Origin of the sequence: Fibrobacter sp. UBA3718, assembly GCF_002371935.1 — a bacterium.
Taxonomy (GTDB): domain Bacteria; phylum Fibrobacterota; class Fibrobacteria; order Fibrobacterales; family Fibrobacteraceae; genus Fibrobacter.
Map to the genome: position 1 here is coordinate 115,344 of NZ_DFHR01000021.1, position 51,886 is coordinate 167,229.

The window sequence follows — 51,886 nt, forward strand, 5'->3', positions numbered from 1 at the left end:
AGTCCTCGCTCTTAAACACCCTCATGGGGCAAAAAAAGCTGGTCAAGGTCAGTTCTACCCCCGGAAAGACCCGCGAAATCAATTTCTTCAAAGTCAACAACCAGTTTTTTCTTGTAGATTTACCTGGTGTAGGCTTTGCCAAGGTGAGCAACGCGAAGCGCGACCAGATGTCCGAATTTATCCGCGAGTACGTGGAAAAGTGCAAGGACCTGCGCGGGCTTGTGTACCTGGTGGACATACGCCACGGAGGCACCCCCACCGACATCGATACGGTGGAGAGCATCCGTAACACGGGCTGCCCGGTGCTGGTAATCGCCAGCAAGCGGGACAAGGTGAACCAGTCGGAACTGGCCAAAGGGCTGAGGCAGATTCAGGAACGTCTCTCCCTACCCGAAAAGCCCCTGTGCGTAAGTGCCGTCAAGGGCCACGGGATTGCAACGCTCTGGCAAGACATACTGAGTGCGATAAACGGGACGAACATAGTAGATGGAAACAAATAAGGACGAACAGCTAACCGTCATCGGCAAGATGTTCCACTCGCTGGGGCTCTTCCTGCTGCGCAAGACTGCGGGGCAGCAGGTTGCCTTGTTCATCCGTGCGTTCATGTCCCTCTTTTCCAAGAGCCGCAGCTTCAAGACCGACTCGCGTAACATCATCCTGCAGACATTCTTCACCGGTGTCGAAATATTCCCCATCCTGTTTGTCGTCGCGACCCTTTTTGGAACCGTCGTCATTGTCGAAGTCATTACCATGATGGGCAAGGTCGGATTCTCGGACGTGGTCGGCGGCCTCATGGTCGTCGTCATCATTCGTGAACTCGGGCCTATCCTCACGGCATTCCTGATTGCAGGCCGTAGCGGTTCGTCGCTCACTACCTACATCGGCGGCATGGTCATCAACTCCGAGGTCGACGCACTCGCATCCATGGGCGTAGACCCCATCCGCTACCTCGTAATGCCGGGACTCATCGGCGGCGCCGTTGCAACCTTCATCATGACCATAGTCTTCAGCGCAAGCGCTATCTGTGCCGGGTTCCTGATGACCAAGGTAGCCATCGCCATCACAGGCAACGCCATCAACCTGCAGCTCACATGGGACTACCTGTCGACCGAAATCCTCAACGCCATGACATTCATGGATTTCATCTTCATCGTCATCAAGCCGCTCGTTTTCGGAAGTATCATTACCACCAACGCCTGCTATCAGGCAATGAACATTCCCCGTGACATCCGCCAGGTGCCAAAAGCTACCGGCAAGTCCGTCATCAAGTCGTTCTTCTACATTGTCTGCGCCGACGTATTCCTTTCCCTGTTCTATTTCATCGACTATTTCAACGAGATTTCGAAGATAATCTGATGTTTGACGAGGCCCTCAGAATCGACAACCTGCACCTGTCCTACCGGGGACTGATCGGGACGGCGTTTTCCAAGCCGCGAGCGCTCGGCTTTTTCGAATCCGGCATCCAGCCCGGCGAAGAGGAACTGATTTCTGGTGCAAACCTCGTCCTCAAGAAAGGCGAGACGCTGTGCATCGGCGGCGGCTCCGGACAGGGCAAAAGCGCGCTTCTCCGCGTCATCGCAGGGCTTGCCCGCCCGAACCTTGGGAAACTCTACTATTTCGGGGAATACATCCCGCCCGAGAGACTTACGGCCCTCGAAGTGGCAAAACGCCAGGTCGGGTTCGTATTCCAGAACGGCGCCCTCATTTCGAATCTCCGCGTCCGAGACAACATCGCCCTTCCGTTACGTTATCACAAAGTCGGCACCCCGACGGAAATCGAAGACAAGATTAACATGGCCATGGACCTCATGCGCGTCCGCGACTGTGCCAGCATGTTCCCGCACCAGTTGAGCGTCGGCATGCAGAAGCGTGTCGCAATCGCCCGCAGCTGGGCCATGGGCCCGCAGCTCTTGCTCATGGACGAACCGACTGCAGGCCTCGACAACTACAACCGCCGAAACCTGCTGCCGTTGATCGACAACATGCGAACCCTGTTCAAGACGTCCATCATCATTGTCACCCACGACTTGATGGTAGCAAAGGAACTAGGCTGCAAGATAACCTTCCTTGCCCAAAAGACATTGACCGAGCCCCATTCCTTCGACACGTGGCTTCACGGGGACACCGAAATTACAAAAGAACTCTTCCGCGACCTTCGCGCAAGCGGGTAACATATTATGCACCTTCCTTTACCTGACGATTTTCACGCGCACCTGCGCCAGGGCGAACTCATGCCCGGATACGTGCGCGACCTCGTGCAGCAATTCGGACGCGCCATCATCATGCCGAACACCGTTCCCGCGATGACAAGCGCGAAAGCGATAAGCGATTACAAGAAGCAAATTCTCGAAGCCGCGAAGGACGTGCGCCCCGACTTTGAACCGCTCATGACTTTCAAGCTGAACCCGAACTACACGGAGCAGGACCTGAAGGACATGATGGCGGTAGGCGTCATCGCGGGCAAGTACTACCCCGCGGGAGTCACCACGAACAGCGCGGACGGCATCAGCGACTTCGAAGGCATCTTCCCCGTCGTCGCGATGATGGAAAAGCTGGGCCTCGTACTCTGCGTCCACGGCGAGGAGCCCGGCGAATTCTGCCTCGACCGCGAACCTGCGTTTATCAAGCGCGTCGAGACGCTTGCGGCAAAGTTCCCGAAGTTGAAAATCGTCTTTGAGCACCTGAGTTCCGCAAAGTCGGTCGAAGCCGTCAAGAAGCTCCCCGCAAATGTGGCGGCGACATTCACGGTTCACCACCTGATGATGACTCTCGACGACGTCGTCGGAGACGCGCTCAGGCCGCACCACTTCTGCAAGCCGCTTCCGAAGCGACCAGAAGACCGTGCCGCCATCCGCGAGGCAGCCTTCAGCGGCAACCCGAAGTTTTTCCTCGGCACGGACTCCGCCCCGCACCAGCAGGGCAAAAAGGAATGCCCTTGCGGTGCGGCGGGCGTCTACAGCGCACCTGTCGCCGTCCCGCTCCTGGTACAGGAATTCGAACGCGCAGGCCACCTCGACAAACTCGCCAATTTCATCGGCGGCTTCGGCGCCGATTTCTACGGAATCCCGCGGACCACAAAGCAGATTGAAGTCGTGAAAGAATCGTGGACCGTTCCTGAAGTAGTCAACGGAGTCGTCCCCCTCGCCGCCGGCCAGACGCTCGACTGGAAAATAAAGTCGCACTAACAGAATCGACCGAGTTTGGAGACAGCCCTTTTAGGGGCTGTCTTTTTGCTTATATCGCATTAAATTTGGAATTTAATGTTTCGCGCGCCTTAAAAAATATACATTATGGAAGGATTTACCAGCCTACAGGTTTTTATGGGATTCGTTCGCGCTATTCTTTACTACCTCACCATATTCACCGGGATGATCATTCTCGGAACGCCCTATATCATCTACAAGAGTATCTGCGGACGCAAATCCGAAATCACGAACGTCTGCAGTTTCTATTTCAAGAATGTCATCTTCAAGTTGTTCGGAATCAAGATTGTCGTTGAAGGCAAGGAGAACATTCCCAAGGAAAGGGGATTCATCATCGTCGCGAACCACGCGAGTTTTCTCGATATCAACGTCATCTGGCCCGCACTCGGCAACACCGCCTTCATCGCGAAGGCCGCCCTCTGGAAAGCCCCGGTATTCGGCTGGGTACTCAACAGCATCGGCTGCATTCCCGTGCACAAGAACCCGCGCATGAATGCCGGCATGGGCAAACTCGTCCGGAAGCGCCTCGATGACAAGTACAACATCGCCGTTTTCCCCGAAGGCCACCGCAGCGAGGACGGCCGCATGTTCAAGTTCCAGAACGGCATCTTCCGTATGGCCAAGGACAACAAGCTTCCCCTGCTGCCCATAACGCTCATCGGCACCAGCGAATGTCTCCCGAAGGTGAAGTGGACCATGAATCCGGGCGTAGTCCGCATTGTCGTCCACCCGCTCCAGACACCCGAAAGTTTCGAGAACACACCCATGAACGACTTGCGAGACGAGATGCACGACCTAATCGAATCCGCATTGCCGTACAAGCAGCAAGAAATTGCCCAAAAGAATTTAGACGCCGATACCGGCGCAAAGGAGGCCTAAAATGGCACAGCATTTACCTAGTGAAGATCAGATTATTGCAATTCTGCGCGACGAACCGATGGTCGGAAGCCGCCTGCGCAGCGCGCTCGGCCTCCCGAAAAAGCAGAAGATGGCATTCAAGCAACTGCTCGCCGACATGGTGGACCGCGGGCTTTTGAAGCGTACCAGCCACAAGGAATACCAGCTGGGCGATGGCGAAAGCGTCGAAGAAAAACGCGAAAAACGCGTGAAGAAGATTGCGGAACAGAACCCCGAAGACAACCGCCGCCTTGGCGCCCGCAGCCGCAGGCAGACGGGCAAGGAAAACGAAACCCGCGTGAAGCGCGGAATTTTGCACCAGACGGGCGAAGAAGAATGGGAAGTGCACGAACTCGAAACCGGCAAGGTGTACGAGATGTGCCACCGCAGGCAGGCTCCGGGCAAGGAAGGCGAAACCATCAGCTTTACGCTGTACCCGCACCCGAAACTCAAGCACAGCTACTTGGCAAAGGTCGACCGCAGCGCCGAAGCGATGAATATCAGCTGGGACGAAGTCAAGACAAAGTTCATGGAAGACGCGAACTTGCCCAAAGACTTCAGCCCCGCCATCAAGAAATATGTGGACAGCGTCAAGGAACCGTGCGGCAAGGACTTCAAGGGCCGCGTGGATTACAGGCAGCTCACGATTCTCTGTATCGACCCCGATGGCGCCATGGACCACGACGACGCCATTAGCGTGGAACGCACCGCAAAGGGCTACAGGCTGGGCGTACACATTGCCGACGTGAGCTACTACGTACCCGAAGGGAGCGAACTCGACGAAGAGGCTTTGGAAAGGAGCTACACGCAGTACCTGCCGTGGACCGCCGTGCCGATGCTCCCGGACAAGCTTTCGAGCAATGTTTGTAGCTTGCACCAGGGCGTGGACCGCTGCGCATTCACCTGCATGATGGAACTCGACAAGCACGCGAACGTGCTCAGCTGGGATTTCCACCGCAGTATCGTGAAGATTACCAAGTCCATCACCTACGAGCAGGCAATGGAAATGATGAAGAACGGCGACGACGATATCAAGGCGCTCGCCGAGGTGACGGCGCTTTTGAAGCAGAACCGCACCAAGGATGGCCTGCTGGAATTCCAGAGCACCGAATTCGGCTGCAAGTTCAACGAAAAGGGAGAACCGGAAAAGATTTACCCGCGCGTAACCGACGAATCAAATTCGTGGGTGGAAGAATGCATGCTCATCGCAAACAACTGCTGCGCGAAGGAACTCAAGAAACGCAAGCTCCAGGGCATTTACCGTATCCACGAGGCGCCGGACACCAAGGACATCATGGAATTGTACTACATGTACCCGGACCTGTTCAAGGATTCTCCGGTGATGTTGCGCGACCTGGGCAAGCCCCGCAGCGGCGACACGAACCTGAACCCGACGGCATTCAAGCTGTACGAACATTTGGTGAAGCGCGCCCAGGGCGACGAGACTTTGACCAACCGCATTCTACGCAGCATGCAGAAGGCGCATTACGACAGCAACAGCTTCGGCCACTTCGCGCTGAACTGGCAGGATTACGCCCACTTTACGAGCCCGATTCGCCGTTACGCCGACTTGTGGTGCCACCGTGAACTCGCACGCAAGGGCAAGGAAATTACCGCCGAACGCAAGAACAGCGTGATTGAAGTTTGCGACTTGATTTCGGCAAATGAAGTCAAGAACCAGAAAATCGAACGCATTGCCATCAAGGTGTGCAGCTGCTGGATTTTGAAGAGCCACATTGGCGACGACTTCGAGGCAACCGTCACGGGCATCGAGGAATGGGGTATCTACGTTTCTATCGCAGACCCGATTGCCGAAGGCCTGGTGCGTTTCCGCGACATTGCCGGCGATGACTTCTACGTATTCAACCCAGATCAGGGACTCGCTTTTGGCAAGAAGAGCGGGCGTACGTTCCGGCGCGGCGACAAGGTGCTGGTGCGCCTTTTGCGGGTAGACCCGCTGCGCGGTCAGGCGGACTTCAGCATTATCGAAAAACTCTCTAGCGAACCGAAGAAGCGCCGCCGTCAGGGTGAATCTCGCGACGATTACAACGACTACCGCAACCGCGACGTTCATGAACGCGCTGACCGCGCCGCCGCGGCGGAAGCCCTCGGGTACGTGAGCCAGCCCGACGACGACCGCGACTTCGATGACGACGCCCCGGAATATATCTCGGCACGCGGACACCGCAACCGTGGTGGACGCGGAGCCCGAAACCGCGACGACGACAACTTCCATGTCGCAAGCAAACCGCGCAAGACCAAGGGCGCCAAAGGTCCCAAGGCTTTCGGCGAAAAGCTCGCAGGCAAGCGCGGAGGCAGGGGCAGAAGCGGCAGAAGATAACCGCAGATGCAAGGAGTAGGATGTCTAGCTACAAGAAAATCGCGCTCTATGCAAGCTACCAGACCGGGAAAGACCTTCCCGGCTACGTCCGCTTTGCACTTTCGCATCTCGCGAGAACCGATTTCCATGTCGTGCTTCTGACAAACGAGCGTGAATTCTCGCAGGAATCGCTCGAATTTATCGCCGACAACGATATCGAGCTGTTCCTCACGCAAAATCACGGGTTCGATTTCGGTATGTGGCACCGCTATCTCAAGCTCAAGGTGAACAGCCCGGTAGCCAACGGCACGCAGAGCGCCATGGGCAGCCTTGACCGTCTCCTCGTGCTGAACGATTCCATCGTCTACTTCCAGGACAACTTCGAGAAATTCTTCGCCGAAGCGGAAAGAAGTAACGCCGATGTAGTCTCGCTCACCCGGAGTGATGAGTTCTGTCCGCACCTGCAATCATTCTTCCTTTATCTGAAACAACCCGCCCTCGGCGCATTCTTCATGCACCTGTTCGAAACTCCCGAGCAGGAAAGTTTCGAAGCGACAGTCCGCCACATGGAAGTGGGATTGAGCGAAAAGTTTATCGAAGCAGAAGTCCGCATGGAAGCCCTCTTCCCGACGGATCGCAATCCGATATTTGCATACGGGGAACTGCTCGAACAGGGCTTCATCAAGCGCAAGCTCCTGCAGCGCCGTTTCAGTTTCGACGAGAAAAAGCACTTTATCCGCATGGGCGCCAAGGACGCGCTCAACACCGACTACGCATCGCTCGTCAAGCAGGCCGGACTCGCGCCGGACTTCAAGGAAGAGTGGCTGCCCGCACCGGTGGATTCCAGCGTAAAGCACAAGGCCGACCTCGTATGGGAAGGCGCTTTCGACAAGTTCGGGTGGCCGCTGCTGCGCACGGCCATCAAGGCCAAGTACAAGCTGCTCGGCAGGCCGCTCGAAGGCGACGAGTACAAGTAGCCCGTCACTTTACTTTAAACAAAGTGGTTACCTGGATGGAATCTTTCTCCTCCTGTTTCCCCTCATATCGAGTATATTCCAGAGTCCAGGTAACCGTAGTATCTAATTCTAGCGTGTTATTGCTTTCAATCAGGCAATAATTGAACCTTGGGGCACCACTTCACTGGCCAAAATATAATTTGTTTCGGATAAAATAAAACAGGCAATTTTCGCCTTGCAGGAATCGTGTATACAAAGTCACAGGATTTTGCGCGACTTTATTTTTAATAAGCCAGCTGTACTCCAATAGACGGGGAGACGGGAACTTCCGAGGGCCAACTGAGCGGAGAAAGAACCTTTATGTTAATTCCGACATGGCGGTTGATATCGTAGTTGATACCAGCGGCAGCATGCACCAGTTGCCCGGTCTTGTAGTTATCGGCAATGTTAATCGTCAAACCGACAATCCCATGCCAATGGGTTCCGCCCAAGTAAAAGAGTACCGGAATTCGAATAAAGGAAGCAACGAAGGCGTCGTACTGAAGGCTACCCTGCACGTAGAACGTCCTGGGTTCGTTCATGTAGTAGCGCACGCCTGCACCGAAAATCACGGCACCGATTTCACCGAAGGCCCGGAACCTCGAGCCCAATTCCGTTTTTTCTGTCGGAGCTAGCGCCTGTGTCTGATTTTCCACTGCCGCCGTTTCGGTTGCAGCATTTTCCACAACATCGGCAGAAGATTCTTCCGCAATCTCATCGCAAAGGGCGAAGCCCGCACACAAAAAAATTATGGACATGATTTTCTTCATGTCCGTAAATTAGATTATTCACTATCGGATGTCAATGAAGGCGCCGAAAAAACAGTGCGCCGGCCGGCGCACTGTTCATTTATTTCTTCCTGACGATTTCGGCGTCTTTCACGTCCTTGCCTTTTAGCTTGTCAGAAACGGTGGCAGGGGCGTCCATCTTCTTGTGGATAACCTTGTACTGGATAATGCTCCAGATATTGCCGACAATCCAGTAGAGCACGAGACCCGAAGGCATCACGGCACTGAACAGGAACATCATCGCAGGCATCATCCACACCATCATCTTCTGCTGTGCAGGATCCATGCCGGCACTGGAGCTCATCGTCACCTTTGTCTGGAAATAGGTCGTCGCGACCATGATCCACGGAAGAATTGCAAGGCCGGACGGCATGATGAACGGGATAGAGAATCCGCTCCACACCACATCGCTACGGCTGAGGTCGCTAATCCAGAGGAAGGCGGGCATGCCACGCAGTTCCATGGCACGGCCGAGCACAAAGAAGAGGCCCATGAAAATCGGCATCTGGATGAGCATCGGGAGGCAACCGCCCGTGCAGCTCGAAAGCGGATTCACGCCGTTCTTCGCATAGAGTTCCATAATCGCAGCCTGCTTCTTCTGCGGATCGGTCCTGTACTTCACGTTTATTTCGTCCAGCTGCGGCTTGAGCGAAGCCATACCGCGGGTAGACTTGATCTGCTTTACCATAAACGGAGTCGTAAGGCCGCGCACCACGAACGTAATGAGGATAATCGCCACGCCGTAGTTCGGGATAAGGCCATAGAAGAACTTGAGGAGTTTCAGGAGCCACTTGCAAATCCACACGAACCAGACGCTGGAACCGGGGAACCACTTGGAACCCGTCACGATTACCTTCTCGTAGCCCTGACCGAGCGATTCGACTTCGTCCCACTGGAGCGGGAGCACCATGAAACTGTAGGCCACGGAATCTGCGCCGCGGGTCTCGTCCGCGATAGTGAGCCTGTAGGTCCCCGGATCCGTATTCGCTTCGGTCGGGACCTCGACATGCTTCGCGTTCACCTTGGCAGGGACAGGCTTGTCGAACTGGACCGACATGGCGACATACTTGCGGCGCATGCCCACCCAGTAGTAGTTCGCATCGTCGAACGTCATCGCATCGGAGAACGTTTCTCGTTCGGTCATCTCGTTATCCCTGTAGATGACTTCGCTGAAGAAGTAGCTTGCACCGCCAAGGCTCTTGCCCTTCGGAATAGCCTCAGTTTCCCTCATGCCGCCCTTCCAGGAAAGTTCGTAGGCGGCAGGCTTGAACCCGACAAAGCGATTCACCTGGCGCACGGCGGCCCCATCCTTCGTAAAGCCGTAGCTGCGGATAACCTTGTTGCCGTTCGCATCCGTGAACGTGAACTGCACGCTCGTATCGGAATCCACCACGATCCATTCGGGAGCGTCCACCGCAAAGAGGGCGTCGGTCAGGTCGGCGGCTCCGAGTTTCAGGTCGAGGGCGCCGAGCGCCGTATCCTGGATGAGTTCGGGATAGTTGCCGGCGGTATCCTTCAGCGCCTTCACAATGACGCTCTGCACCTTGCCGCCCTTGTTGGAAAGCGTCATGATGAACTTGTCCGTCTCGACGGTCACGGTACGCGGAGCAACCGCGGGTACCACCGGAGCGGCGCTGTCGGCTGCTGCGGTCGCAGAGTCGGACGCCACAGCGTCAGAGGCCTTGGCGGAATCGTCTTGAACGGCGCCGAGTACAGGAGGAGCCTTCTCCTCCGGTACGGTCGCAGGGAGAACCAGTTCGGAGGCGCCATTCTGGGCGCTTTCGACCTGGGCGGCAGCCGCTTTCGCCTGGGCTTCGGCCTTCGCCTTGGCCTGTGCCTCGGCATTTGCGGAATTCATAGTCATCCACCAAATGACAATCACCGCCATGAGGATGGAGCCAATAATCGTATTCTTGTTCATCTCTTTTCCTTTCTAGGCGGCACCGGGTCGTAGCCGCCCTTGCAGAAGGGGTTGCATCTCAAAACTCTAAAAACCGCAAGATAGAAACCTTTGAAGGGGCCGTGAATGCGGATCGCCTCGATTGCATACTGCGAACATGTCGGCCGGAACCGGCACACCCCGTGGAAGAAATACGGGTGGATCAACTGGTAGAGGCGGATCGGCGCGATGAGCACCTGCGAAAACGCCCAGCTAACCTTCTCCATAACCTTCCGCATTCCCTGCCGCACCCCATTCCATTTTGCGGAATATCTTGGCCGCAGATTCCCGAAGCCTCTCGGCAGTCATCGTTTCGGAACTATCGTTCACGATGACCATCGCCCACACGGGCTTTTCTATCGCGGGAATCATCCCGAAGAAGAGAGGACGCAGGATCCTGCGGCAACGGTTGCGGTAAACCGCATTCCCGTTCTTCTTTTTGGCCAAAAAGCAAAAACGACAAGAACCGTCCGGGCTTTCAATCCACCGCATCGACAAAGACGGAGAGCGGACGAATTTTCCCTGGACGGCTACTTGCCGGTAGGCTGGCTGATTCGGCAGCCGGTAAGAACGCAGTGCGGCCACGAGGCCACCCCGACTTACTTCTTGTAGATGGAATCGCTGACAGTCAGACGCTTGCGGCCCTTGGCACGACGACGGCTCAGGACGGCGCGACCCCAACGGTCTTCCATGCGGGCCATGAAGCCCTGCTTGTTGGCACGCTTACGATTGTGAGGCTGGAAAGTTCTTTTCATGATAAAACCTTTTTAAAATGCAAAATTTTGAGTTCCAAAAATAGCAAAAAATCTGCACAAATCAAGGGCGGGAAGCCGCTTTGGCTCCTTTTTTAACGGCCAGAGAGGATAACTCCCTAGACTTCCCCAACTAATCAACATTTTATTAACATTGTCGAAAAGCGGGCCGGCCTAGCCGACCATGCTTCGGACCTGGTTCCTGCCCCGGGACTTGATACTGTCAAGCAGGTCGTCCACCTTTTTCAGGAGCCTCTCGTGGTCGAATTCGTTGTCGTCACGACAGGAGACGACCCCGCCGCTAATAGTCACGTTCAGGAGGGGGAATTCCTTCCACATGAGAGCGCACACCCTCTCGCGGAACTGGTCCGCCTTCATGAAGGCATCCACATCGGAATCCGAGGACAGCACATAGAGGAAAGTATCCTCCCCATAGCGCGCCGCGCATTCACCCTCCCCCTCGTCGGCCGTGGATTGCAGGAGAACGGAGATGTCGCAGACCACCTTGTCGCCGAAGACATGGCCATAGGCCTCGTTGATATCCCTGAATCCGTCAACGCAGAACATGAACAGGTAGAAGCGGCTCCTATTGTGCCAAACGATATTCTCGAAATACTGGATAACGTAACGGCGGTTGTAGAGCCCCGACAAGGGATCGCGCTTGGAAAGGTAATCGAGTTTTTTTACCAGCGATTCCGTCTTGGCCCTCTCCTTGGTAAAGGCGTTCACGACAAAGGTCCCGATGCAGAAGATGGCAAAGGAGACGATGACGTACGAAAGCACCACGTCAACAGCGTAGATGGACGTCGGCACCACATTCAGGAACTTCCGGATAAGGTCCACGTCCATGAGCGAAACAACCATTACGCCCGCAATCCAGAGCATGACTATCCAGAAGGCAATCCACTTGTGCCGCGCTTTCACCGGCGCCACGGCGTCTACAAGCATGACGGCGCAACAATACATGGGCATGCCGCTCCAGATTCCCCCGCAAAAGAAGAATATGGCCGGGACAAGCAGCAGTCCCACCACATAGAACATCGCCATGTAACCGACATCGTAGCGGCGGCTCCTCACGGAAACAAGGCCTATACCCAGCAGCAAGAGCCCCGAAACGACGCAAGCGAGGGCTCCCCAGACACTCTGGCCCTCAAGATACGTAACCGCAGCGGAGGCGACCGTTACGACGATTTCGACCAGGAACACGATCCAAAAGAGGCACTTTTCGACCGAGTCCTGGGCCTTCCAAAAATCACGAAAAAAAGCAAACATATCTATAACCTTGTCTCCATAATATAAACCGAAAAAAAAGCACCAAAAAATTTTTCTCCTTTTATTATATTTTAAGTTGGAATTAAACAGAATATCCGGGAAGGCATCCATGGAACTCACTCCGCTAGACATCCGCAACCAGACTTTCCACAAGAAATCCCTCGGGGGAATCGACGCCGAGGAGGTAAAAGCCTTCTTGGAAACGGCCGCAAACGCCTTCGAACAACTTTCCAGGAACCGGACGGACCTTACCGAACGGCTGAAAATCGCCGAAGAACGCGTAAACTACTACCGTCAAATCGAGAAGACCATCCAGGACGCCGTCATCACCATGCAGCGCACCGTCGACGAGGTGAAGGCCACTGCCGAAAAAGAAGCCGAACTGATTGTTGCAGAAGCGAAGGCCAGGGCCGTCCGCGAAGTCGAGACCACCAAGAAACAGGCCGAAGACCTCCGCGCCGAAATCGAACAGCTGAAGCAGCTCCGCAGCAACTACTTTATACGTTGCCGCGCCCTCATCCGCGGCCAGGAAGAACTCCTCTCCGCCATGGAAAACGACCAGTCCGACCTCCGGAGCGCCCCCCAGCGTGAACAGCCCAAGCCGGCCAGCGCGCCCCTCGGTCCCGTAGGCAACGTCCTCGCCTAGCCTCCCCGTTCAACACATGCGAGTCAACATCAAGGTCCACGCAAAGAGCAAGCGCGAAAGCGTGACTCCGCAACCCGACGGCACCCTCAAGGTCGAAGTCAAGGCGCCACCCGTCGAGGGCGCCGCGAACGAGGCCATCTGCGAACTGCTCGCCTCCTATTACAAAGTCCACAAGCGCGACGTGAAAGTCGTCATCGGGTCGACCAACAACAAGAAAGTCGTCGAGATTTCCGGGCTATAGATTCCGAAAAGGCCTTTGCCCCGCAAATCCAGGTCACAAAAAAATCCCTCAGGAACACATTCCCGAGGAACTTGATTTTATCTAAGGAAAACTTTTACTTCGTCAAGGTGAACCTGAACGTCTTGCCGCCACGGACAGGCCTTGCAATGAACATGCCTCCATTACGGACAAGTTCCGCCGTCTTCGCCTTGACATCGGATGCGCTTCTAGCTTCGACCTTTCCAAGGAACATGCCGTTCACATCGTAAATGCCGTAAGCGACCGGAGCGTTATCCGCGGCAAACTTCGCGCCCGCAATCGGCGTAGTATCGCCACCGATCGGTTCGGGGTCATCCGCGTCCTTGCCCTTCACGAAGGTGAAGTAGTCCACGTCCATCCAGTCACCGACCACCGTAAAGCGGAGAATATGTTCACCCGCAGGGAGCGTCACGTTCTTCTGCACCTTGTTGTAGTCGTCGTAGTTCTCTTCACCATCGTTTTTGGGGACAGAGATATCGCCCGTGAGCTCGTTGCCATCGAGGGTCATGTTGAAACCGGAAGTCGCATTGGCAGATGCCACAGCGGCAAAGAAGGTGTAGTCACCCGCTTCCTTCACGTTCACCGTGTATTCGAGCCATTCGCCAGCCTGGTTGTAACCCACGATGTAGCCGGTCGCCTTCTTGTAGATATCGACACCCGTGCCTTCGCGGTAGTTGGTCTCGCCGTGATCATCGGAGTCATTTTCGTTGTAGGTCTTGTTTTCCTTGCCGGTACCCGGGATGTCGAAGTTTTCGGCCTCAATCTTGCCCGGCAAATCGATTGCCTTACCCGTGAACGGTTCGCGAGGAACAGGATCGGCAGGAGTGCCCACGCCCACGAGCGTCACGATGCAGTCCTTAAATTCAGAACTACCCGGATCCATGGTGATGGTCACGGAGCCGTTCTTCACTTCGACTTCGCCTTCATACTTGGCGTTCTTTGCCTGGCTCGTCGTGTACACGTGGAACGTTTCCACATCGGCACCCTTCACGTTAACCGTAACGGTCTTGGAATTCTTGTAATCGCGGTTCACGAGCACCACGATGACGGAGTCGCCTTCGGAACTCTTGTAGGCGCTGGCAAACAGGTTCGATTCGGGCTTGTCCGTCGCTCCCACGCGGATTGCACCCGGACGGATAAAGCGGGCGAACTGGCTCATCACGTAGCCGCGCTTCGAGACCTTGCCGATTTCGTTGGACGGTATCTGGAGTTTGTTGCCGAAGTCCTTCTCCATGATGAGGCCGTAGCAACGGCGGATATACCACCAGGTGTACTGATTGAAGTTGCCTACGACCATCGCGCGGTGAATTTCGTAAGCCACGTCCATGGCGTTCACAGTATCGCGCTTGTTCTGGTTCGCCTGGTCACCCGTATTCGTAATCGTACGCCAGTAGTTGCCGCTGCCCTGGCTTTCGGTGTAGTGTTCCGTCATCCAGCGTTCTACGCCCTTCTGGTCTGCCAAAGAATACTGAAAGAAGTTGTCTCCAGTCGTTCTGTCGCTCGCATAGAAGTGTGCACCGAGAATGTCCCAGTTCTTGAGGGCAGAAGCATCGTTCAGTACCTTGTTGTAAAGGTTCTTGTCGTAGCGGAAAGATTCCGTCGAAATCACCTTGGTGCCGTTCTTGCGCATCTGATCGGCGTAGCCCTTGGTGAAGTTGTAGATTTCGTCGGCGCTCCAGCAGGCCCATTCACCGCACCAGTCCGGTTCGTTGCTGATGGAAATTGCATACAAAGGAACGCCCTGATTCTTCATGTAGGCAGTAAAGCTATTCAGGTGATCCACGTACTTCTGGTAGTTCGAGGAAGCCATATGCTGGTTTGCCCCCGCATACGGGGAAGTCCACGGAGTTGCATACAAGATAAAGTCATCGCCAGCGTATTTCTTGGCGTACTTCGCAGCCTGCACTTCCTTGTTGAAGTCGTTGGAGCTTGCATATACGGGAATGCGCAGCGTATTGAGGCCAATCTGGCCATCGCCCGTACCGAATGCAAGCTTGGCATCGGCTTCGGAGAGTCCGCCTCCGCCCTGCCATTGGTTATGGACCATGCCGCCGAAGCCGCGAATGACCTGATGCTCTTCATCCAGGTTCACATTCACGGTCGACGCCATGGCCATCGGTGTCAGGATTCCACAACCAAAAACCCAAGCGGCTGTCCTGACAAGACCTGCAAAAGTCGCAACTTTTTTCATTTTAACACCTTTTTACACCAAAAAATGGCAACATTGCCATCCCTACGCTATAAATTTATCCACAAAAAGCAACTTTTCCCCATGCCGGACAAATTTTTCCATTTACGTTTTGGCAATAAAAAATAGGGAGGGTTTCTCACGGTTCACCCTCCCTAAGACCCTCCCAACGCGCGCATAATCGCCTGGAACAGGGTTTGTGCTTTATGGCATCGGCGATTAAGTGCACGCGCACCTTCGGTGCAGGGGTAAAAAAAGTACCCCGGGACTCGCCTGGGGCACTTTTATGATGCCGAAAAGGCATCACTGGATGTGTGGTGTTTAGGGACTCTTTTATGGTATTACTTTGCCGTATTTACCATGAATTTCTTGTTGCCGGTCAGGGAACGGAGCATGTACACGCCCTGGTTGAAGCCAGCCGCACGAAGGGCCTCGCCAGCAGTCGCGCCGTCCAGGCGGATTTTCCCGACCATAGCGCCCTTCAGGTCGAACACGCGGTAGGTTTCGTACGGTACGGCCTTGAACGCAACACCAGTCTCGATAGCATCCGTGCTAATCGGCTCCGTATCTTCAGCATCCTTGCCTTCGAGGATATTGAAGTAGTCAATATCGAACCAGGAACCGACAACCGTGAGCCTCAGGACATGTTCGCCCGCAGGGAGCTTGATGTTCGCCTTGACCTTGTTGTAATCGTCGTAGTTTTCTTCGCCTTCGGTGGCCGCGGGCACGGTGATTTCTTCGGTAATGTCCGTCCCGTCGAGAGAGAACTTGAAGCTCGAGGTGCTACCGGCAGCGGCAACTGCGGCATAGAGCGTGTAGTCGCCTTCCTTCGCCACATTGATGGTGTATTCAAGCCATTCGCCTTCGGTATTGTAGCCCACGATGATGCCCGTCGCCTTCTTGTACAGGTCTACGCCTGTTCCATCGCGGTAATCGCTATCGCCATGGTTCTCGGAATCGGATTCGTTGTAGGAATCGACATCGCCACCGCGACCCGTACCCGGTTCATCGAAGTTTTCGGCCTCGATCTTGCCCGGTACCGCCCAGGCCTTGCCACCGAACGGCTTCTGCGGTTCCGGCGGAGTCGTGCCGCTGCCTTCAAAGCCCCAGGCCTTGATAGCCATGGTAGAATCCCTGCTGCCCTTAAACACGAGGAACACCTGTTCCACGATTCCCTTGAGGCCAGTGACTTCGCAGGAATTCTCGGCAAAGGTATTCTTGTTACCGGTATTCTTGAGCGTGCAGGTGCCGGCGAGCGTACCTGTCGCAGAACCCGTGTGGATTTCAACCTTGTCGCCATCCGCAGTGCTTGCGGCCTGCACCACGAAACCGGTGGCTGCAGTACCAAAGTCAACGCCACTCACGCGGATCCAGGATTCCTTCGTGGAAAGCGGGAGCAACAGGTGTTCGGCAACCTTGCCCGGAGTCCAGTTGGAACGGCTGCGAATGCCCTTCTGCTTGGAACTCGTGAGTGCCGGGTACCAATCGTACGGGTCAAAGTTTTCGATCTGTTTCGGGCCTTCCTTCGTGAAGGTCAGTTCCTTCATGGTGCCGTCGTTGTTGTAGAAGAACTCATCCACGCTCACGCTACGGTGGTATGCGGGTACCGGATTCGCCTGGCCGTCATCGGCAGGAATCTTTTCCAGACCATCGTAACCGTTCGCAATGCGGCGGTCATGGTAGGCAACGTACCAGTGGCCCTTGAATTCGGCAATGCCATGGTGGTTGTTGTTGTTCGCGTTGATGTTCTGCCCGTTGATGTTCGGGTTACCCATGAATATTCCCTTGTATTCATAGGGACCCATCGGGTTCTTGGACATGCCGTAGGCAATACGCAGGTCTGCCGTACTGTAAGACAGGTAATAGTTGCCCTTGTACTTATGGATGTAAGAAGCTTCCATCGCCTTCGGGCCACCAATCTTCAGGTGAGTCTTGGTGCTCACATCAAAGCCCTTCATGTCCTTGTTGAGCTTGTAGATGTTGAAAATGTCGTTGTTGTTGTTATTTGCCGGGCGGCTATCGCTGCTGCCGCCACCAAACGTGAAGTAGCCCGTACCGTCGTCATCGAAGAAGATTGCCGGGTCAAAGCACCAGCCGATGCCGTCGCAGTCCGAAATACCGCCACCCCAGTTGTTGATGAGCTTCTTGTTGCCCGAAACAGGGTTCGTCCAGGGGCCGGCAATGCTGTCGGCGCCGATGAGGCCAATGCCGCCACCACCGCCATCGGGGAACACGATGTAAAGCCTGTGATCGTTGGGGTTCACTGCAATGCCGGATGCCCAGATATCGCCGATACCGTCAACCTTGCGGGCATCGTAGATAATGCCGAAGTCGGTCCAGTTCTTCATGTCCTTGGTGCGGAAACCGTAGAGGGCCTTGATGTTGTAGCCGTTGGCATTGGCTGCCGCCGGGTCGTCAGAGTCGGTAATGACGTAGAAGTAGGTGTCATCGGCAGCGGCACCCGGGTCGGCGAGGTAATGGTAGCTGGAAATCGGGTTGTCCGCGAGTGCGGATGCAGCCAGGCCGCATACGGCAGCGAGGCCAAATTTTCCCATAAAAGACTTCTTCATTTTACACATCCCTATGTTAAAACGGCAAAATTGCCCTTTCTTGACTATAATCTACCTCCGAAAATGGCGTTTTTCCTACCCACGAGCAGACTTCTCATTGACTATTTATCAATAACAACTAGGGAGGGGAGCGCAAAAAAAAGCGCCCCGGGACTAATCCCGAGGAGCTTTATGACGCCGTAAAGGCGCCGGTCTGGATGTGTGGTGTTTAGGGACTCTTTTAGGCTTTTTTCGGGCTTATTCTGCAACCCTCGCCATAAACTTCTTTTCGCCGCGCAGGGAGCGGAGCATGTACATGCCCTTGCTGAACCCGGCCGCACGGAGCGCATCGCCCACATGTGCACCATCGAGATTCACCGTACCCACCTGTTTGCCCTTCAGGTCGAACACGCGGTAGGTGTAAGACCCGAACGAGTTGAACTGAGCGACGGTCTTGATCGCGGTAGTACCTTCGAGCGGGTCGGAATCTTCGGCATCCTTGCCCGCGACGAAGTTGATGTAGTCGATATCCATCCAGTCGCCGGTAACGGTAAACCGGAGGATATGTTCGCCCGCGGGGAGCTTCACGTTGGCAGAAACCTTGTTGTAGTCATCATAGTTCTCTTCGCCGGAACTTGCCTGCGGGACGGCAATCGCATCGGTGATGTTCTCGCCATCGATAGAAAGCTGGAATCCGGAAGTGCTATTGGCAGAAGCGACGGCGGCAAACATGGTGTAGTCACCCGCTTCCTTCACGTTCACGGTATATTCGAGCCATTCGCCGGCCTGGTTGTAACCCACGACATAACCCGTAGCCTTCTTGTAGATATCGACGCCGGTGCCTTCGCGGTAACTCTTGCCACCATTGCTTTCGGCGCCATGGTCATCAGAATCATTGTCACTGTAGGAATCGACACCCGCACCGCGGCCCGTACCCGGTTCGTCAAAGTTTTCCATCTCGATCTTGCCGGGGATAGCCCAGGCCGTGCCACCGAACGGTTTCTGCGGTTCCGGAGGCGTGGTGCCACTGCCCTCGAAGCCCCATGCCTTCACGTACATGGTAGAATCCTGGTTACCCTTGAACACGAGGAACAGCTGGTTCACGATGCCCTTGAGGCCAGAAACTTCGCACTTGTTTTCGGCATAGGTATTCTTGTTGCCGGTATTCTTGAGCGTGCAGGTGCCTGCGAGCGTACCCGTCGCAGAACCCGTGCGGATTTCAATCTTGTTGCCGTCAGCAGCACTCGAAGCCTCGACAGTAAAGCCCGTTGCCGCGGTACCGAAGTCCACGCCACTTACGCGGATCCAGGATTCCTTGCTGGAAAGCGGAATCAGCACGTGTTCGGCCTTCTTGCCCTGCACAAAGTTGGAACGGCTGCGGATGCCCTTCTGCTTGGAACTCGTGAGCGCCGGATACCAGTCGTACGGGTCGAAGTTCTCGATCTGCTTCGGGCCTTCGTCCGTCACCTTCACCGTCTGAATCGTACCGTCGTTGTTGTAGAACATTTCGTCTACAGAAACGCTACGGTGGTAACCTTCGTTCGGCTTCGGCTGACCGTCATCGGCCGGAATAATTTCAAGTCCGTTATGGCCCTTGGCAATACGGCGGTCATGATAGACAACGTAAGAATGGCCCTTGAATTCGGCAATACCGTGGTGGTTGTTGTTGCCGTTGATGCTGCGGCCGTTCATACTCGGGTCGCCGAGAATGGTTCCCTTCCAGGTGTACGGTCCCATGACGTTGTTCGACATGCCGTAGTCGATGGTAGGCGCACCCTGCTGCCAGCCGGTACTGTAAGAGAAGTAGTAATTGCCCTTGTGCTTGTGGATGTAGGACGCTTCGAGCATCTTACGGGTCGGGAGGTTGTTTACCTTCACGTGGCTGCCGTTACCCACCGGAGCATCCTTCGCATCGTTCAGCTTGACAATATCAAAGTTGTCGGTATTCGGGCGGCTGTTGCTTTCGCCACCGCCCCATGTGACGTAGGTCGTGCCGTCGTCATCGATAAAGATGCCCGGGTCAAAGCACCACGAGACGCCATCGCAACCGATGATGCCGCGGCCGCCCACCAGTTTGTCCTTGCCCTGGCCCACGGCGTTTGTCCACGGGCCGTCAATTGCAGGAGCCTTGATGTAGCCGATACCGCCGCCACCGCCATCGGGGAACACGATGTAGAACGTGCCATTGTGCACGGCGATGCCGGAAGCCCAAATGTCGTTAATGCCGTTCACCTTGCGGGCATCGTAAATAATGCCGTAGTCAGTCCAGTTCTGCATATCCTTGCTGCGGAATGCATAGAGGGCGTAAATCTTGTAACCATTGGAATTGTACGGAGCCGGGTCATCGGAGTCCGTGATGATGTAGAAATATTCGTCGTCGGCAGCGGCACCGGGGTCGGCCAGGTAGTGATAGGTAGAAATCGGGTTATCTGCAAGCGCAGAGGCCGCGAGGCAGCACACAGCAGCCAGACCAAGCTTTCCCTTGGAAATCTTCTTCATTTTATACATCCCATATTCAACCGCGACACCGCAGTCTAACCACCCTATAATTTACCATCCCCGCAAGCATTTTTAACAACATTCAAAACAAATTCCATTGACGTTTTGTCCATACGCAAGCCCCCGGCATAAAACCGGGGGCTGATTGCGAGAGAGAAGCTAGAAACTCATTACAGAAGGTCGAACGAGCGGGAATCTACTCCACGCGGGCCATGAACTTGTTGCTGCCGTCCACCTGCTTGAGCATGTAGGCGCCCTGCCTGTAGCCCGCAGCCTTCAGGACGCGGGAGGCGTTCTTGCCGGCAAGTTCCACCTTGCCGAGCATCTTGCCCGAAAGGTCGAACACGCGGTAATAGGCGGAGCTGCTCACATGGAACTTGAGGCCTTCCGAAAGCGCGGTGGTGCCGATCGGTTCCGGGTCGGTCGCATTCTTGCCTTCCACGAAGGTGAAGTAGTCCACGTCGAACCAGTCGCCGGTCACCGTCATGCGGAGGATATGCTTGCCCGCGGTCAGCGAAACGTTCGCCTGCACCTTGGCGTAGTCGTCGAACGAGCCTTCGACTTCCGTCTTCGAGGCGAGAATCGTCTCGGTAATATCTTCCCCGTCAACAGACATCACGAAGCCTGCATTCTGGTTGTCGGTCGCAACGGCGGCAAAGAACGTGTAGTCGCCCGTCTTCGCGACATCGACCGTGTATTCGAGCCATTCACCCGACTGGTTGTAACCCACGATAATCCCGGTCGCATTCGCGTAAAGGTCAACAGACGGAGCATCGTCCTTGCGGTAGTTGACCTTCGCGGAATCAGCAGCACTCTTCGCCTTTTCGAAACCGTGGTTCTCGGAATCGTTGTCGCTGTACGAATCGTTGCCCGCGCCGTAACCCGGCACGTCGAAGTCTTCGGCCTGGATCTTGCCCGGGATTGCCCACACCTTGCCGCCGAACGGCTGCTGCGGTTCGGGCTCGCGCTTGGTGCCCTGGAATTCCCATTCGAGAACGCCCATGGTAGAATCCTTGCCATTATTCTTGAACACGAAGAACAGCTGGTCCACAACGCCGGTAAGGCCCGTCATGGCACAGTCATTGTCCGTGAAAGTCATGTTGTTGCTGGTCTTTGCCAGTTCGCAAGTACCGGCAAGCGTACCGGTAGCACTGCCCTTGTGAATTTCAATCTTGTTGCCGTCGCCCACGTTCGCGGCCTTGATGCGGAGGTTCTCGGCACCGTTACCGAAATCCACGCCACTCACGCGGATCCAGGATTCGCTACGGCTCGTGAGCGGCAAGAGCACGTGCTTGACCGGCTGGCCCTTGGTCCAGTCCGTGCGGCTGCGGATATTCATCTGCTTGGAGCTCGTGGTCGCCTTGTAGGTCCTGTACGGGTCAAAGTTCTTGATCTGCTTCGGGCCTTCGCGGGTGAAGGTGAGCTTGTTCATCTTGTCGCCATTCCAGGTGAGTTCGTCAATGGACACGCTTCTGTGGTTTTCGTAGTTCGGGTTTTCGGAACGCACGCCAGCCTGAGTCGTTGCGGCCGGATGGTTGTCGGAAGTCACCAGGCGACGGTCATGGTAAACCGCATACCACTTGTCCTTGAACGGAGCAAAACCATGGTGGTTGTTGCCGCCTTCGCCGTGAGCGTCGGGCACAGAACCGATGCCCGGAATGACCTGCCCCACATAGTTGTAGGGACCCATGATCTTGTTGGACGTACCGTAATCAATAATCTGGCTACGGTTGTTGAAACTCAAGTAATAGGTGCTTCCCTTCTTGTGCAGGTACGGCGCCTCGAAAGAATTCGGCAACTGGACACGCGTAAGGGAATTCTTGTCCATGGTAATCTTGCCGTTGCTTTCGGTAAACTTGATAATGTCGAAGTTGTTACCGTAAGGACGCTGATTGCTTTCGCCACCGCCAAAAATCACGTAGCCCGTGCCGTCGTCATCGAAGAAAATGCCCGGGTCAAAGCAGTGCGCGATACCGTCACAGCCGCCAATAACGCTGTTGTTGCCGCCGGCAATCCTGTTCACGCCATGAGACGCCTGAATCGGGTCTGTATAGGGGCCATCGATTGCCGGGGCGGTAATCATGCCCACGCCGCTCGCTCCATCGGGGTAAACGATATAGACCTTACCGTTCTTGACGGCAATGCCCGAGGCCCAGGTGTTGTTCGGATAGTTGCCGAATTCGCGCCTGGAGCGGAAAATCATGCCGTGGTCGGTCCAGTTCTTCATGTCTTCGGAAGTGAAGGCGTAAAGGCCGACAATATCGTAGTTCCAGTTCGTCTGGTTGTTGTAGTCGTCCACATCGGTCAAGATGTAGAAGGTATCACCATCGGAGGCGCAAGAAGGGTCCGCCAGATAGTGGTAAGAGGAAATCGGATTGTCGGCAAGGCCGAAGGTTGCAAGACCTGCCCCAAGACACAGCGCGCCCACGCTTTTCCACACACTCATATCAACTCCTTTTTGGGGAAAGCCCGCACCATAATCCAAACAGTGCAGCCATCCCATACACTTATAAAATACCTTTGCAAATAGAAATCGGAGCCCCGCCGAACGCAGAACTCATTGACAAATTGTCAAAAGAAAGCCCGACGCACATTCGCACGTCGGGCATCTCCTGATAAAAAAGCTCTATCAATCTTCCGGTTTCACGGGCACAAACTTGCTGTAGCCGTAGACCTCGATATCATCGATCCAGAACTCGCCGCCGGTGCCACCGAAGATGGAGATATCGGTAATGTTATGCTTCACCGCATCCCAGCCAAGGTTACCACCGATATTGTTGCTGTCGGCCTCAAGGAAGCCTGCGGGAGTCACCACGTAGCGGTTCCAAACAGTGTCCACATCCAGGTGCACCCAAGCCTTGCCACTTTCCAGTTCGGACGTGCTGTCGACATTCAGGTCAAGCGAGAAGGAGATATAAGGCGACTTGTCGGAATCAGTCGGAACACTGGCCCGCGCCCAGAACACGATGGAATCGAGATTGCTCATATCGACCATGCCGCCAAGGGCACGGCCCATCAGCACCCAGTTGTATGCGGAATCATTTACACATGTGAAATGCGCAGCCTTGCCATCCCGGCCAAGGCCGGCATCCACAATTTCAATGCTTCCATCCGCATCTTCCGAATGCTGGACCTTCCATGCATCAATTTTCCCTTCGAAATCCTCAAAGACAAACGACGGGAGAGAATCGTGCGGCCGCACGTCAATGACAATAACGTTTTCCCGACCTGCAGTAACGGTCGCTACCGTAGATCCGAGCTTGCGCACGACCTTGACCTTGCCCTTCTTGCCCTTCTCGTCGACCACCGAGCTGTCCGACTGGACATAGGCGACCATCTCGAAGAAGCCCGCCGGGAGCGATTCGAACTCGAAATTGCCCATGCCATCGGCGGTGACGCTATAATCGAGGCCCTGAACCGCCACTGTCACTTCGGATGCGTCCGCGTCGTCTTCGACAATCACCTGTCCGGAAACGGCACCGGGCTTACCCAGGTGCAAGGACACACGGCCACCGTCAGTCTGCCACGACCTGTAGTTGAACTTGGACGCGCCCTTCAGGGAATCATTCCTGGCTTCGACGATATAGCTGCCATAGCCAAGGTTGTTCAGGATGAGGGTTCCAGTCGAATCCGTCTCGAAGTTCATGTTTTCTTCCACAAAGGAACCTTCAACGGAATCGGCCCCGGACAGGTAGCTGTCGGGACGAACAATAACGCTTACGCGCGCCGCGGGAGTCCCATCGGCAAGCTGTACAGAAAGCGCTATAGAATTTTCTGTTTCAAGCGAAGAACCGGCGAGATCGTCTCCCGATCCGCCAGTACATGCGGCAAGGATTCCACCCAGTGCCGCTATCCCAAATTTCCACACCCTGCACATCATTTTTTATCTCCTGCGCCTTCCCCCATTATAGCATTTTCAGGAAAGCCCCCTTTTCGGGCAACCGGGTAAAATGCCATTGAAAGTTGCATAACGCGGTCGGAATTCTTGGATTCGTCAACCCGTTTCTGCACTAACCTGCGGAATTCCCTCAACATATCGCCCAAATCCTCGAAGCAGGACTGGTCCACGGAGAGAGTGAGTGTGGATACGTTGCGTTCGGAAACGGGAACGTTATCCAGGGAATCGCTGGCAAGCGCGAGCACCTGCCGCTGGAAGTTGCGGACCGCCTTGGCCTTTTCGGGACCGCCCACCGTGAGGTGCGCATCCGTAAGCGCCAATCTGCCGCTCGCGAGTTTCTTTACGAGTCCAACTTCCTTCAAAATCTCGATAGCCTCGTTGACCTGGTCCTCCGTAATCGGGGGGCAGATGTCCTTCGCTATCTGCTTCACGTTCACCACGCCGCCGTTCAAATCCAGGTAGGCGCGCACGGCGGGAATCCACCAGTTCTCGAGCAGCTTGAGTTCGGCCGCCTGGAGACTATGGCGTTCCACGTCGCGAAGGGAAAGCGCCTTCGCCATCAATTCTTCTTTCTTAGCCTTGTCCTTGCTTACCGCAGCCGAGAACAGCAGGTCGAAGTATTCGGCCTCGCGACCGCTCAGCGCCAGAATTTCCTTGGCAGCCTGCAACGCATGGGCGGGAAGGTGCTGTTTCTTCTGCAGCACACGGTAGAGGTAGCTGGAATCGAGTCCCAGCTTGTCGCCCATCATGCGGTAGCTGTAGAAGGGCATCTCCGCCTTGCGGCGTTCGTAGTAGTCCTTCAAGAAGTCGCGGTAGTCCGCTATGTCCGAAAAAGTAACCATCAACTATAAAATACCTATTGCAAGGTAGAAAAATTTACATTCCTATCCATCTTTCATTGACTTTTTGTCCACAACCGATATGACATTCGTCACAAAAAGCGCCCAAAAACCCGCTTTTCGAGGCATTTCGCCCCATTTTTTCGTTTTTTCGCCATAGACACGCCGGCTTTCCCTCTTTTTTCTAATATGTAAAAATAAACCATTTTTTTGCAACCTGCGACATTCCGCATACATCAAAATAAGGTATGAACGACAAAGTGATTCTCCAACACCTGAAGGAAGGCAGCCGTGAAGCCCTGGCCATGCTATGGCAGGACCAGAGCGGCAACGTACTGAATCTCGCCTTCAGGATGCTGAAGGACCGCGACCAGGCCGAAGACATCCTCATGGACGTGTTCGTACAGGTACCGAAGGCCGTGCAAGGGTTCCGCGGGCAGGCTGCGCTCAACACATGGCTCTACAGGCTCACCGTAAACGCATGCCTCATGAAGCTGCGCGCACAGAAGCGCCACCGCGATCTCGAAGAAGAGAAGCTCGGCACCATCATCGAGGAGGCCATCGGCAAGCCGGACCCGCAAGACGAAAGCTATGACGCCGAGCTCCTGGAAAAGGGGCTCTCGCAGCTGCCGGCAGAAACGCGCAGCATGCTCTGGCTCAAGGACGCCGAGGATCTCGACGTGAAGGACCTCGCCGAGATCTACGAAATGCCTGAAGGCACCATCAAGGCGAGGCTGAGTCGCGCAAGGCACTTCGTAAGGGACTTTGTAAAGGAACGTATAAAGGAGCGTAAGAATCATGGCTGACAAACTTGACTTCTCCAAGTTCGAAAGGCTTGCCCCCAGGGAAGATTCCTGGGCCAAAGTCTGCGAGCGACTGGACGCGGAAGCGGACGCCGTTTCTGCATCCAAGTTCATTTCCATCAAGAGCTGGTACAGCGCCATCCCGATAGCCGCAAGCCTTGTGCTTATAGGCCTCACAGCGCTTCTTCCCGCCATCAGCAACCAGGCCGAATCTACCGATATCGTCGCCATCGATCGTTCGGCCCCGTCCGAAGTCCTGAGCTGGTATTCCAGCTTGGGCAACTCGACTAGCGACGAGTTCGAAACTTTCGAGGAAACGGTCGGCTTCAGCTATTTAACCAAGGAGTAATACCATGAAAGGATCCAAACTTTTCATCGCAAGCCTTGTCGTGCTTGCTCTTTCCCTCGGGTTCTTCCTGGGGAACTTCTGCGGCAGGTGCAACACTTGCTGCAACAAGGCCGAAACATTCCAGTGCGAACGCCACGGAAAGATGCCGCCTCCCGGACCGCACCACCACGGCGACTTCCACAAGGGGCCGCACGAACATCATGGTGATTTTGGCAAGAGACCCGACGGGCCCAGGTTCAAAGGCCGCATGAATCCGGCAGTCATCGATTCCGTACTGGAAGTGACCCCGGAACAGAAAGCCGCTCTCGACGCCAACCGTGCGAAGGGAGACTCTATCTTCAGGGAACTGAGGACTCAGAAGCACGACGCCGAAAAAGCACTTGGCGAAGCCCTCGAAAAGAATGACGCCGCTGCCATCGAAGCGGCAAAGGCAAAAGTCCTCGACGCGGACAGATCCCTGCTCGAGCACCGCATCAACGGAGTCGCCGCGCTCGGCAAGGTTCTCTCCCAGGAACAGCTCGAAAAGTTCAACAAGTTCCGCAAGGAACAGATGAAAAAGTTCCGCGAAGAGCGCAAGGAACGGCGCCACGGCGACAACCCGCCTCCCCCGGCAAAACCGTAGCGCACCACATAGCCGAATCCATTTCCGGCAAGCAACAAAAGCCTCGGCAGTACCCGCCGGGGCCTTATTTTATAAGAAACACGAAGAGCGATCCGCTATTCGAGGGTCAGAATGTCGCTGAATCCGGTCACGTCGAAAATTTCGCGGATTTCCGGACCCGCATTCTTGATGACCATGGAGCCCTGCTTGTTCATGACCTTCTGGGCCGCAAGCAGAATGCGGAGGCCCGCCGAAGAAATGTAGGCGAGCTTTGCGAAATCGAACACGAGGCTCGTGATACCGTCCAGCTTTCCCTGGATCTCGGCATCGAGCTGGGACGACGTCAGCGTATCCAGGCGCCCTTCGAGAGCGAGAGTCAGGGTTGCGTCTTGCTGTGTTTTGACTATCTGCATGATAACCTCACTAAGTTGTTGCCGTTTAAAGTTTCTTTGTAATGGTGAGAATGTTCTTGCTTCCATCGCGACGGTAAGCCACATCGTCCATCGTCTTCTTCACGATGAACAATCCAAGCCCGCCGATGCTGCGTTCCTCTGCCGAGAGCGTCACATCGGGTTCCTTCGCGCTAGTCGGATCGTACGGGCTTCCGCCATCGATAAAGCTGAGACGCGCCATCAGGTGGGACTTGCATGTCTCGACCGTCAACGTCACCTGGTTCGCGCCCGAGAACTTGACGATATTGCTGAAGATTTCGTCAATAGCGACATCGATCTGCATCTGCGACTTCATGGAGCCACCCAAAGGTTCGAGCACCTGTTCCACGAACTGCGTCAGGGAAGGCTGGTTTTCGAGTTTCGCATCCACGACAATTTCGTGCTTTTCCCACTCGTTATCCTTGGAACCGATGAACTGCACCGCAAGCATGGTAATGTCATCGAACTGCGGAGCGCCGTTCACGAATTCATCGATACGTTCCTTCACGAAATGGCATGCACCGACAGGAGGACGGTTGCCGCTTTCCGAAAGGGCCTTCTGCAGTCCCACCGTTCCGAACATCACTTCCTCGGCATTCGTCGCCTCGGTTACGCCGTCGGTGTAAAGGAACAGCATGTCGCCCGGAGCAAGGTCCAAAGACTGCTGCTTGTAGGTCGTCTTTTCGTCGGCTGCGAGCACGAGTCCCGACTTGCTCTTCACATATTCCACGGTCCCGTCCTTGTGGCGGATCGCCGGAGGGTTATGCCCAGCCGATGCAAAGTCCACATGGCCGGTACGCAAGTCCAGGATTCCCATCCACGCGGTCACGAACATGACGGACTTGTTCCGTCGCGCCAGCTCGTAGTTCGTCTCCTCGAGGATTTCCGTAACCGACCGGAGATGCATGGCCACGGTGCGGATTACGATGCGGGACACCATCATGAGCAACGCCGCCGGGACACTCTTGCCCGAAGCGTCGCCCACCACAACGGCGAGGTGATCCTCGTCAATCTTGAAGAAATCGTAGAAGTCGCCGCCTACTTCCTTCGCAGGCTGCATGAACGGGGCCAGCGAATGCCGGCTGTCGCAGCAGTTTTCTTCGGATTCGTCTTTCGGGAGGATTCCCATCTGGATGCTGTGGGCGAATTCGAGTTCGCGTTCGATACGGTCGAGCCCTTTCTGCTTGTCGACAAATTCCTTTAGCGAAGAACGCATGTCGACAAACGCATCCGCAAGCTGCGAGATTTCGTCTTTGCCCTTGACTTCGGGAATCTCGGTATCAAAATCGCCATGGCCCAGCTTCTCGGCGGCGGCCGCCAACGTTTTTAGCGGACGCGAGACGCGGAAGGTGATAACGAGGATTATGACGAGCATGATCAAATAGCCACCGGCACTAATCCACGCAAACACATGGTTCACGGAGCGCTGCTCTTCGAGGAAGGATTCGGCAGGCCACACGATCATGAATGTCCAGTCAATCGTTTCCATCGCCGTGAAATAGATGGCCGCCTCGTCGCCTTCGAACGAGGAACCCAGGAACAGCCCGCTCTTCATGCTGCTCACCGCCTTCTCGAATTCGTCGAACCGCTTGCGCGATGCGCTCTTCGAGATGGAACCAAAATTTTCCTTGAAAGTGATTTCGTCCTTCGGATGCGCGATTACCATATTGCTTGCCGAGAGTACGACCGCATAGCCGTTGTTCGAGACGGGAATGCTCGCCACCATGTCCTTGAGGAATGCGATGGAAATGTCGACGCAGAGGACACCCGCAAACTGCTTCTGGCCCGACGCGGATGTGCTGAAAATCGGAGTCGTGTAGATGACGATGGGTTCCTTGATAAACTGGCCGATGAACGGTTCCTGCCAGATTCCCTTCATGCTATCGCGGGTGCTCGTATACCAGGTCGTCTCCTGGTAATTGCCGCCGTCCGTAATGACATTCCCGTTTTCCGTGTAATGCGCGAGCCGCATGTATTCACCTTCGGGAGCACCCTTAGGAGCCATGCCCGGTTCATAGGCGACAACCACCGCCAGCACCTGGGGCACCGTCGCGCGCACGCCCGAAAGCGACCTCAGCAAGAAGTCGTCGAGTTCGGTTCCTGCAAGTTGCTGGTCGCCAATCTTCACCGCCAGTTCCTCGCCGAAGTTTCGACAAGAACCGAACAGGTTGTTTATGACGGCCACGTTCGCGCGGCTGATTTCTTCGCCCTTCTGCAATAGCAGACGCGACATGCGCTCCTGAATCTGCGAGCTTCCGAAACCGAACAGGGCCGCGAACACGACGCTGATTCCCAAGAGAATCATCGCCGACTGCTTGAACGCCAACCCATGAAAATTAATCTTCATTTCCAAACCTCAAAGGAATCAACTATTCGCCGCTTCCATAAAAGCTAGTTTTTTCGCTCTGCCGTAAAGGTGTTCCGCCCTGCTGCGGTTGACTTCGGACGGGCCATTCAGTTCGTCCAGGCAGCGCGTCAGCTCGAGAACTCCGCCGCCGCGTTTGAGGACGTGGACCGCACAGAGGTTCACCACCGCAAGCGAAGAGTTGATGATATCGAGATCCGTATTGGCAAGCTGGAACGCTGCCAGCTGGTAAGCATCCTCGGAATTTTCCTTTATCATTTTTTCGATATCCCCCAGGGTCTTGAAGCCGAGGAACAGGAAAAGTTTCAGATACCCGACCAGCGAAGTCTCATGGATTTCGGCCTGGTTGATAGACGCAATGCGATTGTTCAAGGAATCGAACGGCCGCAGTTCCAGGTAGTTGCCAAAGGAATCCCCGTCCAGCGGCACCTCGTCAAATTTTCCGGAACGCACCAGCGACTGAACATGGCGCCTGTAGTTGTTGATCCCCGTACGGATAGCGCAGAACTGTTCGTCCGCAAGTTCGAGCATTCCCGCAAGGCGGTTTATGTTGCGCAGGTATTCCTTGGGCACTTCGAACCCGGACTTGTAGCCCGTATCGTGGTCGAGCACCGACCACACATGTTGCAGCGCAGTTCGCATCTGGACTTCGAAGCGGATATCGTTCAGCTCGGGGTATGCGGGATCTTCAAAGAGCGCCCTTGGAACGCGGCATATGTAATGGAGCGAGCTGTAGCCAAAGCTGTGGATGTCGTGCATCTTGCGCTTGTCGATGCTGTTTTCCCAGTCGATTTCGAAAATCTCTCCCACGAGAGCTGCAATCTTGTCGACCTCGTCGCTGTAGAACGTGATGACGCGGACGCCCAGTATGTCGGTAAGGTCCGAAAGGCTAGAATACTTTCCCGCCTTGCGTTCGAGCTTGCCCGCGAGACTGTCTTCCGCCTTGATTCTCGCTTCGAGCGCATTGATGTAGATGCTGTTGGAGGCGATACTTTCCGAAAGAATGTTTTTCACCACCTGCAAAAGCTTTTCGAATGTCGCATGTTTTTCGCGGTATTCTTCGAGAATCATGGTCTCCCTGGGAGGAAGCCCGTAATCGGCCACATCTTTCTTTTCCATCATACGCCTCCAAAAACTTTTTCGATTGTCCCGGTAAACTCCTTATAGGCAAAGGTCGCGTCGAGACTCGAAAGCGCACGGGCGAGCCCGCGGAAATGCCATTCGTGCGAAGCCTTGTCCTTGACGCAGAACAGGTCCCACACCTTGTCGCCAATGGCTTGGTAGTCGCGGTAAATGGCACGGATATTGCTCAACTTGTCGGCGAGCGCAACGATTTTCACGTCGTTTGCAGCCGTCGAGAGACGGTCGATAGCCTCTTCCTTGCGGAGCCTCCAGCTTTCCTCGCGGCTCTTGCCCGGAAATTCCACGTCCGATTCCGCCTCGACAAGGCTTGCGACGCGCTTGCCGAATTCGCGTTCGATTTCCCGGAACGTGACCGCGGTATCTTCGACAGTATCGTGCAGGACCGCTGCGGCCAGGAGTTCCTGGTCGTTAGTCATGGTAGCGGCAATGGAGACGGCCTCCAGCGGATGGACAATGTAGGGAAACCCCTTGCCCTTGCGTTCAACGCCCTGGTGAGCCTTTACGGCAAAAACAATCGCCTTGTCAAGTAATGAAGTATCCATGTTCATAATGTAATAAAATTTCTATATTTAGCTCCGCAACAATAACCGCTTTTGCGGAAAGGATTAATCTATGTCGAAACTGACTGATTCTCAGGAATGGAAGGCCCTCGAGGCCCACGCCGAAGTCGCCAAGACTTGGCACATGAAGGAACTCTTCGCGAAGGACCCGGCCCGTGCCGAGAAGTTCAGCCTGGAAGCCTGCGGACTCTTCCTGGACTACTCCAAGAACATCATCACCGACGAAACTATGGCCAAGCTCCAGGACCTGCTCAAGTCCGCCAACTTCGAAGACATGCGCAAGAAGTACTTCGCCGGCGAAAAGATTAACACCACCGAAAAGCGCGCCGTGCTCCACACCGCTCTCCGCTACAAGGGTAATGACCCGATTTGCGTCGACGGCAAGGACGTGATGCCCGAAGTCCGTGCGGTCCTCAAGCATATGGAAGACTTCACCCACCTCGTCCGCAGCGGCAAGTGGAAGGGCCACACCGGCAAGTCCATCAAGTACGTGGTGAACATCGGTATTGGCGGCTCCGACCTCGGCCCGGTGATGGTCACCGAAGCCCTCAAGCCCTATGCAGACAAGCCGATTGCCGGCGAATACTCCCCGGAAGTTTACTTCGTTTCTAACATCGACGGCACCCACATGGCCGAGACCCTCAAGAAGGTGAACATCGAAGAAACGCTCTTCATCGTCGCTTCCAAGACCTTCACCACTCTTGAAACCATGACCAACGCCGAAACCGCGAAGGCCGCAGTTCTCAAGGCCTTCAATGGCGATGAAAAGTCCATCGCCAAGCACTTCGTGGCGCTCTCCACCAACACCGAGGCCGTCGCCGCTTTCGGTATTGACACTGCCAACATGTTCGAATTCTGGAACTGGGTCGGCGGCCGCTACTCCCTGTGGTCTGCCATCGGCCTCTCCATCGCGCTCCGCATCGGCTTCGAGAACTACATGAAGCTCCACCAGGGCGCTTACGAAATGGATCAGCACTTCAAGACCGCCCCGGCCGACAAGAACATGCCGGTGATCCTCGCCCTCATCGGCGTGTGGTACAACAACTTCTTCGGTGCTTCCAGCTACGCGATGCTCCCGTACGACCAGTACCTGCACCGCCTGGCCGCCTACTTCCAGCAGGCCGACATGGAATCCAACGGCAAGACCGTTGACCGCGACTCCAAGCGCGTGAACTACCAGACCGGCCCGATCCTCTGGGGTGAACCGGGTACGAACGGCCAGCACGCCTTCTACCAGCTCATCCACCAGGGCACCAAGATGATTCCTTGCGACTTCATCGCCCCGGCCAACAGCCACAACAAGGTCGGCGACCATCACCAGAAGCTGCTCAGCAACTTCTTTGCACAGCCCGAAGCCCTGATGAACGGCAAGACCCTCGCTCAGGCCCAAGAAGAACTCCGCAAGGACGGCAAGAGCGAAGAAGAAATCGCATTCCTCGCCCCGCACAAGGTGTTCGAAGGCAACAAGCCGACCAACAGCATCATGATGGACTACGTTTCTCCGGAAACGCTCGGCGCCCTCATCGCCATGTACGAACACAAGATCTTCACCCAGGGCGTTATCTGGAACATCAACAGCTACGACCAGTGGGGTGTTGAACTCGGCAAGCAGCTCGCGAAGAAGATTCTTCCGGAACTGGCCAAGGCCGACGCCGAACTGAACCACGACAGCTCCACCAACGGGCTCATCAAGTGGTTCAAGGCCCACCAGGCCTAACGCGGCATCGTTCGAATTCAAGAAACCGCATCCGTAGGGGTGCGGTTTTATTATATATTTAGGCAGGAGTGTATCTGGGAATTCGGAGATTGTATGAAAAACATCAAACTGGTTCCCCTCTGCGTAGCTGCCGCGTTTTCGTTTTCGCAGGCAGTCCTGGATCTGCCCAATGCACAACCGAAGGTCGACGAATCCTACTGGAAAGCCGCACTCGACAGCACCTGGCAGGGCCTAATCCGCCGAAACATCGACCCCTACACCGAAGGCAAGGGCCTCATCCACAGGCCTAAGAGCGAGACCCCGGGTGACGCAGTAAGCGAGGCCGTCGGCTACGGCATGCTGGTCGCCCTATATGCAAACGACCAGGAGCACTTCAACAGCATCTGGGATACCGCCAACGAAAAGATGTGGGGCGGCTGTTATTACAACTGGCAGATGGATCCCAGTGGGAAAATCAGCGGAATGGGTGCAGCGACAGACGCCGAAGAGGACGTGGCCCTCGCCCTCATTTTTGCAGACAAACTTGTATCCGCCGGCAAATGGAAGCCATACACCTCGACCAAGTTCAATTACGGCTACGCCGACCACGCCAAGAAAATCCTTGACTGCATGTGGGACACCAAGCAGGTCACGAGCAGCGGGATCCTAGCCCCAGGCGCAGGATGGGGAGGCGACGCCTTTGTCAATCCGGGCTATTTCTCGCCTGCATGGTATAGGATCTTCGCGAACTTCGACAGCAACGGTGACCGCTGGAACATGGTTGTCGAAAAGACTTACGAAATCCTCGCGAACAGCCCCGGTTACAGCATGGGCATGATTCCCGACTGGATGCAGCCCAATGGCAAGTGGGCCGGGAGCCTCGGCTACAACGCCTACTTCAACAGCCGCGCCTTCTTCAAGGACGCCATCCGCATCCTCTGGCGCGTAGCCATTGATGCCGTATGGTTCGACGAGCCTCGCGCAAAGGCGTTCCTCAAGAATTCCCTCGCTTTCATCAACGACAAGGGAGGCGCCGAAGCGTCCAATTTCTATCAAATTGAGAATCCGGGCGAGCTCTTGCCCGCCGATGATATCTGGACCGACTTCAACGACAGCAAGAACAAGGATACCTGGCGCTACCGCAGGGAACATAGCCACCTGACCGTCGGCATGTGGGCGACGGCTGCCCTTGCCGTCGGCGAATCGAAAGACCGCATCGCATTCAGCGAAGAACTCGGCAAGTTCTATGAAGGTGGAGACTACTTCGGAAACGCCGTCGACCCCACCGGCGGAATCGAGGACACGCTCCACAACGAAATGTATTTCGACCAGTTCCTCGCCTGGTTCGGAGCCTCGATGATGAGCGGGACCTTCATGAACGTGATTGACGCCATCGACAACCCGAAATCGGCGACTCCGGGCGATTCATCTTCCTTGACGCCCCGCAAGTCCGAAAGCATTTTGCCAAAACGCTTTGCATCGAGCAGTCTTGAAGTCAACCGCCTCGGAAACGGAGTCCTTTTCTCGCTCCCCGAAACGGCTTCCTGGCACATTTACGATATGAACGGCCATGAAATGGCTTCGGCCAAAGGCAAGGAATTCCTGTGGAAGGAGTCCCGCAAGGGAGTCTACATGGTGAAGGCGACAGGAACTGGATTCAACTTCACAAAGAAAGTATTCCTACGCTAGATTCCCTATCGCCCGGCATCTGATGCCATAAACTAGTGCAGGCGATGACCGCGGAGGTCATAGCGCCTGCCGTTTTTCTCGACGACAAGCTTGAAATCCTTCACGCGGAGGCGTGGCGTTGCATCACCCTGCATTGCGGCAGGCACAACCTCGCGAATTGCGGTAGTCGCGCTGGAACTGGCCGGATTCCACGGGTTCCACTGCGAGGAGCTGGACTGCGTCGGCTGCCACTGCGAAGAGCTTGAAGCAGGCACCGCGCTAGAAGAACTAGAGCCCTGCGGGGCGGAACTGGACGAAGACTGCGCCGTCACATTTTTCCTTGCGACTCCTGCAGCGGCAAAGTCGGGAGCGAAGCCCGCGTTTATCGCCTCGAGAGCGCCCGCCAAGTAGGCAAGCGGGGCATTCCAGTTGATAGCGACCTCGTTCGTTGCATAACTGCAGCGCTGGTCGGTATAGGCCGTTGCTGCCTGACCTGTCCTGTAGTCGGCGCACTTCCATTCTGCAGCGGAGCCGACATCCTCGCCACCGGGCTGCGGGCCACCCACGAGCATTCCCGGGATAGGCTCAGTTACGTTATCCGAAGTACTCGGGCGGTGGTGCGGCATCATCGGAGACTTGGTGCCATAACCCGTCACAAAAGACATGTCGAGCGGGTTCTTGCCGAGCAGGTAATCGAGCACCTTGAGCGCTGCGGCATAATACTTCTCGTCGCCGGTGAGGTAGTAGGCATGCAAGAGCCATACGCCCTGATTGGAGGCCACGGCGTTTGAACCCCACACAAAATCGTCCTTCGCCATCACCACGCCAAAACCGGACTTGGTGCGGTTCACGAATCCGTCGGCGGTTGAAAGGATTTTCTGCTTGGCCTCGCCCGCATCACTAAAAACAGACGCGTGAGTCGCCTTGCCGTAGGTGGCAATTCCCTTCATGTCGCCCCAGTAGGAGATGTACTCCGTGGTACCCGACTGCTTGTACGACCCGTCGTTTGTCGTAATGGCAAGTTCCGTACCGGCGAAAAGTTTCTCGTCGCTCGCATTATCGCCTTCATAGGCACCGGTCGACACGTCGGACGGGTTTGCCGTGAAGTGCACGTTCATGTTGTTCGAGCCCCAGGCATAGGCCTTCTTCGCCGCCTCCAGGCACTTGTTCGCGTAATTCGAATCGAACGGCTTGTACACGCGGGCGGCAACAGCCATCACGCCCGCAAAGTCAAAAGCGGCCTCGGCGCTCTTGCCGATAACGTAAAGCTTCAGGTTGTCCTGCGCGGGCATCACGTCGCCCGGGAACCCGAGAGACGTAAGCTTGTGGTACACACTGCCGTCATTCGCCTGCATGGTAAGCATCCAGTCCAGGTTCCACTTGATTTCGGCAAGCAGGTCCGGGAGGCTGCCCTCTGCAGGGATATTCCACTTGAGGCTCTTGAAGTAATTCGGGAAGTGCTCGTAAAGCGAGAGAAGCGTGTAGGTGGTAATGCCCGAGTTCACGATATAGCGGCCGTAGTCGCCTGCATCGTACCAGCCCTTGGTAGACTGGATAGAGCCCGAACCGGCGGAGTTATGGAGTTCCACCGTAGAATTCGTGTGCCCCGCGGCACGGCTCCACTTGCCTGCATACTGACTCTCGAGAGCCATCGATGCACGCTGGTAGTAGAACCACTTGGCGGCAGCCTTGAGCACGTCCTCGAACGTGTTATCCTTGACCACCAAATCCTGGCGGAGTACCTGTCCGCCCACCTTGATGGAGTACTTGCCTGCGGTCTTGAGTTCGGAGAAATCCACGAGCTGAACATTCTGCCCGCTCGCATCCCAGTAAGATGCTGCCCCCGGAGTCACGGAAAGGGCCGTCTGGCCAGACGCGTTCACGATTTCGACATTGCCCGAGGCGCCCACCAGCGAGAACTGCTTGGGGTCGGAAGGGCGGTAACCCACCTGGTTTATGTAGGCATTGGCTGCAAAGGCCGTCGAAACACCGGCGGCAACGGTCGCGGAAAGCACGACCAACTTGATTCTATTCGTTTTCAAAACATCCTCTCTTGCGCAAGAAAAGTTGTCATACACCTGAACACAATATAAGGAAAGGCGGCCCGTATAGGACCGCCTATTAAAGAATTATAAACCAAACTGTATCAAGTGCTTTACTTTTTCACAAACCGGGACACATCCCGCCTGCCCGCGGCAGTCCTTGTGACCACGTAATAGACGCCCGGCCTGAGCGAACTCTTGTCGAGCACGGAAGAACGCGAGACCAGGGTCCCGTCCAAGGCGAAAACATCGTAAGTCACCGGATCCGCGCCAAGCGAACGCAGGAGTGGCAACGCATCCGGAAGAGTATCGTACACGATTCCCGGCGGGACCGTATCTGTCTTTGCCGTATCCTGGGCCGAGGTGTCCGGCGGCGTCACGACAGCCACAGCGGCCTTCGCCTCGCGCGCCTTGTCGAGGAAGGCGACCGCCTTGTCCAAGTTCTCTTTCGCATTCATCTTGTCGCCGCCATGGGAGCCTCCAGACACCTTGATAAATTCCGTTACCACGTTGTGGTTCTTGAGGGAATCGTAGAGTTCCTGGCTCTGCTCTATATTCACGATATTGTCGGACGTTCCGTGGAACATGATTACCGGCGGATCGTCGTCACTCGCGTAGTAGGGTGAACTCGCGACCATCCACTTGTCCTTGTTCCCTTCGCGTTCTACACCGATGAAGGCACCTTCCATGGTTCCGGAGCCACCCATGCTGATGGGGTTCATCGTGTAGATGTCTGTCGGAGGGGACCAGAGCACGGCACCGTCGACGCAGCTGCTGAACGTGGTGTACTCGCCGAGGTCTCCGACCAGATCGACAGTCACCGAACCGGACTTGCCCTCTTTCAAACCGCATGTCGTCGCGGTGAGGCTCGAAAGGTGGCCACCCGAGGAGAACCCGGACACGGCCACAAAATTCGTATCGAACTTGTACTTGGCCGCATTGCCACGAACAAAACGCACCACGGCCTTGATGTCGTGCAGTTGTGCCGGATACTTGGCATCGCTTGCCGAGCGATGGTTCGGCGTCACTACCGCATACCCCGCCTTGGCGTAAGCAGAGCAGATGGTACCCAAGTCCGCAGAGCCCTTGTAGTTGTTCATGCTCCAGGCACTTCCGTAGGTGTGGATGACCACCGGATACGGCCCCTCCGTATCCTTGGGAATATAGATGTCCAGCGTATGGTAGGTTTTTCCGTCGCCCACGTAGTTCACATCAGCAGTTTTTTCCGCATTCGCAACGGTAGATCCATTTTGCGGGCCGCCGAAACCACCGTTGTTTCCGCCACCCCAGTCGCCCCACTGGGCAAATGAAGACACGGCAACAAACAAGCCTGCCGCCATAACCAAACTTTTCATTTCTGACTCCTTTTGGGGCTCCTTTTTTCGAACCACAACATAAATTTACCCCCCAAACACGAGCCTTTCACAAAAAGGAACGATATTTTGTTGTATAAAAGAACAACCCTTTTGCCGTTTTCAGGGCAAAAGGGCCATTCAGGATAACACGCCTTTGTAAAATTACTTTATCAGCGAAGCGGTGAGCCTGCGGGCTTCGGCGTCGGCGTCAAGAACCTGGTCGAGCGTCAGGTGGCCGGTCACATTGGGGGCCTTTTCCATCACCATTTCCACGTATTTCGGGATATCGGTGAACTTGAGGTTTCCCTTGAGGAAGCGGTCGACGAGCACCTCGTTTGCGGCATTCATCATGGAGGGCACGATACCGCCACGGCGGCCCGCCTCGAACGCGAGGGCAAGGCAACGGAACTTCTTGAAATCCGGTTCAAAGAACGTGAGCTTTGCAAGCGTCGGCAGGTCGAGGCGCTTGGTTTCGAGACGCAGACGGTCGGGCCACGTGAGCGCCACCTGGATGGGGATGCGCATGTCGGGAGCGCCGAGCTGCGCCATGAGGGAGCCGTCGCGGAACTGCACCAGCGAATGCACCATGGACTGCGGGTGAACCACGACCTTAATTTGTTCGTACGGGATATGGAACAGGAAGTGCGCCTCGAGAACTTCGAGACCCTTGTTCATCATGGAGGCGGAATCGATGGTAATCTTCTTGCCCATGCTCCACACGGGGTGATTGAGCGCGTCGGCAACCGTGATGGTTTCGAACTTCTCGATAGGCCATTCGCGGAAGGGGCCACCCGATGCCGTAATTTCGAGGAACTCCACTTCGCTTTCGCGCTTGCCGCCCTCGAGGCACTGGAAAATAGCGCTGTGTTCGGAATCGATGGGTGTGATAAACGACTTCGGGTTTTCCGCAAGCTTGTCCCAGATGACGGGGCCCGCCATGACCATCGTCTCCTTGTTCGCGAGGGCCACATGCTTGCCGTGCTCGATGGCGGTAATGGTCGGGAGGCAGCCCACCGCACCCATGAGCGCGTTGATGATGATATCGGCCTTCGGGTCGGCGGCAAGTTCGCACAAGCCTTCCATGCCGGCGAGCACCTTCATGCCGAGAATCCCTTCGAGTTCCTTCGCGGCGTTCGGGTCGAACATGCACACGCGTTCCACCTTGTACTTGCGCACGATTTCGGCGACCTTCGCCACACTGCTGTTCGCGGCGACCGCATACAAGTTAAAAATGTCGGAATGTTGCAGGATGACATCGACGCTGGACGTACCGATGGAGCCTGTGGCACCGAGAAGGACGACGTTTTTCATAAAAGCCTCTTTTTCTAATTCCCTTAAATAATAGCAAAAAACGCATCCGCAGTTTTCTTTACAAAAATTTACACCGCTTTCTCCTTTTTAAATCTAGTTTAGAATTGGGTTATGGTTATGAACTCGAAGGAGGTGCGCTATGCGCATGCGCTTTTCGGGTGTTTTAGCGGTGTCGATAATCGCCGCTGGGGTGTTCTGGAGCTGCTCGGAAACTTCCGACGGCATTTCTGTTCCAGAGGGAGAGCTCTCTTCCAATTCATTTACAGGCGATACGGGCAACAGCAATCCGGGAGACAACCAGTCTTCGGGAGGGATTCCCGCGACTTCATCGGGCGACGCGCCTTCCAGTGCGGATTCGGCGCCCAGCTCGAGCACGAACATTGCAGGCTCGAGCGGGAACGTTCCCGGCAGTTCGGGCGATTTCGGGCCCGGCAGTTCCAGCAGCACCGACGCGGGTTCAGAATACACCTACGTGGCGCCGGCCACCTTCGCCGACACCGTAAACGGTGCGGTATTCAGCATGGTGTATGTCGCGGGGGGCACGTACACGCGCGGGTGCGACAACTGCGCCGAGCAGGACAAGATTTACGAGACACCTTCGCACAAAGTAACAGTAGGCGCCTACCATATCGCCACAACCGAGGTCACTATCGGGCAATGGAACGCAGTGATGGGCGGCAAGAAAAACGTCTGGGAATCGGACAAGGCTCCCAAAATCGGCGTGAGCTGGTTCGACGCGAACAGTTTCGCCTGCAAGCTCGGGCAGCTTTCGGGCCATCAGTACCGCCTGCTGACCGATGCCGAATGGGAATTCGCGGCACGCGGCGGCAAGGACGGCGTCGCAGACAACTTCAAGTTCTCGGGCAGCAACAGCGTCGATGACGTGGCATGGTATTCCGAAAACAGCGGCGGCAAGGCGCACGACGTGGCGACCAAGAAACCGAACAAGCTCGGGCTATACGACATGAGCGGAAACTCGTGGGAATGGGTCTACGACTGGCTCGTGGGCTACACCGCGGGCGACAAGGTGAATCCGGTACAGCTCACAGGAAGCGGGAACAAGACGCGCCGCGGCGGGAGTTACGGCGAACCCGCGGAGTTCGCGCGGGTGAGCCGTCGCGCCATCCGCAGCCGCGATGGCGCCGCCGACATGGGATTCCGTATCGGCATGTCGGCGGAACTCCCGCCAGGCATGGTGAGCCCCTGCGAAGCGGCGAACCCCTCGGCTGCCGCCTGCCAGGGCGACAAGAATCGCGACTGCCGCCTGATTACCGCTGCCGACGAAGCATGGATCAGCGACGACTACACCGTTGTCATCGCCGAAGACGGAAACGCGGCAGTTTCGGGATTCCCAAATGTATCAGGACAGTGGTACACGCTCAACAACCGCAGTTTCAACGTGGTCACACGGAGCGGCACCAAGACATACGCCTACTACATCTTTAGCCAGGACGAAATGACGATGATCAGCGACGACGGCATTCCCTACCGCCTGTATCGCCGCTCCATGAGCGAGGCGAAAAACAAGATCACGCTCACCTCCGTAAGCAACCCGAAAACGCTTGCACAGCTGATTGCCGCAGTGGAACCCGAGCGCCTCGTGAGCGACGAACAGCTCGCCCACCCCGACACGAGCGTGCGCGACCCGCGCATCGCTGCGGCAAGTGGCTATACATGGTTCTTCGACGGCCGCTGCTGCGGGGGCAACCACAAGTACCGTTTCCATCTCGATAAAAATGGCGATGCGGAATTCGTGGTGATGGACTACGACGACACCCACCACGAAAACATCCTCGCGAAGGGTCGCTGGTTCACCGTGGGTAACATCGGGCTCCACATCGTACTGAACGGCAAATACTTCAACTACCTCTACACCGCGGGCGAACGCACCATGAGCTACAGCGAATACATGCCGGCAGGGCCCATCTTCTGCCACATCTCGTTCCAAAGCTACGAGCGCGGCGACTTCCGCATCTTCAACAAGACCGTATTTGACGACAAGATCAAGCGCCCGCGCGGCTTCAACGGTGAAAATCCGGTGTACGAGGCGGGCGATTACCAGTGGGGTTCGTGATGCGCGTCTTCACACTCGCCATCTTCACTGCAGGCGCGTTCATTGCCTGCACCGATTCGGGCACGTCATCAAAAGATGTAGAACCAACCGAAATTGAATCAAGCGCATCTGACCTTGATATTCCTGACTCCGGAAATCTGTTTGGGGGGTCATCTGCGCAAGATTCACCGGAAGGGTCGTCGGCTGCCATGTCGTCTTCCTCCCTTCCGGCTTCTTCTTCCAGCGCTCACTACACACACGGACATTCGTCATCAGTAGTAGAGCGTATCAAATCTTCCTCCTCCGCAAATTCCGTTCCTGAATCGTCGAGTTCCGCAGGCTCTGCCGGCTCCGTGACCGCAGTAACAGAAATCCCGCTCGACAAGGACGGATTCGCGACGGTTTCCGATGTTTACAGGAGCCTAGCGCCTAGCGAGAAGGCGGTATTCATCATACGCCATTCCGAGCGCGAAGACGCCGTGGCGATAGAGACGGAACTCACCGCAAACGGAGTGAAGATGGCCCAGGACTTAGGAAAAACTCTCAGGAGCGACGAAGAATTCAGTTACATCACCTCGGGATTCGTGCGCACGAACGAGACTGCGAATAACATATCGAAGGGACGCGGCGAAGCGAACCTCCCGAAGCTCATCACGAACTACGACATCACCGGCAACTGGTTCCTGAAGATTTCCGCAGACGAGCTCGCACAATACGCGACAAAGCTCGGCATGCAGGGAAGTTCCGTCGAGCTCATGGCCCACTGGGCATACGGAGAACCCTACCCCGACGCACTCTACGAACTTGCGCCCCGCGCCCAGGAATTCATGGAAAAGGTCATCCTCAAGAACCTGTCCAAGTGGAAGCGCGTGAGCATCATGGTCTCGCACGATATATTCGTGATGCCCCTGGCCGTGTTCGGTTCCGGAGGAAAGGTTGCCCTCAAGTATCACGAGGACTATCACTGGATAAACTACATCGCCGGGCTCGCCGTCATCATCGACGCGCAGAACAACCTGCGGTATGTTCCCGTGAAGGGAGCAGATTCAGGAGTTATCGACTATCTCGCCATCTACATGGCGGAACACGGAATAAAGCGCTAGTTGTCCATGTTCTGGTAGAACAGGCAATCTTCCATAACCTTTTCGAAGAACTCGTCGCGGTTCACGCCCGTATAGGTCGTGTCATCGTCTTCCATGTGATACGCTTTCTTATATGCCTTGTAATCGACCGTCGTCTCGTCAACCCAGGTATATTCGTCGATGTATTCCCAAGTTGAATACTTGTACTTCCAAACATTATCTTCTTTTGCGAAGTTGCAGCCAGCATCCAGTTTGCCGTCATCCTTCTTGCCACCGTTATCGGGATCGGTATTATCGTTACCGCCAGAAGTAGGATTGGTATCGTCGTCACCACAAGCAGCGAGAGTCATAGCAGCGGCGAAAGCAAAAACGAGAAACTTTTTCATTTTTCCTCCTTGACTTTTAGGCAATATTCTTGAAGAAATCCATCAGCAGCACGAGCATCGGGGCCGCGAGGTAGAAGGAATCGCAGCGGTCGAGCACGCCACCGTGCCCCACGAACAGGTTGCCCGAATCCTTGGTGCCGCTCCAACGCTTGAGGGCGCTCATCAGGAGGTCACCCGCCTGGCCCGCGACAGTAATCAGGAGTCCAAGCACGACCGCGAGCGTCCAGTCGAGCCGCACGTCGAAAACCGCAAGGGCAGAACTGCACTTGGCCCAGTAGGCGACCCACGCGATAGTTGCGACAGAACCGGCAATGGAGCCTTCCCAAGTCTTCTTGGGACTGATGTTCGGAGCGAACGGATGGCGTCCGAAGGGTCCCTTGCCCGCAGCAAACTTTCCGAAGAAATACGCGACCGTATCGCACAGCCACACGGAGGTCATCACGAGGATAAACGGATAGCAGTGTTCGAGACCCTGTCCGTTGCCCATCATCTGCACGTTGATACCACCCCAAAGTCCGAGGTAGAGCGGGGCCGCAAGGTGCATCACCATCCAGGGGAACATGTGATCGATTTCGACCTTCGCGTAGGCGATGGCGATATACAGGCCGAACACAAACATCGCCGTCATCCCGACAACGTAAGGCACGGCGGTCAGCCCGAAGAACCCGCCCGAGGCAAGCGCCCAAGCCAGCGTGAGGGCAAAGCTTGCCGCAAACGAGAGGTAGCGCATGTCGGGACCCTTGTACATCTTGGAGACCATGCCCGCCCATTCCCAGGCGCCCACGCCCGCAAGGAAGCACATGAGGCCAATACGGCTGTAGTCGCAGAACCACAGCAACACGAACACTATAGGAATGGCGACAAACGCCGTAATCAAACGCTGAGCCAAGTTACTCATGCAACACCTTCCCAAACCTTCTTTCGCGGGTTTTGAAAAACTCAACGGCCTTCATGAACTCTTCCTTGGTAAAGTCGGGCCACAGCGTGTCCGTCACGTAGAACTCGCTGTAAGCCGCCTGCCAGAGCAGGTAGTTCGAAAGCCTGAACTCGCCGCCGGTACGGATAACCAGGTCCGGATCGGGAGCGCCCTTCAAATACAAATTCTTCGCAAACACGTTCTCGTCGATATCCTCGACCTTGAGCGTCCCCGCCTGCACCTGCGTGGCGATCGCCTTCGCCGCATCCACGATTTCGAGCCTGCCACCGTACGAGATGGCGAGGTTCAGTTGCATGCCCGTGTTGCCCGCCGTCTTGTCGATGGCGGACTGGAGCGATGCGCGCGGCTTTTCGGGCAGGCGTTCCATGTTCCCGATGACCTTGAGCTTCACGTTCTTCTCCATGAGGTCGGGGATTTCCTTCACCACCATCTCGATGAGGAGGTTCATCAGGTAATCCACTTCCTTGCTGGGCCTGCCCCAGTTTTCGGAACTGAACACGTAGAGGGTCATGTGCTCGAGGCCCAGATTCACGCCAACTTCCACCGCGTCGATGGTCGCCTGCGTGCCCTTGCGGTGCCCGAGAAAACGCTCTAGCCCGCGGCTACGGGCCCAACGCCCGTTACCGTCCATAATGATGGCAACATGTCTAAGCTGGTTCGCCACGGTCGCCCCGGACTACACCTTGAGGAGGTCCGCTTCCTTCTCGGCAAGGATAGCGTCAATCTTTGCGATATACTTGTCGGTCGCCTTCTGGATTTCGTCCTGCTGCTTCTTGACTTCGTCTTCGGGCAGGTCCTTGTTCTTCTTGATGGCGTCGTTCGCATCGCGGCGGATGTTACGGATAGCCACGCGGCCTTCTTCGGCATGCTTGCGGGCCACCTTCGCGAGTTCCTGGCGACGTTCGGTCGTGAGTATGGGAAGCGACACGCGGATGCAGTTGCCGTCCTTCATCGGGGTCACGCCGATATTTGCCGCAAGAATCGCCTTGTCGATGGTGTCGACGAGCTGCTTTTCCCACGGGGTCACGAGCAGCATACGCGGTTCGGGCACAGAAATCTTCGCCACCTGGGAAATCGGCGTCGGGGTGCCGTAGTAGTCGATGCGCACGTCGTTGAGGATAGCGGGGCTAGCCTGGCCAGCGCGGATCTTGGAGAATTCACGTTCGGTGGCCTCGATGGCCTTGTCCATTTTTTCGGTATAGTCTGCCATAGTTCGTTCCTAGTCACTAGTCATTAGTCACTAGTTAGTTAAGAGTTGATGGTTTGTTTCCGTAGTTAAATATAAGTAAAAATCCCTAGAAAGTACCGCGTAAAGATCCCCACCTTGGTGGCCATGCGCACTAAACAACAAGTTGTTAAGTGCTGTCCGCCCGGTCGAGCCGGGGATGACGATGAGGGTTAGCAGTGCACCAGCGTGCCGAGGTCACCTTCGATGGCCGCGCGGGTCAAATTGCCCTTTTCCATCTTGAACACGAAGATGGGCATGTTGTTTTCCATGCAGAGGGCGACGGCTGCGGTGTCCATGACCTTGAGGCCGCGGGAAATGACTTCCTTGTAGCTGATGTCGTCGAAGCGGGTGGCTGTCGGGTCCTTGACCGGGTCTGCGGTGTAGATGCCGTCGACCTTGGTAGCCTTCATGATGACGTCGCATTCGCTTTCGATGGCACGGAGGGCGGCGCAGCTGTCTGTCGTGAAGAACGGATTGCCCGTACCGGCGGAGAAAATCACGACGGAGCCTGCGGAAAGGAGTTTGAGGGCCTTGCGGCGGTCGAAGAATTCGCAGACCGGTTCCATGCGGATGGCGGACATCACTACGGAGTCGATTCCTTGCTTGTCGAGGGCGTCCTGCATGGCGAGGCCGTTCATCACGGTGCCGAGCATGCCCATGGCATCACCCTGGGCGCGGTTCATGCCGCCTGCAGAAGCGGAAATGCCACGGACGAGATTGCCGCCGCCAATCACGAGCGCGACCTGCACGCCCTGCTTGACGATGGAGGCAATTTCGGACGCCATGTCGGAGAGAATCTGGTTATCGATACCGTGGCCCTTTTCGCCTGCGAGGGCTTCGCCACTGAGCTTGAGAAGAATGCGTTTGAATTTCATATCCGAAAATGTAATAAATTGCGGGGAGGAAAAACAAGCAACAAATTATTACACGTCTTTAACACGGATTCTTTGCTACAGGCAACCGCTTCGTCCCAAAAAAGAATATATTAACACCGGGTGTATGATTCTCGCAGAGGGATGTTTATGAAAAACAGGATTCCGTTTTTTAGTCTTATCGCATTGATGCTGCCCGCGATGGCGCTCGCTGACATCGTGTACCAGGGGAAGCGCGTCCAGGAATGGCCCGCCGAGGCGATGCCCACGTTTGACAATTCCCGTGGCACGCCACAATCTCGCACCCTCATGAAAACGACCGCAGTCACGACCAAGAGCCACTACGCCGCCCCCAAGGGCAAAATCTACAGCCTTACCCTGCTCGTCGATTTTTCGGATAAGCCCGCCCCCGTTACAGTGGACGAAGTCAAGGAATGGCTGAATAAAGAAGGATTCAATCGGGACGGTTGCAACGGTTCCGTACGCGACTACTACCTCGACGTTTCCAACGGGCAACTGGACCTCACGAACGAAGTCTACGGTTGGTACCGCGCAAAGCATCCCAAGTCCTGGTACGAAGGTTTGCAAGGATACTCGGGTTCCGATTCGCTCATGAAAGAGGTCTTTGAGTATTTCGACCCCCAGGTAGATTTTTCACGTTACGACAACGACAAGGACGGCACCACCGAAGCCATTAACATCGTGTATGCAGGCCCCGGACAGACATGGGGTCAGGGGCTCTGGCCGCATTCCGGATGGTCCAGCGAAAAGCGCGATGGAGTCCGGCTCACGCACCATCAGATGACGGACATGCCGGGCAAGTTTTCGATATACGTCTTTGTGCATGAATCGGGGCACATGATCTTCGGTTGGCCGGACCTCTACTGGTACGGCGACTACTGCACCATGGGCAACCGTGCGAACGACCTGAACCCGGTGGCGATAAACGACTTCTACCGTGCGGACCAGGGCTGGATTCCGTTCGTAGACATCACGAGCAACGATGTAAACAACGTAACAAGCCTTGAAATTACGAAGCCGGGAGAGTTCTGCTACCGCTACAAGAACCCGAACAGGCCCGACAAGGAAGGCCTGGCATGGTCTTACGTACAAAATAAAGGCCGTAACAAAGTCCTAGCAGGTAGCGGCCTCCTGATGCAACATTACGACTTTTCGATTGAGGGAAATTCCTCCGCAGACAAACTCGGACTCCGAATCGTGCACGCCAGCGCGGCAGGCAAAACGAGCGATGCCGTAACTGACCAGTGGCCAAGCCCGGGCAGCACCGCCAACACGTTCTTCAAGAGCGGGACCTACGCGGAATTTTCAGATGACGCCTACCCCGCTATCCGCTGGTACAACGGTTCCAAGACGGGATTGAAAATCACCGACATCGGGACCCCCGGAGAGACGCTCACGTTCTGCATCGGCGAGAACTGTTCCGAGCCATCGTCCAGTTCGTCGGAACCCGCATCCAGCAGTTCTGTCGAAATCACGGTCCAGAAAATCGCGCTCGAAACGACACTCCCGATAAACGACAACTATGCGCCCGTAACGCTCGACCTGAACGGCAATGAAGTCGCAAGCATTTTCGGAATCAAGCGGACCGAAATTGAAGACAAAGTAGAATTCTATGGCGTAGAACCCGACGGAACGCTCAACAGCCAAACGACCGGCGAAGGTACCGGACACTGGTTCGACAATGGCGGCAAAATTGTCGCCTGGGACCCGAACGGCACCAGCATTGTGTTCTCCAACATGGACCTCACGACCATGACCACTAAAATAGGCCACATGCCTGGTAAAGTCAATGCCGGAGACACCTTCACCGTAAGGCAGGCTCTCGTTTACGGGAGCAAGCAGGTCACCTTCGAAATCAAGGTGACAATCGAAGGCGGCACCACCATCATCCGCAATATCGAGAAGGCTCGCCACGGCAAGCCCGGGAATAGGATATTCAACGTGCTCGGCCAGCCCGTGGGGGTGCGCAACGCCAACGGATCCCTCCCCGACCTGCCCAAGGGCGTTTACGTGGAAGTGAAATAACTTATATAGTATACTATGAAATAATGTTGAGCCCGATTGAATCTCAAATCGGGCTTTTTTCGCATTTAAGCCAAAGTATTTTATTACAAAAAAACGTCAATTTTCTTATACAGAGATGACGTGGGAAAGACCTCTACTCGAGGTCGGGGCGGGACACCCGATAATTTCTATCTTGTACACAGCAAAACATAAAACGTAAATTCAACACTATAAGGATATAATGAGTCTTAAAATCGTTGTGCTTGCTAAGCAAGTACCTGATACACGAAACGTGGGCCCCGATGCCATGACGGAGCAGGGAACCATCAATCGTGCCGCATTGCCCGCGGTCTTCAACCCCGAAGACCTGAACGCCCTGGAGCAAGCCCTTCGTTTGAAGGACCAGTTCCCGGGTTCCACCATCTCTGTGCTGACCATGGGTCTCCCGAAGTCTGCCGAAGTCGTCCGCGAAGCTCTGTACCGCGGTGCCGACGAGGGTTTCGTGGTGACGGACCGCCCGCTCGGTGGTGCTGACACTCTCGCTACGAGCTACACGCTCGCCCAGGCCGTCAAGAAGATTGGCGACTACGACATTATCCTCGGTGGCCGCCAGGCTATCGACGGCGATACCGCACAGGTCGGTCCGCAGATTGCAGAAAAGCTCGGCCTTACCCAGGTGACCTACGCCGAAGAAATTCTCTCCCTCGACGAAAAGGCCCGTAAGGTCGTGATCCGCCGCCACATCGACGGTGGTGTGGAAACGGTGGAAGCACCGCTCCCGCTGGTCGTGACCGTGAACGGAAGTGCGGCCCCGTGCCGTCCGCGCAACGCAAAGCGCCTCATGAAGTTCAAGAACGCTACGGTGGTTGCCGAACGCAAGCCGGAAGACGCCGAAAAGTACGAAGCCCTCATCGCGAAGAAGCCCTACCTGAACATTCCGCAGTGGGGTGCCGCCGACATCGACGCAGACCCTGCACAGATCGGTAAGGCCGGTTCGCCGACGAACGTGAAGGCTGTCAAGAACATCGTGTTCAAGGCGAAGGAAAGCCGCACGCTCACCGCAAGCGACGCCGACGTCGAAGGACTTATCAAGGAACTTTTAGACGGGAAGATTATTGGCTAGCCTATGAATAACGTATTTGTATATTGCGAAATTGAGGGCACGACCGTTGTCGATGTTTCCCTCGAACTTTTGTCCAAGGGCCGCAAGCTCGCCAACACGCTCGGCGTTCAGCTCGAATGCATCTGCGCAGGCAAGGGCCTCGACGGAATTGAAAAGCAGGTGTTCCCCTACGGTGTGGACAAGGTCCATGTGTTCGATGCCGAAGGGCTCTTCCCCTACACCACCAACCCGCACGCATCGCTCGTGGTGAACCTCTTCAAGGAAGAGCAGCCGCAGATTTGCCTGCTCGGTGCAACGGTGATTGGCCGTGACTTAGGCCCGCGCATTTCCAGCGCCATGCACAGCGGCCTTACCGCCGACTGTACCGAACTCGAAATCGACAGCTTCGAAATGAGCATCGGCGGCGTGAAGAAGTTCTACGAAAACCAGCTCTGCCAAATTCGCCCGGCGTTCGGCGGCAACATCGTCGCAACGATTGTGAACCCGGAACACCGCCCGCAGATGGCGACGGTGCGCGAAGGCGTGATGAAGAAGGAAATTGTCGATCCGAACTACAAGGGCGAAGTCATCAAGCACGACGTGGCCAAGTACGTGCCGGAAACGGAATACGTGGTCAAGGTGCTCGAACGCCATGTGGAAAAGGCCAAGCACAACCTCAAGGGCGCACCCATCGTGGTCGCCGGTGGTTACGGCATGGGCTCCAAGGAAAACTTCGACATGCTGTTCGAACTGGCGAAGGAACTCCACGCCGAAGTGGGCGCAAGCCGTGCCGCTATCGACGCGGGCTTTGCCGATCATGACCGCCAGATTGGCCAGACCGGCGTGACCGTACGCCCGAAGGTGTATATCGCCTGCGGTATCTCCGGCCAGATTCAGCACCTCGCCGGCATGCAGGATTCAGGAATCATCATCTCCGTGAACTCCGACCCCGACGCCCCGATCAACGCTATCGCTGACTACGTGATCAACGGCACCGTCGAAGAGGTCATCCCGAAGATGATCAAGTATTACAAGGCAAACAACAAGTAGGCGTTATGGCGAATTTTTACACAGACCATCCAGAGATTAAGTTCAACCTTGAAAGCTCTCCTTTGATGCAGCGCATCGTGGAGCTCAAGGAAAACGGCTACGCCGACAAGGACAGCTTTGACTATGCGCCGGAAGACTACGCCGACGCGATAGACAGCTACAACCGCGTGCTCGAAGTCGCGGGCGACATCACCGCGAACACCATCTTCCCGAACTCGGAAGACGTGGACGCCGAAGGCCCCCACTGCGAAGACGGCCGCGTTCGTTACGCGAGCAAGACCTACGAGAACCTGGAAGCCACCCGCAAGGCCGGCCTCAACGGTGTCACGATGCCGCGACGCTTCGGCGGTCTCAACTTCCCGATTACCGCCTACACGGCCATCAACGAAATGATCGCCTCTGCAGACGCCGGTTTCGAGAACATCTGGTCCCTCCAGGACTGCATTGAAACGCTCTATGAATTCGGCGACGAAGACCAGCGTTCCCGCTTTATCCCGCGCGTGTGCGCCGGCGAAACGATGTCCATGGACTTGACCGAACCGGATGCAGGTTCTGACTTGCAGCGCGTGATGCTCAAGGCCACCTACAGCGAAGCTGACAAGTGCTGGTACCTTAACGGTGTCAAGCGCTTCATCACCAACGGCGACAGCGACATCCACCTGGTGCTCGCCCGCTCCGAAGAAGGCACCCACGACGGCCGCGGTCTTTCCATGTTCATCTACGACAAGCGCGACGGTGGCGTGAACGTGCGCCGCATCGAGAACAAGCTCGGCATCCACGGAAGCCCGACCTGCGAACTTGTCTATAAGAACGCGAAGGCTGAACTCTGTGGCCGCCGCAAGTTCGGCCTCATCAAGTACGTGATGGCCCTCATGAACGGTGCACGTCTCGGCATTGCAGCACAGTCCGTGGGCATCAGCCAGATGGCATACAACGAAGCTCTCGCCTATGCCAAGGACCGCAAGCAGTTCGGCCAGGCCATCGTGAACTTCCCGGCTGTGTACGAGATGATTTCCAACATCAAGGCACGCCTCGACGCAGGCCGCGCACTCCTGTACCAGACAGCCCGCTACGTGGACATCTACAAGGGCCTCGAAGACATCGAGCGCACCCGCAAGCTCACCGACGAGGAGAAGGCAGAACTCAAGCGATACCAGAAGCTCGCTTCTGCTTGCACGCCGCTTGCGAAGGGCATGAACTCCGAATACGCCAACCTGAACGCCTACGACAGCATCCAGGTTCACGGCGGTTCCGGCTACATGCTCGAATACGCCTGCCAGCGCCTCTACCGCGACGCTCGTATCACTTCGATTTACGAAGGTACGACGCAGCTCCAGACGGTTGCAGCTCTCCCGCACATCAACACCGGTACCTACAGCCAGATGCTCGAGGAACTGGAAGCGGGCGAAGTGGCCGCCGAATACGAAAGCCTCAAGGCCCGTGCCAAGGCTATGGACGAAAAGTACAACGAAGCTATTGAATACGTGAAGTCCGTTGAAAACAACGAATTCACCGACCTCTGCAGCCGTCACTTGTACGAACTCGCCGCCAACTGCGTGATGACCCAATTGCTCCTCCGCGACGCCACCAAGGCACCGGAACTGTTCGAAAAGAGCATGAAGGTGTACCTGAACCTAGCCGAAGCCGAAGTCGCCAAGCACTACAACTTCGTGAAGAGCGTGGATGTGGCTGCTATTGAAAATTACAAGAAGTAATTTTCAATAAAGCGACAACGCGAAATTGAAAACCCCGGCTCAACTTGATGTGAACCCCGAAAGTTGGA

Annotated in this window: 44 protein-coding genes (1 of these 44 running past the window's edge); 20 read left to right on the forward strand and 24 right to left on the reverse strand. The window is 55.7% G+C overall.

Translation table 11 applies throughout. The features are described 5' to 3' along the window. The 7 genes from yihA to B4A77_RS08065 all read left to right on the forward strand — a co-directional run. A protein-coding gene (yihA, locus tag B4A77_RS08035) for a ribosome biogenesis GTP-binding protein YihA/YsxC (protein ID WP_290739788.1) crosses the window boundary here: on the forward strand, positions 1-500 show its 3' portion. Its footprint begins 130 nt before the window's first position; the window shows 500 of its 630 coding nt (coding positions 131-630); the start codon falls outside the window, past its left edge; its stop codon occupies positions 498-500. Continuing rightward, positions 487-1,356 carry an MlaE family ABC transporter permease gene (locus B4A77_RS08040; protein ID WP_290739791.1) on the forward strand — a complete coding sequence of 290 codons (870 nt, stop codon included), beginning with the start codon at positions 487-489 and terminating at the stop codon, positions 1,354-1,356. The genes yihA and B4A77_RS08040 overlap by 14 nt, the downstream gene beginning before the upstream one ends. After that, positions 1,356-2,171, forward strand: a complete 816-nt coding sequence (locus B4A77_RS08045; protein WP_173366325.1) for an ABC transporter ATP-binding protein — start codon at positions 1,356-1,358, stop codon at positions 2,169-2,171. The genes B4A77_RS08040 and B4A77_RS08045 overlap by 1 nt, the downstream gene beginning before the upstream one ends. A 6-nt stretch (positions 2,172-2,177) precedes the next feature. After that, positions 2,178-3,185: a dihydroorotase gene (pyrC, locus tag B4A77_RS08050; RefSeq protein WP_290739796.1), complete on the forward strand. Its 1,008-nt coding sequence runs from the start codon at positions 2,178-2,180 to the stop codon at positions 3,183-3,185. 135 nt (positions 3,186-3,320) lie between these two features. Then, a complete protein-coding gene (locus B4A77_RS08055; protein ID WP_173382200.1) occupies positions 3,321-4,082 on the forward strand; it encodes a lysophospholipid acyltransferase family protein in 762 nt (253 codons plus the stop codon). A 1-nt stretch (position 4,083) separates the two neighbouring features. Then, on the forward strand, positions 4,084-6,441 hold the full coding sequence (locus B4A77_RS08060; RefSeq protein ID WP_290739800.1) for a ribonuclease R family protein: 2,358 nt from the start codon (positions 4,084-4,086) through the stop codon (positions 6,439-6,441). Between the two features lie 20 nt (positions 6,442-6,461). After that, positions 6,462-7,397, forward strand: a complete 936-nt coding sequence (locus B4A77_RS08065; RefSeq protein WP_290726168.1) for a hypothetical protein — start codon at positions 6,462-6,464, stop codon at positions 7,395-7,397. A 263-nt stretch (positions 7,398-7,660) separates the two neighbouring features. Here the strand turns inward: B4A77_RS08065 and B4A77_RS08070 are convergent, their stop codons facing one another. The 6 genes from B4A77_RS08070 to B4A77_RS08095 form a co-directional block, all read right to left on the reverse strand. After that, the gene (locus tag B4A77_RS08070; RefSeq protein ID WP_290726166.1) at positions 7,661-8,173 is read right to left on the reverse strand and encodes a hypothetical protein; all 513 of its coding nucleotides are present in this window, start codon (positions 8,171-8,173) and stop codon (positions 7,661-7,663) included. Positions 8,174-8,264: 91 nt separating this feature from the next. Continuing rightward, complete coding sequence (locus tag B4A77_RS08075) at positions 8,265-10,124, reverse strand: YidC/Oxa1 family insertase periplasmic-domain containing protein (RefSeq protein WP_290739803.1); 1,860 nt, start codon at positions 10,122-10,124, stop codon at positions 8,265-8,267. Continuing rightward, positions 10,121-10,369 (reverse strand): membrane protein insertion efficiency factor YidD, encoded by a 249-nt coding sequence (gene yidD, locus B4A77_RS08080; protein WP_290728393.1) that lies wholly within the window; start codon positions 10,367-10,369, stop codon positions 10,121-10,123. Before yidD ends, B4A77_RS08075 begins: the two co-directional genes overlap by 4 nt. Continuing rightward, the gene (locus tag B4A77_RS08085; RefSeq protein ID WP_290728391.1) at positions 10,356-10,727 is read right to left on the reverse strand and encodes a ribonuclease P protein component; all 372 of its coding nucleotides are present in this window, start codon (positions 10,725-10,727) and stop codon (positions 10,356-10,358) included. The genes yidD and B4A77_RS08085 overlap by 14 nt, the downstream gene beginning before the upstream one ends. Positions 10,728-10,741: 14 nt before the next feature. Further along, a complete protein-coding gene (rpmH, locus tag B4A77_RS08090) occupies positions 10,742-10,897 on the reverse strand; it encodes a 50S ribosomal protein L34 (protein WP_173366331.1) in 156 nt (51 codons plus the stop codon). A gap of 171 nt (positions 10,898-11,068) precedes the next feature. Then, complete coding sequence (locus B4A77_RS08095; RefSeq protein WP_290739807.1) at positions 11,069-12,166, reverse strand: GGDEF domain-containing protein; 1,098 nt, start codon at positions 12,164-12,166, stop codon at positions 11,069-11,071. A 109-nt stretch (positions 12,167-12,275) separates the two neighbouring features. On the opposite strand from B4A77_RS08095, the gene B4A77_RS08100 reads away from it, so the two are divergent. Continuing rightward, on the forward strand, positions 12,276-12,812 hold the full coding sequence (locus tag B4A77_RS08100) for a DivIVA domain-containing protein (RefSeq protein WP_173382193.1): 537 nt from the start codon (positions 12,276-12,278) through the stop codon (positions 12,810-12,812). Positions 12,813-12,828: 16 nt separating this feature from the next. Next, on the forward strand, positions 12,829-13,053 hold the full coding sequence (locus B4A77_RS08105; protein ID WP_173382192.1) for a DUF167 domain-containing protein: 225 nt from the start codon (positions 12,829-12,831) through the stop codon (positions 13,051-13,053). Positions 13,054-13,147: 94 nt separating this feature from the next. Here B4A77_RS08105 and B4A77_RS08110 read toward each other — a convergent pair whose 3' ends face one another. From B4A77_RS08110 to B4A77_RS08135, 6 genes are all read right to left on the reverse strand, one after another. Beyond that, positions 13,148-15,262, reverse strand: coding sequence for a carbohydrate-binding protein (locus B4A77_RS08110; RefSeq protein ID WP_290728389.1), 2,115 nt, complete (start codon positions 15,260-15,262; stop codon positions 13,148-13,150). A gap of 338 nt (positions 15,263-15,600) precedes the next feature. Beyond that, positions 15,601-17,829 carry a carbohydrate-binding protein gene (locus tag B4A77_RS08115; RefSeq protein ID WP_290739810.1) on the reverse strand — a complete coding sequence of 743 codons (2,229 nt, stop codon included), beginning with the start codon at positions 17,827-17,829 and terminating at the stop codon, positions 15,601-15,603. A 237-nt stretch (positions 17,830-18,066) separates the two neighbouring features. Continuing rightward, a complete protein-coding gene (locus tag B4A77_RS08120; RefSeq protein WP_290739813.1) occupies positions 18,067-20,307 on the reverse strand; it encodes a carbohydrate-binding protein in 2,241 nt (746 codons plus the stop codon). 196 nt (positions 20,308-20,503) lie between these two features. Then, entirely contained in the window at positions 20,504-22,753 is a 2,250-nt protein-coding gene (locus B4A77_RS08125; RefSeq protein WP_290739816.1) for a family 43 glycosylhydrolase, read from the reverse strand. A gap of 183 nt (positions 22,754-22,936) precedes the next feature. After that, on the reverse strand, positions 22,937-24,187 hold the full coding sequence (locus B4A77_RS08130; protein WP_290739819.1) for a hypothetical protein: 1,251 nt from the start codon (positions 24,185-24,187) through the stop codon (positions 22,937-22,939). Beyond that, on the reverse strand, positions 24,184-25,047 hold the full coding sequence (locus B4A77_RS08135) for a DUF4423 domain-containing protein (protein ID WP_173366538.1): 864 nt from the start codon (positions 25,045-25,047) through the stop codon (positions 24,184-24,186). Before B4A77_RS08135 ends, B4A77_RS08130 begins: the two co-directional genes overlap by 4 nt. A 245-nt stretch (positions 25,048-25,292) precedes the next feature. Between B4A77_RS08135 and B4A77_RS08140 the strand changes: the two genes are divergently transcribed. From B4A77_RS08140 to B4A77_RS08150, 3 genes are read left to right on the forward strand one after another with little or no spacing between them, the layout of a single operon-like run. Then, positions 25,293-25,850 (forward strand): RNA polymerase sigma factor, encoded by a 558-nt coding sequence (locus B4A77_RS08140; protein WP_173382189.1) that lies wholly within the window; start codon positions 25,293-25,295, stop codon positions 25,848-25,850. After that, positions 25,843-26,196, forward strand: coding sequence for a hypothetical protein (locus B4A77_RS08145; RefSeq protein WP_173366540.1), 354 nt, complete (start codon positions 25,843-25,845; stop codon positions 26,194-26,196). The genes B4A77_RS08140 and B4A77_RS08145 overlap by 8 nt, the downstream gene beginning before the upstream one ends. Before the next feature lie 4 nt (positions 26,197-26,200). Continuing rightward, on the forward strand, positions 26,201-26,818 hold the full coding sequence (locus tag B4A77_RS08150) for a hypothetical protein (RefSeq protein ID WP_173366541.1): 618 nt from the start codon (positions 26,201-26,203) through the stop codon (positions 26,816-26,818). Between the two features lie 95 nt (positions 26,819-26,913). Here B4A77_RS08150 and B4A77_RS08155 read toward each other — a convergent pair whose 3' ends face one another. Genes B4A77_RS08155 through B4A77_RS08170 form a run of 4 tightly spaced genes read right to left on the reverse strand, consistent with a single transcriptional unit; the run spans position 26,914 to position 31,278 of the window. Next, complete coding sequence (locus tag B4A77_RS08155; RefSeq protein WP_173366542.1) at positions 26,914-27,210, reverse strand: STAS domain-containing protein; 297 nt, start codon at positions 27,208-27,210, stop codon at positions 26,914-26,916. Between the two features lie 25 nt (positions 27,211-27,235). Beyond that, positions 27,236-29,575 carry a SpoIIE family protein phosphatase gene (locus tag B4A77_RS08160; RefSeq protein WP_290739822.1) on the reverse strand — a complete coding sequence of 780 codons (2,340 nt, stop codon included), beginning with the start codon at positions 29,573-29,575 and terminating at the stop codon, positions 27,236-27,238. 18 nt (positions 29,576-29,593) lie between these two features. Continuing rightward, the gene (locus tag B4A77_RS08165; protein WP_290739825.1) at positions 29,594-30,712 is read right to left on the reverse strand and encodes a GTP pyrophosphokinase; all 1,119 of its coding nucleotides are present in this window, start codon (positions 30,710-30,712) and stop codon (positions 29,594-29,596) included. Next, positions 30,712-31,278: an HD domain-containing protein gene (locus B4A77_RS08170; RefSeq protein WP_290725800.1), complete on the reverse strand. Its 567-nt coding sequence runs from the start codon at positions 31,276-31,278 to the stop codon at positions 30,712-30,714. Before B4A77_RS08170 ends, B4A77_RS08165 begins: the two co-directional genes overlap by 1 nt. 70 nt (positions 31,279-31,348) lie before the next feature. Here B4A77_RS08170 and pgi point away from each other — a divergent pair, with 70 nt between their 5' ends. Together pgi and B4A77_RS08180 are read left to right on the forward strand one after the other, a co-directional pair. Next, the gene (gene pgi, locus B4A77_RS08175; protein WP_097034631.1) at positions 31,349-33,013 is read left to right on the forward strand and encodes a glucose-6-phosphate isomerase; all 1,665 of its coding nucleotides are present in this window, start codon (positions 31,349-31,351) and stop codon (positions 33,011-33,013) included. 93 nt (positions 33,014-33,106) lie between these two features. Next, entirely contained in the window at positions 33,107-34,681 is a 1,575-nt protein-coding gene (locus B4A77_RS08180) for a glycosyl hydrolase family 8 (RefSeq protein ID WP_290739832.1), read from the forward strand. A gap of 32 nt (positions 34,682-34,713) precedes the next feature. Here B4A77_RS08180 and B4A77_RS08185 read toward each other — a convergent pair whose 3' ends face one another. The 3 genes from B4A77_RS08185 to dxr form a co-directional block, all read right to left on the reverse strand. After that, positions 34,714-36,702, reverse strand: coding sequence for a glycoside hydrolase family 9 protein (locus B4A77_RS08185; RefSeq protein ID WP_290739835.1), 1,989 nt, complete (start codon positions 36,700-36,702; stop codon positions 34,714-34,716). Positions 36,703-36,815: 113 nt separating this feature from the next. After that, a complete protein-coding gene (locus B4A77_RS08190) occupies positions 36,816-38,057 on the reverse strand; it encodes an alpha/beta hydrolase (RefSeq protein WP_290739838.1) in 1,242 nt (413 codons plus the stop codon). A gap of 162 nt (positions 38,058-38,219) precedes the next feature. Next, on the reverse strand, positions 38,220-39,368 hold the full coding sequence (dxr, locus tag B4A77_RS08195; RefSeq protein WP_173382182.1) for a 1-deoxy-D-xylulose-5-phosphate reductoisomerase: 1,149 nt from the start codon (positions 39,366-39,368) through the stop codon (positions 38,220-38,222). A gap of 139 nt (positions 39,369-39,507) precedes the next feature. On the opposite strand from dxr, the gene B4A77_RS08200 reads away from it, so the two are divergent. Both B4A77_RS08200 and B4A77_RS08205 read left to right on the forward strand, forming a co-directional pair. Further along, complete coding sequence (locus tag B4A77_RS08200) at positions 39,508-41,442, forward strand: formylglycine-generating enzyme family protein (RefSeq protein ID WP_290739841.1); 1,935 nt, start codon at positions 39,508-39,510, stop codon at positions 41,440-41,442. Then, the gene (locus B4A77_RS08205) at positions 41,442-42,524 is read left to right on the forward strand and encodes a histidine phosphatase family protein (RefSeq protein WP_290739844.1); all 1,083 of its coding nucleotides are present in this window, start codon (positions 41,442-41,444) and stop codon (positions 42,522-42,524) included. Before B4A77_RS08200 ends, B4A77_RS08205 begins: the two co-directional genes overlap by 1 nt. Here B4A77_RS08205 and B4A77_RS08210 read toward each other — a convergent pair. From B4A77_RS08210 to pyrH, 5 genes are all read right to left on the reverse strand, one after another. Further along, entirely contained in the window at positions 42,521-42,889 is a 369-nt protein-coding gene (locus B4A77_RS08210; protein WP_173366811.1) for a hypothetical protein, read from the reverse strand. The two genes, B4A77_RS08205 and B4A77_RS08210, sit on opposite strands and share 4 nt — an antisense overlap. A gap of 16 nt (positions 42,890-42,905) precedes the next feature. Beyond that, positions 42,906-43,787 (reverse strand): phosphatidate cytidylyltransferase, encoded by an 882-nt coding sequence (locus B4A77_RS08215; RefSeq protein WP_173382179.1) that lies wholly within the window; start codon positions 43,785-43,787, stop codon positions 42,906-42,908. Then, positions 43,780-44,490: an isoprenyl transferase gene (locus B4A77_RS08220; protein WP_290739848.1), complete on the reverse strand. Its 711-nt coding sequence runs from the start codon at positions 44,488-44,490 to the stop codon at positions 43,780-43,782. The genes B4A77_RS08215 and B4A77_RS08220 overlap by 8 nt, the downstream gene beginning before the upstream one ends. A 12-nt stretch (positions 44,491-44,502) precedes the next feature. Then, a complete protein-coding gene (gene frr / locus B4A77_RS08225; RefSeq protein WP_290725782.1) occupies positions 44,503-45,036 on the reverse strand; it encodes a ribosome recycling factor in 534 nt (177 codons plus the stop codon). A 188-nt stretch (positions 45,037-45,224) separates the two neighbouring features. Further along, positions 45,225-45,929, reverse strand: coding sequence for a UMP kinase (gene pyrH, locus B4A77_RS08230; protein WP_072827780.1), 705 nt, complete (start codon positions 45,927-45,929; stop codon positions 45,225-45,227). 147 nt (positions 45,930-46,076) lie between these two features. Here pyrH and B4A77_RS08235 point away from each other — a divergent pair, with 147 nt between their 5' ends. The 4 genes from B4A77_RS08235 (at position 46,077) to B4A77_RS08250 (ending at position 51,818) form a co-directional block, all read left to right on the forward strand. Beyond that, positions 46,077-47,972: a M6 family metalloprotease domain-containing protein gene (locus tag B4A77_RS08235; protein WP_290739850.1), complete on the forward strand. Its 1,896-nt coding sequence runs from the start codon at positions 46,077-46,079 to the stop codon at positions 47,970-47,972. Between the two features lie 220 nt (positions 47,973-48,192). Continuing rightward, a complete protein-coding gene (locus B4A77_RS08240; RefSeq protein ID WP_072807907.1) occupies positions 48,193-49,074 on the forward strand; it encodes an electron transfer flavoprotein subunit beta/FixA family protein in 882 nt (293 codons plus the stop codon). A 3-nt stretch (positions 49,075-49,077) separates the two neighbouring features. After that, positions 49,078-50,103 carry an electron transfer flavoprotein subunit alpha/FixB family protein gene (locus tag B4A77_RS08245; RefSeq protein WP_072807905.1) on the forward strand — a complete coding sequence of 342 codons (1,026 nt, stop codon included), beginning with the start codon at positions 49,078-49,080 and terminating at the stop codon, positions 50,101-50,103. Between the two features lie 5 nt (positions 50,104-50,108). After that, positions 50,109-51,818 carry an acyl-CoA dehydrogenase family protein gene (locus tag B4A77_RS08250; RefSeq protein WP_290739853.1) on the forward strand — a complete coding sequence of 570 codons (1,710 nt, stop codon included), beginning with the start codon at positions 50,109-50,111 and terminating at the stop codon, positions 51,816-51,818. Positions 51,819-51,886: the final 68 nt, after the last annotated feature.

Excerpts from the sequence above, each read along its gene's own strand:
- B4A77_RS08040 (WP_290739791.1), top strand. The coding sequence starts at position 487 with ATGGAAACAAATAAGGACGAACAGCTAACCGTCATCGGCAAGATGTTC.
- B4A77_RS08045 (WP_173366325.1), top strand. The coding sequence starts at position 1,356 with ATGTTTGACGAGGCCCTCAGAATCGACAACCTGCACCTGTCCTACCGG.
- pyrC (WP_290739796.1), top strand. The coding sequence starts at position 2,178 with ATGCACCTTCCTTTACCTGACGATTTTCACGCGCACCTGCGCCAGGGC.
- B4A77_RS08055 (WP_173382200.1), top strand. The coding sequence starts at position 3,321 with ATGGGATTCGTTCGCGCTATTCTTTACTACCTCACCATATTCACCGGG.
- B4A77_RS08060 (WP_290739800.1), top strand. The coding sequence starts at position 4,084 with ATGGCACAGCATTTACCTAGTGAAGATCAGATTATTGCAATTCTGCGC.
- B4A77_RS08065 (WP_290726168.1), top strand. The coding sequence starts at position 6,462 with ATGTCTAGCTACAAGAAAATCGCGCTCTATGCAAGCTACCAGACCGGG.
- B4A77_RS08070 (WP_290726166.1), bottom strand. The coding sequence starts at position 8,173 with ATGTCCATAATTTTTTTGTGTGCGGGCTTCGCCCTTTGCGATGAGATT.
- B4A77_RS08075 (WP_290739803.1), bottom strand. The coding sequence starts at position 10,124 with ATGAACAAGAATACGATTATTGGCTCCATCCTCATGGCGGTGATTGTC.
- yidD (WP_290728393.1), bottom strand. The coding sequence starts at position 10,369 with ATGGAGAAGGTTAGCTGGGCGTTTTCGCAGGTGCTCATCGCGCCGATC.
- rpmH (WP_173366331.1), bottom strand. The coding sequence starts at position 10,897 with ATGAAAAGAACTTTCCAGCCTCACAATCGTAAGCGTGCCAACAAGCAG.
- B4A77_RS08095 (WP_290739807.1), bottom strand. The coding sequence starts at position 12,166 with ATGTTTGCTTTTTTTCGTGATTTTTGGAAGGCCCAGGACTCGGTCGAA.
- B4A77_RS08100 (WP_173382193.1), top strand. The coding sequence starts at position 12,276 with ATGGAACTCACTCCGCTAGACATCCGCAACCAGACTTTCCACAAGAAA.
- B4A77_RS08105 (WP_173382192.1), top strand. The coding sequence starts at position 12,829 with ATGCGAGTCAACATCAAGGTCCACGCAAAGAGCAAGCGCGAAAGCGTG.
- B4A77_RS08110 (WP_290728389.1), bottom strand. The coding sequence starts at position 15,262 with ATGAAAAAAGTTGCGACTTTTGCAGGTCTTGTCAGGACAGCCGCTTGG.
- B4A77_RS08115 (WP_290739810.1), bottom strand. The coding sequence starts at position 17,829 with ATGAAGAAGTCTTTTATGGGAAAATTTGGCCTCGCTGCCGTATGCGGC.
- B4A77_RS08120 (WP_290739813.1), bottom strand. The coding sequence starts at position 20,307 with ATGAAGAAGATTTCCAAGGGAAAGCTTGGTCTGGCTGCTGTGTGCTGC.
- B4A77_RS08125 (WP_290739816.1), bottom strand. The coding sequence starts at position 22,753 with ATGAGTGTGTGGAAAAGCGTGGGCGCGCTGTGTCTTGGGGCAGGTCTT.
- B4A77_RS08130 (WP_290739819.1), bottom strand. The coding sequence starts at position 24,187 with ATGATGTGCAGGGTGTGGAAATTTGGGATAGCGGCACTGGGTGGAATC.
- B4A77_RS08135 (WP_173366538.1), bottom strand. The coding sequence starts at position 25,047 with ATGGTTACTTTTTCGGACATAGCGGACTACCGCGACTTCTTGAAGGAC.
- B4A77_RS08140 (WP_173382189.1), top strand. The coding sequence starts at position 25,293 with ATGAACGACAAAGTGATTCTCCAACACCTGAAGGAAGGCAGCCGTGAA.
- B4A77_RS08145 (WP_173366540.1), top strand. The coding sequence starts at position 25,843 with ATGGCTGACAAACTTGACTTCTCCAAGTTCGAAAGGCTTGCCCCCAGG.
- B4A77_RS08150 (WP_173366541.1), top strand. The coding sequence starts at position 26,201 with ATGAAAGGATCCAAACTTTTCATCGCAAGCCTTGTCGTGCTTGCTCTT.
- B4A77_RS08155 (WP_173366542.1), bottom strand. The coding sequence starts at position 27,210 with ATGCAGATAGTCAAAACACAGCAAGACGCAACCCTGACTCTCGCTCTC.
- B4A77_RS08160 (WP_290739822.1), bottom strand. The coding sequence starts at position 29,575 with ATGAAGATTAATTTTCATGGGTTGGCGTTCAAGCAGTCGGCGATGATT.
- B4A77_RS08165 (WP_290739825.1), bottom strand. The coding sequence starts at position 30,712 with ATGGAAAAGAAAGATGTGGCCGATTACGGGCTTCCTCCCAGGGAGACC.
- B4A77_RS08170 (WP_290725800.1), bottom strand. The coding sequence starts at position 31,278 with ATGGATACTTCATTACTTGACAAGGCGATTGTTTTTGCCGTAAAGGCT.
- pgi (WP_097034631.1), top strand. The coding sequence starts at position 31,349 with ATGTCGAAACTGACTGATTCTCAGGAATGGAAGGCCCTCGAGGCCCAC.
- B4A77_RS08180 (WP_290739832.1), top strand. The coding sequence starts at position 33,107 with ATGAAAAACATCAAACTGGTTCCCCTCTGCGTAGCTGCCGCGTTTTCG.
- B4A77_RS08190 (WP_290739838.1), bottom strand. The coding sequence starts at position 38,057 with ATGAAAAGTTTGGTTATGGCGGCAGGCTTGTTTGTTGCCGTGTCTTCA.
- dxr (WP_173382182.1), bottom strand. The coding sequence starts at position 39,368 with ATGAAAAACGTCGTCCTTCTCGGTGCCACAGGCTCCATCGGTACGTCC.
- B4A77_RS08200 (WP_290739841.1), top strand. The coding sequence starts at position 39,508 with ATGCGCATGCGCTTTTCGGGTGTTTTAGCGGTGTCGATAATCGCCGCT.
- B4A77_RS08205 (WP_290739844.1), top strand. The coding sequence starts at position 41,442 with ATGCGCGTCTTCACACTCGCCATCTTCACTGCAGGCGCGTTCATTGCC.
- B4A77_RS08210 (WP_173366811.1), bottom strand. The coding sequence starts at position 42,889 with ATGAAAAAGTTTCTCGTTTTTGCTTTCGCCGCTGCTATGACTCTCGCT.
- B4A77_RS08215 (WP_173382179.1), bottom strand. The coding sequence starts at position 43,787 with ATGAGTAACTTGGCTCAGCGTTTGATTACGGCGTTTGTCGCCATTCCT.
- frr (WP_290725782.1), bottom strand. The coding sequence starts at position 45,036 with ATGGCAGACTATACCGAAAAAATGGACAAGGCCATCGAGGCCACCGAA.
- pyrH (WP_072827780.1), bottom strand. The coding sequence starts at position 45,929 with ATGAAATTCAAACGCATTCTTCTCAAGCTCAGTGGCGAAGCCCTCGCA.
- B4A77_RS08235 (WP_290739850.1), top strand. The coding sequence starts at position 46,077 with ATGAAAAACAGGATTCCGTTTTTTAGTCTTATCGCATTGATGCTGCCC.
- B4A77_RS08240 (WP_072807907.1), top strand. The coding sequence starts at position 48,193 with ATGAGTCTTAAAATCGTTGTGCTTGCTAAGCAAGTACCTGATACACGA.
- B4A77_RS08245 (WP_072807905.1), top strand. The coding sequence starts at position 49,078 with ATGAATAACGTATTTGTATATTGCGAAATTGAGGGCACGACCGTTGTC.
- B4A77_RS08250 (WP_290739853.1), top strand. The coding sequence starts at position 50,109 with ATGGCGAATTTTTACACAGACCATCCAGAGATTAAGTTCAACCTTGAA.